The organism is Nesterenkonia cremea, assembly GCF_014642675.1.
GTDB classification, from domain to species: domain Bacteria; phylum Actinomycetota; class Actinomycetes; order Actinomycetales; family Micrococcaceae; genus Nesterenkonia; species Nesterenkonia cremea.
Genome location: NZ_BMIS01000004.1, coordinates 1 through 57115 on the forward strand (window position 1 = coordinate 1; position 57115 = coordinate 57115).

Here is a 57115-nt window from a genome sequence, read left to right on the forward strand (position 1 = left end):
TGGGCCCGTAGGCTGGAACATGGCTCGCGTCCTTTGCTACTTGGAAGATAGATCGGCAAAATCCATCATCCAACAAGGGCGCGAGCCCCTTGACTCGACACACCTCCACGCTCAACCGCGAATGGCCCGTTAAGTCTTAGTTGTGCGATCTCCGTGGTGATCTACAGCCGCAAGAGCTGAGGTTCGGTGGCGCTGCTCCAGTAGGGGTGAAGGAGGGAGCCACCGGTGCGTGTCGGTGACGGCTCCTAGGCTCAATCACCTCAACCGATATGAGAGGTGATCTTTATGAAGGACCTGTTCCGTTCGCCCTTTCCGTGGCTGCTGCTGACGGCGGTGGCATCAAGCCTGGCCTTTGCTGACCGGTGGCCGTACGTGGCGGTGCTGCTCACCGCCCTGACTGCAGCGGTTTGCGGGGCAGGCATTCACCGGTCACAGCAGAAGCCTGCCCGGGCCTGAGCGGCAAGCCGCCCCGGGCGCGAAAGAGGGCGGCTCCTCTGGCCGAGAAGGTCAGAGGAACCGCCCTCTTCTGTGTCCGCCGCGGCGATCACCTGTCCTGCGGGGCAGGGGAGGGGATCACTTGATGAACTTGATGGTGAAGGGGTAGCGGAACTGCCGGCGGTTATAGGCGGCGATGGCGCCCAGGATTCCGAAGATCAGGGCGGTGATGTACAGCAGCGGCAGGATGATGATTCCGATGATGATGATCAGCGTGGCGTAGCCGATCACGTAGCCGATGAACAGCGTGATCTGCCAGTTCAGCGCGTCCTTGCCGTGATCGTCGATCATCGGGCTGCGCTCGCGGAAGACCAGCCAGATGATCAGCGGGGCCAGCCAGCTGAAGAAGGCGCCGCCCAGGTGGATGCCCACACCCCAGCCCTGCTCCTCGCCGGGGGACAGCGGGCCTGCCTGCGGCTGCTGCTGGCCCTGGTAGGGGTTCGGCTGCTGGTGCGGCTGGTGCGGAGCCTGTCCGGGGTGATCGGGCTGTCCGTAGCCGCCGGGCTGACCCGGCTGGCCTGCCCCGTAGCCGCCGTCGTGACCTCCGGCCGGGCCCTGGGCCGGGCCGCCGAAGCCCTGCTGCGGCGGCTGATGCGGTTGCTCGTGCGGCTGCTGAGGAACCTCCTCTGGATCCGGGGGAGTGCCGGGTCCCTGCGGCGGCTGTGACATGTTTTCCTCCTGTGTGTGATCCTAATGCTTCAGGACGGTGCCTCTTCAGCGGTGGCCTGACTCCGGTGTACTGACTAATTTTGCGTACGCAAAGACCTGAGGTGTTTCGGGATGAAGCTGTTGGACCATGTCGACGATGAGCTCGCCGCGCTGGCCCGCGATGCTCGCCATGTGGCCGTGCTCTCCGGGGCTGGGATCAGCGCCGAATCCGGCGTGCCCACCTTCCGGGAGGTTCAGACCGGCCTCTGGGAGCAGTTCTCAGCCGAGGACCTGGCCACTCCGGACGCCTTCGATGACGATCCCGCCCTGGTGTGGACCTGGTATCGCTGGCGCCAGTCCCTGGTCCAGGCGGTGGAGCCCAACCCCGGCCACTTGGCTCTTGCCCGTTGGCAGAAGCAGCTCACCGAGACCGGGGGAGGTCTGAGCATCTCTACGCAGAACGTCGATGACCTGCACGAGCGCGCCGGGGCTGAGGTCCTGGCTCACCTGCACGGCAACATCGCCGCCCACCGCTGCACCGACTGCGGCGCTTCGGTGCAGCTTCCCGCTCCCGGCTATGACGGGTTCGAGGCTCCTCCCGAGGCGGAGGGTCCGCCTGCCTGCGAGCGCTGCGCCACCGGTCTGATCCGCCCAGACATCGTGTGGTTCGGCGAGGCGCTGCCCATGGATGCCTTTGAGGCCACGATGGCCGCCATCCGCGCTGCTGACCTGGTGGTCGTCGTCGGGACCTCCGGCATCGTCCAGCCTGCGGCCGGACTGCCGCTGCTGGCGCTGGAGCGGGGCACGCCGCTGGTGGAGGTCAATCCGCAGGAGACCGAGCTCAGTGAGACCATGGACTTTGTTCTGCGTGGCCCCTCCGGCCAGATGCTTCCCACCCTGCTGGAGACAATCTCTTGACCATCTTCGAAGCTGTGCTCCTGGGTGCCATCCAGGGGCTCTTCATGTTCATCCCGGTGAGCTCTTCGAGCCACCTCGTGCTGACCCAGAACTGGCTCGCCGAGTCCGGTTCTGCGCTGCCCTCTCCGGACACCCCGGAGATGATCCTGTTCAACCTGCTCGTCCACCTGGGCACCATGGTCTCGGTGGTCGTGGTCATGTGGCAGCCGCTGAAGCGGCTGATCAGCGGAACCGTCCGCGAGCTCAAGCTCTTCGCCCGGCGGAAGACCCTGCGCCACCTGATCCACCTGCGGCTGATGCTGCTGGGCGTGGTGACCACCGGTGTCACCGGTGTGCTGGGTCTGCTGGTCCGGGCCTACGGCACTGACGCCTTCGCCACCCCGTGGATCGTGGCGGTGCTGCTGCTGATCACCGGTGCCATCCTCTGGTGGTCCGATTCGGTGAAGACCACCTGGCGCGGTGCCGCACAGATGACCCTGTGGGTGGCCGTGCTGATCGGTCTGGCCCAGGCCGCCGCGCTCTTCCCGGGGCTCAGCCGCTCCGGTCTGACCATCGCCATGGCGCTTGCCCTGGGCATGCACCGCAAGATCGCCGCCCAGTTCAGCTTCTTCGTCGCCATCCCCACCATTGTGGCGGCCACCGGCGTGCAGTCCCTGGAGCTGCTGACCCATGAGGGAGGCTTCTTCATCAGCTGGCAGGCCTACACCGTGGCCTTCGTGGTCGCCGCCGTCATCGGCGCCGCCGCTCTGTGGGCGGTGCTGCGCCTGCTCTATAAGGGCTACTTCCGCGTCTTCGCCGTCTACGTGGTGGCCCTGGCGGCCTTCGTGCTGATCTACCAGCCCACCTTTGACGAGGACGCGGTGGTGGACCAGCTGCCCGTGGAGGAGGAGCAGGCCGCCCAGGAGGCTGGAGAGGAGATCTCTCAGGAGGAGCTCCGGGATGAGTCGCCGGAGGGGCCGCAGGAGGAACCCCAGGATGCTGGGGCCCGATAGGGTGGCAGGGTGATGTGGCTCTTCCTCGTGGCTCTGGCGATCCTCGGTGTGATCGTCCTGCTGCTCATGGGCAGATGGGACGGTGCCCCCGCACCGCAGGAGGAGAGCGGGGCCGCGCATCAGAGGCCCACACACGATCAGCTCTCCGCCGGTGAGATCACCCCGGAGCACCTGGAGGAGGTCCGGTTCGACTCTGCGCTGCGCGGCTATCGGATGGACCAGGTGGATGCCCTGCTGGACACACTGGCCCGGCAGCTGCGCGAGGCCCGCGGAGAGGACCCCTCCGAGTCTGATGTGCGACCTCGCAACGACCCTCGATAGTCACATCGCGCTCAGATGAGTGATAATAGAGATGAATGTCGCGAGGAACACCAAGAAGGGAATCACCCGATGGCTGCAATGAAACCGCGTACCGGCGATGGTCCTATGGAGGTCACTCAGGAGGGACGCAGCCTGATCATGCGGGTTCCCATCGATGGTGGTGGACGCCTGGTGCTCGAGATCGACAACGATGAGGCCGAAGCCCTGAAGGCCTGCCTCATCGACGCTGTGGGGGAGTAAGTCCCCGGCCCTCCGGCGCTTCAGCGCCGGACTGCGACCAGCAGCCCTGTTCCGGTGCCCAGCAGGGTGCTGGTGACACGGCCGTCCTCGCGCAGGACGCGCTCCGTCTCACGCATGGTCTGAGTGCTCTCCTCCCGCACTGCGGGGCGAGGCACCTGGTCCTGGTCCAGGGCATCGTTGATGATCAGCAGACCGCCGGGGGCGAGCATACGGAAGCTCTCGGCGGTGAAGTCTGGGAGATGTTCTGCCCCTGCATCGAGCAGCACCAGGTCATAGGCCCCGGTGGCCAGCCGCGGCAGGACCTCCTCGGCGCGCCCGGTGATCAGCCGCGTGCGCCGTGCCGGCAGCTGCTCCTGACGGAAGGCCGTCCGAGCGGTATGCAGATGCTCCGGATCCAGATCGATGCTGGTCAGGATCGCCTCCGGCTGCGCCCCGCGCAGCAGTGAGATCCCAGAGACCCCGACGCCGGTCCCCACCTCCACCAGAGTCTTCGCCTGCACGGCGGCGGCCAGCACGGTCAGGGTGGCGGCAGTTCCCTCGCTCACCGGCTCCACGCCCAGATCGAAGGCCAGTTCGCGGGTGGCCTGCAGCACAGGATCGTCGCTGAGGTGCTGTTCGGCATAGGCCCAGCTGCTGTGCTTGGCCGTCGGGGAGGTGTTCAGGGCCTTCATAACGGTCTCATCTTAGATGCTGTGGCATTCGGGAAGAACCTGAGGCCTGCTCAGCGTGCCTCCAGGAAATCTCCAGCTGCATCTCGCAGACTGTGATCGATGGTTCAGCAGGTTTCCCGCCCACCCACTCGCCCCCGGGCAGGGTGGGTCGTTCTTCTGTGCCTGGCCACCGCCACGCTGGCAGGGATCGTGCTCTTCGCCGCCGCCTGGATCGTGGGCGGCCGTGTCCAGGCAGGCTCGCTCACCGAGCGGATCCTGCCCGCTGACGAACAGCGCATCCAGGGCGACGGCGGCCGAGGATCCGAGGGCTCCGCCGCTCCTGTGCTGCATGAGCTCCCGGTGGATCAGCTCAGCCAGCTCAAGCCGCTGGGGTGGAATGTGGCTCATCTCTCCGGCTACGGCCTGGAGCCCCAGCAGGTGGAGACCGAGCTTGCCGACGGCCTGCGCACTGTGGAGGTCCGGCTCAGCAACGGCCAGAGCGTGGTGGAGGTGGCCGAGACCCGTCCCGAAGAGACGAGCGCCGAGCTGGCCCCGCTGCAGGAGCAGATCTCCCAAGCGGTGGACCTGGGGGCTGCCGAGCACGAGGAGATCGAGGTGAGCACCGGGGACACCGGAGACCTCTACCGCACCGAGGGCTCTGAGGAGTGGACTGTGGCGGTGGAGACCGACTACGCCCGCTACGTGATCACCTCCGATATGACTGAGGCCTCTGCCGAAGAGATCGCCGCCTGGGTGCTGGTCACCGACCGCTCCCGGCTGCAGATCATGCCCTCGGAGGAGACCGGCGGACTGGACCGGATCGAGCGCGGACTGCGTGAGATCCTCAGCTGGTGAGCCCGGCCCGCCTCGGGTGTGGGCGGCGTCGGCATCCCGGAATGAGCGGCGGCCCGGCGTGACGGTAGAGTAGTCCCGTGTTCGGAATCAGCGGCTATCAGTTTCTCCTGCTGATGGTGCTCGCGTTCTTCCTGATCGGCCCGGAGCGCCTCCCGCAGTATGCCCGCACCCTGGCTGATTGGGTGCGCAAGGCCCGCGGCATGGCCGAGGACGCCAAGGTGCGCTTCCGCGAGGAGACCGGAACCGACTTCGACGCGGTGGACTGGCAGAAATACGATCCCCGCCAATACGACCCCCGCCGAATCATCCGTGAGGCGCTCACTGAGGAGTACGACGCCGTCAACGAGGTCCGCTCCTCGGCGCGGCTGGAGTCCCCGCGCTCGCCGTCTTCCTCCCTGGGTGCCTCCTCACGCGGAACATCCTCACGCGGGACATCCTCGCGCGGTCGCTCCGCGGTGGGCAGCGCTGATGAGCGCAGCGGGGCCTCGCGGTCGGGCAGCTCCCGCCCCAGCTCCTCGCAGGCCGCCAGCCGCGCCGGTGTGGCCGGGGCCGCCGGGCGGTCCTCCCAGGGTGCTGATCCCCGCGATGTCTTCGGCGTGGGCGCTTCCAGCTCCGGAGCCTCAGCTGCCGGGGCCGCAGGTGCCGCCGTGCCCGCTGGAGGTGCGTTGGCCGCAGGTGTGGCCGGTGCGGCAGCTGTGGAGGCCGAAAAGGCCCAGCAGCCGGCGCCCTTCGACGTCGACGCCACCTGATTCAGCAGCTCAGGAGGCCAGCACCACCGGCTGCCAGAGCAGCACGAAGACGGAGATCAGGCTCAGGGCGATGATGTTCATCCAGAAGCCGGCCTTCACCATGTCGTCCATGGTCAGGTAGTCGGAGCTGAAGACCGCCGCATTGGGCGGCGTCGAGATGGGCAGCATGAAGGCGCAGGTGGAGGTGAGCGCCACGATGGCCATGATGGCCAGCGGGTCCACACCCATGGCCAGGCCCAGGCCCACGCTGACCGGGATGAGCATATTGGAGACCGCGGTGTTGGACATGATCTCGGTCATGAACAGCACGATGGCGCCCAGGACCACCACGATCACCACATAGGGAAGCACCTGGAGCCCGCCCAGCACCTCGCCGAACCACGGGGTCAGTTCGGAGTCGTCGAAGGCCGCGGCCAGGGAGAGACCGCCGCCGAAGAGCAGCAGGATGCCCCAGGGAAGATCGCGCATGTCCTGCCAGACCAGGATGCCCCCGCGCTTGGGCTCGCCGTCGCCGGTGTCCTGCAGCTGCTTGGCAGGCAGCAGGAACATGCTCACCGCACCGATGATGGAGATGGTGGTGTCCGAGAGCCGGATCTCCTCCGGGAGGAAGCCGGTGGTGACCCACATCAGGCCGATCACCGAGAAGATGCTCAGCACCATCTTCTCCTCGTAGCTCATCCGGCCCAGCTTCTGCAGCTGCTCCTTGGCGAAGTCGGAGGAGATGTCCACCTGGGAGGTCAGTCGGAACTGGACCTTGGAGAGGTAGAAGTAGAGCAGAGTCAGCAGCAGAGCCGTCAGCGGGGTGGCGAACAGCATCCAGTCGGCAAAGCTGATCTGCACGTCCAGGTGGATATCGGCCTGGGCGGCCAGCGTCGCATTGGGTACAGAACCGATGAGCGTGGCCAGGCCGCCGATGGAGGCGGCATAGGCGATGGCCAGCAGGATGCCCTTGGCGAAGCGGCGCAGTCCTTCCTCGTCGAAGAACTCCTTCTGCCGAACCTCCTCGATCAGCGCCAGGCCGATGGGAAGCATCATCAGGGCGGTGGCCGCATTCGAGATCCACATGGACAGTGCGGCGGTGGCCAGGATGACGCCGAGCATCAGCCGCTGCCCCTGGCTGCCGACCATCCGGATCACCGTCATGGCGATGCGCCGGTGCAGATTCCACTTCTGGATGGCCAGGGCGATGGTGAAGCCGCCCATGTACATGAACACCAGGGGATTGGTGTAGGCCATGGTCGCCGTCTCCTCATCGGTGCCGCCGGTCATCGGCAGCAGGAAGATCGGCATCAGGGAGGTGGCCGGGATGGGCAGCGCCTCGGTGATCCACCAGGTGGCCACCCAGAGCGTCACCGCCAGCACCGCGCGCGGGGCGTCGTCCAGGCCGGTGATGGCGGGGATGAAGTAGAACACCGCGAAGAGGGCGGGGCCCAGCAGCAGGCCCACCCGTCCACGTGTGATCAGTCGTGGGCTCTCATCTGTGATCTGCACAACGGGGAGTGTTGCACATTACGGAGGCCCCCGCCAAGAAGGCGCCGGTCAGGGGCTGGCCGGCCCCTGCGCTGAGACCGCCGCCTCAGCCGACGTTGACCGGCAGGCTGCGCCCGCTCAGTCCGCGGCCCTGGCCGGCCAGCCGGGCGGCGATGTCCCGCAGGACGGACCCTGCTGCGGAGCTGGGGGAGGAGAGCGCCACCGGGTGGCCGTCGTCGCCGGCCTGACGCAGCCCCGAGTCCAGCGGCACCGAGCCCAGCAGCGGGACCTCGGTCTCCAGGGACTCGGTGAGCCGGTCGGCCACGATCTGCCCGCCGCCGGAGCCGAAGAGGTCCAGCACTGTTCCGTCGGGCATGGTCATCGGTCCCATGTTCTCGATGACCCCGGCCACCTTCTGGTCGGTCTGGGTGCTCAGGGCACCGGCGCGCTCGGCGACGTCGGCAGCTGCGGCCTGCGGGGTGGTCACCACCAGCAGCTCGGAGCCGGGCAGCAGCTGGGCCACGGAGATCGCGATGTCCCCGGTGCCCGGAGGCAGGTCCAGCAGCAGCACGTCCAGGTCGCCGAAGTGCACGTCGGTGAGAAACTGTTCCACCGCGCGGTGCAGCATGGGTCCGCGCCAGGCCACCGCCTGGTTGCCGTCCACGAACATGCCGATGGAGATGGTCTTCACGCCGTAGGCCACCGGGGGCAGGATCATCTCGTCCAAGCGGGTGGGCTTATCGGTGATGCCCAGCAGGCCCGGCACGGAGAAGCCATGGATGTCGGCGTCGATCACACCGACCTTCAGCCCGTGGTCGGCCAGAGCCACGGCCAGGTTGACGGTGACCGAGGACTTGCCCACGCCGCCCTTGCCGGAGGCCACGGCGTAGACCTTGGTGAGGCTGTCGGGCTGGGCGAAGCGGTTGACCTTACCGGCCTCGCCGCCGCGCAGATGCTCCTTGAGCTCGGCGCGCTCCTCGGGAGTCATCACGCCCAGTTCGACCTCGGCGGTGGCCACACCCTCAGCGCGCACTGCGGCGGCGGTGACGTCCTCCACGATCCGACTGCGCATGGGGCAGGCCTCGATGGTGAGCTTGATGCCGATGGAGGCGGTGCCGGCGTCGTCGACGTCGATGTCGCCCACCATGCCCAACTGGGTGATGGGAAGCCGCAGCTCCGGGTCGATCACCTCAGCCAGGCGGCGTCGGATGCGTTCGGTCACGGCGTCTGCGGGGACAGCGTTATCGGACACCCCTCCAGTCTACGGGGTGTCACAATAGGGATATGGCGACGAATCCCAATGGCGGCACAGCACGTAACACTCAGACCGGGGGTCTGCCCCGAGGGGAGCTGCTGGGCCGGTACCGCACCTACGAGCAGGCCCAGCAGGTGGTGGATCATCTCGCCTCCCAGGACTTCGACATCAAGCATCTGACCATCGTGGGCAACGACCTGCGCTCGGTGGAGCACATCCGCAGCCGGCTGACCTATCCGCGGGTGGCCGGGGCCGGTGCGGCTCAGGGCGCGCTCTTCGGGCTGTTCATCGGTCTGCTGATCTACCTGTTCAGCCCCGAGGCCCCGATGGCCAATATGGTCCTCTCCGTGCTGATGGGTATGGGCATCTGGATGATCATGGGGGTGGTGAGCTTCGCGGTGCGCAAGGGCCGCGGCTTCGCCTCCTCCTCGCAGATGGTGGCCACCACCTTCGACATCGTCTGCGACTTCTCCGTCTCGCCCAAGGCCCGCCAACTGGTCCCCGGCGCGGGAGTGCCCAGCGTCAACGCCTCCAACGACCCCACCGGCGTGCGGCCCCCTGTGGGGGCTGCTCCGCCGTCCGGCAGCGGTGCTCCGGGCGCCGGCGCTGAGGGGCAGCCTGAGACGCCGGGGTCGACAGCACAGGGCCAGCCTGCAACCGGTGCGGAGCGGAAGTCCACCGGCTATGAGAGCCTTCCCGACGGCCGTCCGCGCTATGGCGTCCGACTCTCTGAGGTGGAGAAGAAGGAGAGTGCGGAGTCCGGTGCTGAGGCTCCCGACGCCGGCGTCGCCGACTCGCAGAGTTCCGCCTCTGAGGACTCCACTGCCGAGACTCCCGACGCTGACCGCGAGGCCCATCGCCCCTGAGGACCGCCCCTCACTCACGCGCTCGCCCGCTCGCCCTGCCGTTCTCTTGGCGCGCACGTGTCGGATAGCGGCCGTTTTCGAGCTCAGAGTGACACCTGCGCGCCAAGAGAACGGGGAGAGGGCAGCGGCGCCCAGACATGAAGACGCCCCCAGGTCCGGCCGAAGCCGGACCTGGGGGCGTTGCTCTGCGATGAGCGATTCAGGCGTTCACGCGGCGCCCGGTGAACAGTGACCAGAGGAAGGACACGATCACACCGCCGACGATGGCGAAGATCCAGGTGCCGAGGTCGAAGAAGGCGTCATTGACGTCGACTCCGAATACTGCAGAAGCGATCCACCCGCCGAGCACGGCGCCGAGGACGCCGGTGACCAGAGTTGCGATCATGCCGCCCGCGGGCTTCCGCGGGGCGATGGCACGTGCGATGGCGCCAGCGATCAGCCCCAGGATGAGCCAACCGATGATTCCCATGATGTGAACCTCCTTCTGCTCGCGCGAACCGCTTTGGTCCGTACCGCAATCGTAGGGCCGACTCCCAGGTCTTGGGGAGGGCTCATCGGTCACAGTATGGAGACGATCTCGCCGGACTCAGCCCTGCTGCAGATCCGCCATCCAACGCTCCACATCCTCGGCTGTGCGGGGCAGCGCGGCTGAGAGGTTCTCCGCCCCGTCCTCGGTGACCAGGATGTCGTCCTCGACGCGCACGCCGACGCCGCGGTACTCCTGGGGGACCGCCAGGTCCTCCTTCTTGAAGTACAGGCCCGGCTCGATGGTGAAGACCATGCCCGGCTCCAGCACGCCGTCCAGATAGAGATCCCGCTTGGCCTGGGCGCAGTCGTGGACGTCCAGTCCCAGATGGTGGCTGGTGCCGTGGGGCATCCAGCGGCGGTGGTGCTGGCCCGCCGGATCCAGGGCCTCCTCCACGCTGACCGGCAGCAGGCCCCAGCCGTCCAGGTGTTCGGCCAGCACGGCCACAGCGGCCTGGTGGATCTCGCGGAAGCGGATGCCCGGCTTCACGATCTCGAAGGCGGCGTCGGCCGCGGCCAGCACCGCCTCATAGACCGTCTTCTGCACCGGGCTGAAGCTGCCGGAGACCGGCAGGGTCCGGGTGATGTCTGCGGTGTAGAGGGAGTCAGCCTCCACACCGGCGTCCAGAAGCAGCAGGTCTCCGGAGCGCACTTCGCCGTTGTTGCGGATCCAGTGCAGCACCGTGGCGTTGTTGCCGCTGGCGGCGATGGTGTCATAGCCCAGGTCGTTGCCCTCCAGACGGGCGCGGGCGAAGAAGGCGCCCTCCACGATCCGCTCTCCGCGGCTGTTGCCCACTGCGCGCGGCAGGGCCCGGACCACGTCTTCGAAGCCGGCGATGGTGGAGTTCACCGAATGGCGCAGCTGTTCGACCTCCCAATCGTCCTTGACCAGGCGGGACTCGGAGAGGAACTCGGCCACTTCGCCGTCGAAGCTGTCGGAGGCCTCCAGGTCCACACCGGTGTTGATCCGGGAGGTGTCCACCAGGGCGTCCACGTCCAGGTCGATCTCGCGCATCAGCCGGATGCGGGTGCCGCCGATCTCCACCGCTCCGGCGTTCTTGGTCACCGCCACCTCCAGCTCAGAGAGGTCACCGGTGCGGATGCCCAGGCGTTGGTGGAACTCCTCGAGTCCGGGGCGCGGGCCGATCCAGAACTCGCCGTGGCGTGCGTCGGCGTAGAACTCCTCGGTGTCCCGGCCGGCCATGGGCTTGAAGTGCAGCGTGGCCTCATGGTGGCCGCCGTCGTCGCCGGTCCCCTCATCCACCGGCTCCAGCACCAGCACCGCGGAGGGCTCATGATCCAAGCCCAGACCGGTCAGATGGGCGAAGGCCGAATGCGGACGGAACCGGTAGTCGGTGTCATTGGAACGGACCTTCAGCGGTCCGGCCGGCAGCACCAGGCGCTCGCCGGGGAAGCGCTCGGAGAGGAGCTTACGCCGCTGGGCGGCATAGGGGGCCACCGCATCGCGGTTGAACTCCTGGGTGTCAGCGGGCGCCCACTGGGAAGCCATGAACTCCTTGAAGGCCTGGGAGGTGGGCCGCTGGGAGCGATTGCTGCCCCGATCCTCCAGCTTCTGCTCCTGTCCTGCCGCCTCATCTGCTGTGTTCTGGTTCTGGGTGCTCATAGTCCCCAGTTTTGCATGCCCCTGGGGAGTTGAGGCCCACACCGCTAGGCTGAGGGGCATGAACTTCGACCTCCATGTCCACTCCGACATCTCGGACGGGACCCAGCCGCCGGCCGAGGTGGTCGCCTCGGCCAAGCGGGTGGGGCTGCAGGGCATGGCGCTGACCGACCATGACACCACCGCCGGGTGGGGAGAGGCTGTCCGCGCCGCCCAGGAGCACCAGATCCTGGTCATCCCCGGCATGGAGATCACCACGCTGACCGAGGACCGGATCAGCGTCCACCTGCTCAGCTACCTCCACGATCCGGCCCACCCTGGGCTCTCCGCCGCCATCCGCGGGGCGCGGCAGGGGCGCCAGCAGCGCGCCAGGACCATGGTGGAGCGGCTGGCCGAGGACTTCCCGATCACGTGGAAGGACGTGCAGGCTCAGGTCAGCGACGGGGCGACCATCGGACGGCCGCATCTGGCCGACGCCCTGGTGGCCGCCGGCGTCGTGGTGGATCGCCAGGAGGCCTTCGATCGGCTGCTGCACCGCGGCTCCCCGTACTACGTCAGCCAGGAGAACATCCTTCCCACCGAGGCCATCCGTCTGGTGACGGCGGCCGGGGGAGTGCCCGTGATCGCCCACGCCATGGCCTCGTCCCGCGGGCGCACCGTCAGCCGTGAGCAGTTGGAGGAGATGATCGAGGCCGGGCTGGCCGGCGTCGAGGTCTGGCACCGCGACAACCCGGAGGACGGACGGCAGATGCTGCTGGAGCTGGCCCGGCGCCACAACCTGCTGACCACCGGATCCTCGGACTATCACGGGGCAGGCAAGCCCAACCTGCTGGGGGAGAACACCACCGACCTGCACACCGTGGAGCAGATCCTGGAGCGGGCCACCGGGTCCACCCCGGCCGGGGCGCTGCCGCTACACTGACCGCTATGCCAGGAGAGACGGACAGGTCATCGGACCCGACAGCCGTGACCCAGCGGGCCAAGCGCCTCCCCAGGGAGCAGCGGCGCCGGCAGCTGCTGGACTGCGCGCTGAAGGTCTTCGTCGCCCAGGGATACCACAGCGCCTCAATGGACGACATCGCCGACGTCGCCAAGGTCTCCAAACCGGTGCTCTATCAGCACTTCCCGGGCAAGCATGAGCTCTTCCTGGACCTGCTGGAGACCCACCTGGGTCAGCTGGAGGACATGCTCACCGCAGCCTTGGCCTCCACGGAGGACAACAAGGAGCGCGTCTCGGCCACGATGACCGCCTTCTTCGAGTTCATCGACCGCGAGGATGAGGCCTACCGGCTGATCTTCGCCTCAGGCATGGACAACGACGACGCCGTCACCCTGCGCATGGAGCGCTTCCATGACGCAGTGGCCGGGGCCATCGCCGAGGTCATCGCCGATGACACCGGTCAGCCCATGGCAGAGGCCACGCTGCTGGGCCACGGGCTGATCGGCATGGTCCTCTCCGGGGCGCGGCACTGGAGCCGGCTCTCCGAGCGGCCGGGGCTGGAGGTCTCCTCACAGCTGACCTCTCGTTTGGCTTGGCGAGGAATTTCGGGCTTCCCCAAGGAGTCGGAAGGGCCTGAGACAGCTTGAACCGTTAGTATCGGTCGGGATGGATCTGCCGCGGCGCCCTCTGGGGGGGGGACCTTCTGGTCCGCTCAGCAGAGGCTGCGCCCCACTATGCGGCAGCCTCCGCCAGACCGGCACAGTTCTCTTGAAGGAGTGGCATGGAAGTACGTATCGGAGTGCAGCACGTCTCCCGCGAGATCGTCGTCGAGACCGACGCGAAGCCCGAGGATGTCGAGAAGATCGTGGCCGAGGCGTTGGAGAGCGGTAAGACCCTGCTCACCCTTGAGGACCGCCGCGAGAAGAAGATCGTGGTGCCGGTGTCCTCCATCGGATACGTGGAGATCGGATCCGACACCAAGCAGACCGTGGGCTTCGCAGCCGCGGTCAACGGATGAAAGACCTTATGACTGAATCTGCAGAGAAGACCGAAGACACCGTCCAGCCCGAGGCTGAGGTGACCTTCGCGGACTTCAACGTCCGCCCCGAGATCGTCGAGGCGCTCGCCGAGAAGGGGATCAGGACTCCGTTCCCGATCCAGGCAGAGACCCTGCCGATCGCGCTGGGCGGCTATGACATCATCGGCCAGGCCAAGACCGGCACCGGCAAGACGCTGGGCTTCGGCATCCCCGCCATCCAGCGGGTGACCACCCCCGACGACGCCGGCTACGAGGATCTCCCCGTGCCCGGCGCTCCGCAGGCGCTCATGGTGGCGCCCACCCGTGAGCTCGCCGTGCAGGTGGCCGAGGACCTGAAGGTCGCCGGCTCCAAGCGCGGCATCCGGATCGCCACCATCTACGGCGGCCGGGCCTACGAGCCCCAGATCGAGGAGCTCGAGCGCGGCGTGGAGATCGTGGTGGGCACCCCCGGGCGCCTGATCGACCTGCACCGGCAGCGCTACCTGAAGCTGAAGAACGTCAACATCGTGGTCCTGGACGAGGCCGATGAGATGCTCGACCTCGGCTTCCTGCCCGATGTGGAGAAGATCCTCTCGGCCGTGCCGGAGATCGGCCGCCAGACCATGCTGTTCTCGGCCACCATGCCGGGTCCCGTGGTCTCCATGGCTCGCCGCTACATGACCAAGCCGACCCACATCCACGCCGCTGACCCGGATGATGAGGGGCGTACCAAGAAGGACATCCGGCAGGTCATCTACCGCGCCCACCATCTGGACAAGGATGAGGTCATCGCCCGCATCCTGCAGGCTGAGGGCCGCGGCCGCACCATCGTCTTCACCAAGACCAAGCGCCAGGCGGACAAGCTCTCCGCCGAGCTGCAGTCCCGCGGATTCGCCGCAGGCGCGATCCACGGCGATCTGGGCCAGGGCGCCCGCGAGCAGGCGCTGCGGGCCTTCCGCAGCGAGAAGATCGACGTGCTGGTGGCCACCGATGTGGCCGCCCGCGGCATCGACGTCACCGATGTGACCCACGTCATCAACCTCACCTGCCCCGACGACGAGAACACCTATCTGCACCGCGTGGGCCGCACCGGTCGCGCCGGCCAGAAGGGCACCGCAGTCACCTTTGTGGACTGGGAAGACATGGCCAAGTGGAAACTCATCGACAAGGCCCTGGGCCTGGGCGTGCCGGAGCCGGTGGAGACCTATTCCTCGTCTCCGCACCTCTTCGAGGACCTGGACATCCCCAAGGGGACCAAGGGCCGGCTGCCGCGTCACAAGCGCTCCAAGGCAGGCCTGGAGGCTGAGGAGCTCGAGGACCTGGGTGGGCCCGGAGACAAGAAGTCCGAGGGCGGCCGCGGCGGTGGCAACGGTGGTCGCAGCGGCGGCAACGGCGGCGGTCGGTCCAACGGCGGTCGCAGCCGGAACCGCAGCCGCACCCGCTCGGGTGAGGGTGCGTCCTCCGGCGGTGGTGAGAAGGCATCGACCGGGCAGCGCTCGGGCGGCCAGGGCTCCGGCAGCGGCAGTCAGCGCAGGCGCCGTCGTCGTCGTTCCGGCGGGGGCGGTTCGGAGAACTCCTCCGGCACCAGCTGAGCCGCGATCCCACGGTGGAGGATGCTGTCTTCGACCCTGAGGGTCGCAATCTGGTGCTCGAAGGGGACAACCTTGAGCTGCTGCCGGCGCTGCCGGATGAGACGTTCGCGATGATCTATCTGGACCCGCCTTTCAACACGGGGCGGGCCCAGCGTCGCGTGGAGACCACCGGGGCGCGCCGTCAGGACGGAACCGGGGACCGTGTGGGCTTCGGTGGGCGCAGTTACCAGACGGTGCGCACGCTGCTGGCCACCTATGACGACTCCTTCACCGACTATTGGGAGTTCCTGGAGCCCCGGCTCCTGGAGGCCTGGCGGCTGCTGAAGGACACCGGCACGCTGTATCTGCACCTGGACTACCGCGAGGTGCACTACGCCAAAGTGATGCTGGATGTGCTCTTCGGCCGCGAGTGCTTCCTCAACGAGATCATCTGGGCCTACGACTACGGCGGGCGCACCAAGAAGCGCTGGCCCACCAAGCACGACACCATCCTGGTCTACGTCAAGAGCCCTGAGGCCTACTACTTCGACTCCGAGGCAGTGGACCGAGAGCCCTATATGGCGCCGGGCCTGGTCACCCCGGAGAAGGCAGCCCGCGGCAAGCTGCCCACCGATGTGTGGTGGCATACGATCGTCTCGCCCACAGGCCGCGAGAAGACCGGTTACCCCACACAGAAGCCCCTGGGGCTGGTGCGGCGCATGGTACAGGCCTCCTCGCAGGAGGGGGACTGGGTGCTGGACTTCTTCGCCGGCTCCGGCACGCTGGGCGAGGTGGCGGCGGCCTCTGGGCGCAGATTCGTGTGCATCGACTCCTCAACCCACGCCCTGGAGGTCATGGAGCAGCGCCTGGGCGAGCAGGCGCAGGTGCGTCGGGTCAGTCGATAGGCGCGCAGGACATCGGAGGCGCGGCCACGAGCGCGACCATGAGCTAGGCTTCTTCGCTCATGGATACGCTCCTGCGCCTCCTCTCTCCCTGTGCTGAGCTCATGCCTCCCGCCTGTGGCCACCGGTTGAAGGCGAACGGCAGGTGGACCTCGTCCGACCACTGCAGGGGCGCAGCTCCACGGTGGGTCAAAGCCCCTGTGGAGGACCGCCGACGCCGCCCCTGTGGAGAACTGAGCGCAGCCTCCCTGATGCTCCTCTAAGGTGGGGGAGTGATCCCTCTCCTCGGCGACCTGCTCACCGGAGGCGGCGCCGCGGAGCTCACCGCCGCCGTGCTGCTTCTGCTCGGCGGTGCGGCCTTTCTGATCTGTGCACCTGTGCTGGCGCTCATCGACCTGCGCGAACACCGGCTGCCCAACCGAATCATCTACCCCTGGGCGCTGGTCACCCTGGGACTGCTGCCGCTGCTGGGCCTGCTCCTCGGAGACGCCTCAGCGGTGCTGCGCGCCGCGGCCGCCGGGCTGATCTGGGCGCTGGTCTTCTTAGGCATCCGCCTGCTGCACCCGCCCTCACTGGGGATGGGCGATGTGAAGCTGGTGCTGATCCTGGGGATCTACACCGGGTTCCTCGGCTGGCCCGTCTTGGGCGCGGCCGTGGTGCTCGCCTGTCTGAGCGGAGGGCTGGTCTCCGCGGCGCTGCTGATCACCCGACGGGCTGACCGGCGCACCGCCATACCCTTCGGGCCCTTCCTGCTGCTGGGCGCCGGCCTGGCCCTGCTGCTGAGCTGAGCTGGATCGTTCAACCGGGCCGATGATCGGCCCGGAGGCCTGCATCAGTTAGCGTGGGGCCATGCCGACCCCAGACTATATCCTCGAGCTGCGCAAGGACCTCGGGCAGAAGGAGCTCTTTCTGCCGGGGGTCACCGCGGTGACTCTGCGCCGTCGGGACCCCTCTGGCCAAGAGCTGCCGACCCCGGAGGTGCTGCTGGTCCGCCGCGCTGATGACGGCAACTGGTCCTCTGTCGCCGGGATCCTGGAACCCGGCGAGGAGCCGGGCATCGCAGCTGCTCGTGAGGTGTTGGAGGAGACAGGAGTGACTGCGGAGCCGGTGCGAGTCACCGGAGTCTCCGACCACGGCAGGGTTGAGTACCCCAACGGAGACAGGTGCGCCTTCCTAGACGTCAGCTTCGAGCTGGAGTTCGTCTCCGGGGAACCCTATGTCGGTGACGACGAATCCGTGGATGCCGGCTTCTTCCCGGTGGACGATCTGCCCCAGCCCTTCCTCGAGAAGCACCGAGAGCGGATCGAATGGGCTCTCGACTCCGGTGCTCCTGCCAGGTTCCGCACCTGACAGAGACGGATCAGAGGTGTGGCGCCCCTGCCTGGCTTCAGCGCCTCTTCAGAGGACGCACAGTGAGGCTCTGAGTCATCGCGCCCACCGGACCGTCGGCGTCGTGCAGGACGGTGTGGGTCAGGCCCAGGCCGGTGGTGCCGATGCTGGCCGTGGTGTCCATGCCCACCCAGGGGCCCTGCGGCATGCGGAAGAAGCTCACCGTCAGGTCCAGGTTGGGGAAGGCGACTTCAGCGGGGTCGGCCCGGACGGCCACCCCGTTCGCGGTGTCCAGCAAGGAGCAGAACGAGGCGAGCTCGCTGGCTTCCTCACCCTCGACCACCTCCTGCTCGGAGCGGATCCACACCTGACTGCGCCCCTCACCGAGCTGACGTCGCCGACCCTCCAGGGAGGCGATGAAGCCCCCAGGCCACAGCGCAGTGGCGTCCCAGGGCTCCATGGACTCTGGAGGATCCAGCCGCTCGAAGCTGCTGCCCGCGATGTCCTCAGTGCTGAACTCCGCCAGGAACCAGGCACGCAGGCGCACCGCGGTCCGACCACCCTGGGAGAGCCCGACTTCCACCAGCTCAACCGTACGGCCCTCACGCAGCGGATGGACCTCGCAGGTGACCTCTCCGACGGGAAGGGTGCCGAGGATGTCGAAGGACATCCGCACCGGCCGCAGAGGGGGTGCCTGTTTGCCTGCCTGCCCATTCTGCTCCGCCTGCCGGGCCTGTTCTGACTGTCGAGCCCTGCCCCACTGCTGAAGCACGTGGACCATGAGGCCGAACACCGGGGCCACATGCTGCTCCTGCGGGTTCCAGGCGCCGCCGGTGTGCTCCGTGGCGAGGTAGCGCGCCGGGAGAGTGCGTTGGTCGGCATCGGGAAGGGGCGTGAAGTAGCTCATTTATCAGGGGCCTCCGGAGTCTTCTTCTCGGATCTCTCGCTTCTCTTGGCCCCAGTCCACTCGAGCAGGAAGTGCAGTACGAGGCCGACAGCAACACCGTACACTGCGCCGTGGAGAGCGAGTACTACGGCTGTCACCCCGGCGACGCCGCGTTGAGTCGAAGTGGTGACCTGTTCCATGCCGAGTGAGATCGTGACGTAGCCGGTGAGGATCAGAGTCAACGCCAGAGCCAGAGGAAGCACAGGCTGGAAGACCGTGACGAGCGGAAGGATGAACAGTGCGATGAAACCTGCGATCCAGAAGGTGGCGAGTCCACCATGGATCGAATCCATCGCTTGGCGCCCCTGCTTATAGCGTTCCACGATGGATGCTTGGACCGCTGTGAACACAGGGCCGGCCAATCCCGGATAGGGCGCGAAGAAGGAATGAATGAGATTTCTCAGGGCCGTGACGATGTGCAGGCGGGTGATGCTCGTGTCGATCTTCTCGTCGGGGCGCTCCTCGTCGGCTTGCTGGGTCAGCGCATTGCCCACGACCATGTCGCCGAAAGCGATGACATAAGCGATCAGCGCGGTGGGAACAGCCAGGAGGAACACGTCCAAAGTAGGGAAGCCGACGGTGAATGGAAGGTACTCCCACATGCCGGTGAAGTTCGGAGCTGTGATGCCCCACTCCACGTCTGGACGCGGATATTCGGCGAAGATCCAGGCAACGATGATTGCGATGATGATCGCAGGGGCGAGGCCATAGCTGGCTAAGATCCTGATGGCGCGATTCCTGCGGGCCAGCCCCAGGAAAGAATGTGAGAACAGGAACACCAAGGCCAGAATCGCTCCGGCGGTGAGCGAGATCGGCGCGTCAAAGAGGGTCTCCCCTTCGGTGATCTCTCCCATGATGGCTGCGATGCCAGCGCCGATGAGGATGCCGGCCTTCAGCGAGGAGGGCACGATATGTACAAGCTTCTCACCGAGCTGGGTCACTCCGAGTATGAAGAGGATGAGGAAGACCAGGAGCTGAAGAGCGAACAGTGCCCGAATCGCTTCGTCGCCGGGTTCGAAGTCGCCGAGGAACAGCAGAACCACTGGGATTCCTGGGGTGATCCAGCCTGGCACCATCGGCACTCCCAGCAACGCCGGCAGAAGGAAGCAGATGCCGCACACGAAGACGTATGCCAAGGCTATGTCATAGGGGAGGCCGAGGTACTGCTCAAGCATGGGGATCATGCCGAGGCTGACCACGAACATCACGAGTGCCTGGACGAACTCCGGGGTTTCTAGCCGGTAGTGAACTCCGGGCAGGCGGATCTTGAATGGTCCCAGTTTCCAGAAAGGCTGTTCCTCGCCGGTCGCGCGCTTATATATAGACATGAGGTTCCTCGAAGACGTGGGGCAGCTGGAGCTGCAGGACTCAGCTCTGGTCTGCTCTCAGAGTGTGTTTCCGGACCTTTCCGGTAGCTGTGCGTGGGAGTTCTGCAACAAACTCGATTCGGTCAGGGACTTTGAACTTGGCAACATGTTCGGCACAGTGCTGGCGCAGCTGTTCCTCATCGACTGTCGAGTCAGACGTTCGAACGACGTATGCCAGAGGTCGTTCTCCCCACTTCTCGTGGGAGACGCCGACGACCGCCACGTCTTGTACCTGAGGGTGGGAGTAGAGCGCCTTCTCCAGCTCGATCGAGGAGATGTTCTCCCCGCCTGAGATGATGATGTCCTTGGCGCGGTCTTTGAGCTCGATATAGCCGTCTGGATGCATAACTCCAAGGTCACCTGTGTGGTACCAGCCGCCACGGAAGGCCTCGTCGGTCGCTTCTGGATTCTTGTAGTACTCCTGCATGACGCCGTTGCCGCGGAGGACGACCTCGCCGAGGGTTTCCCCATCGGCCGGAAGGTCGTTCATATGTTCGTCGACGATCTTCACCTCCCCGGCATGGACCATCGGGACTCCCTGGCGGGCCATGAGCTGAGCGCGCTCCCGAGAGGTGCGGCCTTCCCACTGCGCCTGGGGTTCGCAGATGGTGAAAGGGCCATAGACTTCGGTGAGCCCATAGACATGGACCGGGGTGATGTTGAGAGCCTCGAGCTTCTCGATGGTCGACGGGGGTGGGGCCGCGCCCGCAGTCGTCACCCGGACGGCTGTCTGCAGAGGTTCGGCCTGCTCTGCGTCCACGATGGTGGAGCACACCACCGGCGCGCCACAGAGATGCGAGATGCCCTCATCGGTGAACGCATCCCAGATGTCGTCAGCGCGGACAGCTCGGAGGCAGACATGGGTGCCTCCGGCCGCGGTGACGGCCCAGGGAGTGCACCATCCGTTGCAATGGAACATCGGGAGAGTCCAGAGATACCTCGAGTCTCCCGAATAGCCGTTGTGGATGAGGTTCCCGAGGGCTCCGAGATAGGCGCCGCGGTGCGAATAGACGGCCCCCTTGGGCGCTCCTGTTGTTCCTGAGGTGTAGTTCAGGGTGATGGGCATCCCCTCGTCATGGACCGTCCAACGGAGGTCCGGCGTCCCTTTCCCCTCCTGGAGGAAAGCCTCGTAGTTCATCAGCCCCGAGGTGCCGCTTGGTCCGACTCCTGCGATGGGATCGGAGATCTCCACCACGGTAGGCGGGTCAGACAGCTCGTGGCCGACTTTTGCAAGCTTTGCGCTCACTTCTGCATCGACCATGACCAGCTGGGATTCGGAATGCTCCAAGATGTAGCTCAGCTCCTGTGGCGCAAGGCGCGGGTTCAGCGGGTTGAGAACTCCGCGGGCCAAGGGCACCGAGAAATGTGCGAACAGCATCTCTGGAGTATTGGGCGCCACAACTGTGACGATTTCACCTGGCTGGATATACCGCTGAATGGCCTTAGCCTGTTGCTGGACTGCCATGCCGAATTCTTCGTAGGTGAGCCTCCTGTCCCCGTAGACCACTGCTTCGCGGTCTGGGAAGGCGGCAGCGTTGCGCCCCAGGAAGGAGAGCGGAGTGAGTGGTTCGAAATTGGCGTTGATCATAGGTCTCCTTCAGAGGCGCGGAGGAAGCGCGATATCAGCAGTCATCTTCATATCCCTTGCAGGCGGCGTCGACACCACCATCTGATGCGTGTCAGCGATCACAGTGTGGCATAAATCACTATGTGAGAGACTGGGTCTCATGTCAAGAGACTGAGTGCCAAGTGGCGAGAGGCTTTGAGGAGGTAGGGGTGTTATGAGCAGATCATCGGAAGCCATCAATCAGCTCATCCACATCTTGGATGAGCGGGGGTGGAGCGCTACCACCGTGGATGATCTGGCGAAGGAGGCGGGGATCAGCCGTGCCACGTTCTTCCGCGTCTATGGGTCCAAGGAAGATCTTGTCTTCGCGGATCACGAAGAGATGATCGAGCGTCTCGAAGCTTTCCTGGAACGGACTGATCACGACATCGCATCGGCTATGCGCGAGGGGCTTGCTCTGGTGTTCCGGTATCACTTGGAAGACGAAGGGCGAACCCTGGCCAGGCACCGCCTCCTGAAGCAATCGACTCAGCTGCGCAACCGTGAGCTGCTGACATCACATACCTACGAGCGCATCTTTCGGCACTGGCTGCGTCGGCGCTTGGGGCCAGGCCTGGCTGCTGAACCGGTGGCAGTCTCGCTCTCAGGTGCGGCGGTCGCGCTGCATAATGCATTTCTGCGCAAGTGGTTGGCTGAGCCTTCACCGGGTGTCTTGAGCGAGTTCACGGCAGAGGCGAAGAAGCTCATTCATGTGGTGCTCTCGGGGTATGAGCTTGAAGGGAAATTGCGCTCTTCGGCGGGAGTGAAGGGACCGCATGCCGTCGTTGCTTTGGTGGGTGAATCAGCGGACACGGAGGAGATCTGTGAGGCGGTGCGCAGTGCCCTGAACCATTCCCGAGGTGAATGAGTTGGGCCCGGAGCACGTTCCAGAACAGCAGAGAGCCCCTGCGGACCTCACCGGCGGTCATGCCGGACGGGCCTGCAGGGGCTCTGTGCTGTTCAGCGGGGTGAGGCTCAGCCCGGCTGGGTCATGGAGAGGACGTCGAGCGCCTCATCGAGCTGCTGCTCGGTGAGCTCGCCGCGCTCCAGGTAGCCCAGCTCCACCACGGCCTCGCGCACGGTCTTCTTGTTATTCACCGCGTGCTTGGCGATCTCGGCCGCAGCCTCGTAGCCGATGTGCTTGTTCAGCGGGGTGACCACGGAGGGGGAGGCGCCGGCCAGGAAGGCTGCGCGCTCCTCGTTGGCGGTCAGGCCCTTGATCATCTTGTCGGCCATCACGTAGCTGGTGTTCTTCAGCAGGCGGACGGACTCCAGCAGGTTCGCAGCCATCACCGGGATGCCGACGTTGAGCTCGAAGGCACCGTTGGTGGAGGACAGCGCCACCGTGGTGTCGTTGCCGATCACCTGTGCACAGACCTGGATGGCGGACTCGCAGATCACCGGGTTCACCTTGCCGGGCATGATGGAGGAGCCGGGCTGCAGGTCCGGGATGGCGATCTCGCCCAGGCCGGTGTTCGGCCCCGAGCCCATCCAGCGCAGATCGTTGTTGATCTTCATCAGCGAGTAGGCGATGGTGCGCAGCTGGCCGGAGGCCTCCACCAGGCCGTCGCGGTTGGCCTGCGCCTCGAAGTGGTCGCGGGCCTCGGTCAGCGGCAGGCCGGAGTCCTCGGCCAGGGATCTGATGGCCTTCTCGGCGAAGCCCAGGGGAGTGTTGATGCCGGTGCCCACTGCGGTGCCGCCCAGCGGAACCTCAGCCACGCGCGGCAGTGCGGACTCGACGCGCTCGATGCCGTAGCGCACCTGAGCGGCATAGCCGCCGAACTCCTGACCCAGGGTCACCGGGGTGGCGTCCATCAGGTGCGTGCGGCCGGACTTCACGATGCTGCCGAACTCGCCGGCCTTGGCCTCCAGGGCCTCAGCCAGGTAGGTCAGAGCAGGCTTGAGGTCATTGACCAGGGCGGAGGTGGCGGCCACATGCACCGAGGTCGGGAAGACGTCGTTGGAAGACTGGGAGGCGTTGACGTGGTCGTTGGGGTGGACTTCCTTGTCCGAGCCCTTCTCCTTGAGGTGCTGATTGGCCAGAGTGGCCAGGACCTCGTTGGTGTTCATGTTGGAGCTGGTGCCGGAGCCGGTCTGGAACACGTCTACGGGGAAGTGCTCGTCCAGCTCGCCGGACTCCACCTGCTCGGCGGCGACCACGATGGCATCGGCCAGCTCGGCGTCGAGGACGCCCAGCTCCTTATTCGCCAGGGCTGCGGCCTTCTTCACGCGGGCCAGCGCCTCGATGTGCGCGCGCTCCAGGGTGCGCCCGGAGATCGGGAAGTTCTCCACGGCACGCTGGGTCTGCGCGCGGTACAGCGCGTGGGCAGGCACCTTCACCTCGCCCATGGTGTCGCGCTCGATACGGTATTCAGTCTGGGATGCAGAGGATTCTGTCATGGGCCCCAGTCTAATGACGCGCAGGCGCTCCTATGCCACTGTGACGGGAACTACAGGCTGCCCAGTGTGGTGACCATATCGGCCCGTCCCTCGGCCAGCCGGTAGGTGACGCCGACGACCGCGGTCCGGCCCTCCTCCACGGCATCGTGCAGGGAGCGTGAGTGGTCCACCAGCCGGTCGGCGGTCTGCTTCACATGCTCCTCCACCGTGTCGTTCACCGTGGTCAGGCCCTGCTGCTGGGCGGAGAGAACCGAGGGGAAGATCCGCTCCACCAGGCCGCGCACATGGCCGGAAGGCATGGTGCCGCTCTCCGCGGAGCTCAGCGCCGCGGAGACCGCTCCGCAGGAGTCGTGGCCGAGCACGATGATCAGCGGGACGCCGAGCTCGTCCACGCTGAACTCCAGGGAGCCCAGCACGGCGTCGTCGATGACCTGGCCGGCGGTGCGGACCACGAAGACATCGCCCAGGCCCACGTCGAAGATGATCTCGGCGGCCAGCCGGGAGTCCGAGCAGCCGAAGACCACGGCCATCGGGTGCTGGGACTCGGTCAGCGAGGAGCGGCGCGCGGCGTTCTGATTGGGATGCCGGAGCTCGCCGCTGACGAATCGCTCATTGCCCTCCTGCAGCTTCTGCCAGACCTCTGCGGGGGTGGGCTGTGCGGCGGTCTCAGTCATCCTGGGTCTCCTCTTCCTGTGCTGCGTCGTCCTGCTGCTCAGCGTTCTCTCCGGCGCCGTCCTCAGTGTCCTGGGTGCCGTCCTCATCGGCCGGGTCCTGGACTTCGGCCTCCTCGTCGTCCGGCACCTCGGGCTCCTGGTCCAGGGCCTCGACCACGGCGGAGAGCGCGATCTCCAGGTCCTCCTCGGAGGCGTCTCCGCCGAGGACCACAGTGGTGCCGTCGATCTCGTTGTGCTCCTCGGCGAGCACGAACCAGGTGCGGTCGCCCTCGCCGTGGAGCACCTCGAAGACCAGGCCGTCCACGGTCTGGGTGCCCGACGGCGTCGCGCCCTCGGTCTCCTCAGAGATCCAGGTGGGGTTGCCCTGGTCGCTCTGGGCGAAGCCCACGAAGGTCATGGAGTCGGTGGTGTAGCCGACCTCCCACAGCGGGATGCCCTGCTCCGACTGGTCCTCCCAGTAGGCGTAGTTGGCCGACCATCCCTCCGGCACATCCGGGGCCGCAGGCAGGAACTCGGCGTCGCGGCCGGCGTGAACGGCCTCCACATGGACGTCTTCGTCGCGCTGGTACGGCTCGGCGTCGGGCTCCGGGTTCATCATGAGGAAGGCGGCGACGGCGGCCACGGTCACCATCATGGTGATGATCATGCCGATCATCGGCTGGGAGAGACGCTTGACCTGGGAGCGGGTCAGCTGCGGCTTGGGCTGCTCGCCCTCCTGCGGGGCACCCTGATCGGCCGTCTCCGAGGCGGGGGAGCCGGCGTCGTCCTCATCCGGGCGGGGAGTGTTCTGGTCAGGATCGGTCACCCGATCATTCTACGGTGTGCGGACCCTCCGGCGCGGTCTGTGCAGAGTCGTTCCATGTCATCCTGGCGCGGATCTGCAGCGCTGCGGATATGATCGAGGCAGACCGACCGGTGCGCCTGTTCCGCAGCGGTGACTCACGCGAGAGATGGCCGAGGATGTCCATGAATGAATCTCTGAACCACGAGAACTACTCCCACCTGTCCCCGCGCCTGGCAGTCGGCGATTCCGAGCCGGACCGCAACCTGGCCCTGGAGCTGGTCCGCGTCACCGAGGCCGCGGCCATCGCCGGCGGCGCATGGATCGGCTACGGGGATAAGAACGGGGCCGACGGCGCAGCGGTGGATGCCATGCGCTCCCTGCTGGACACGGTGAACCTCAACGGTGTGGTGGTCATCGGTGAGGGCGAGAAGGACGAGGCCCCCATGCTGTTCAACGGCGAACGCGTGGGCAACGGGGCCAGCGGCAATGAGGACGCCCCCGAGGCCGATGTGGCCGTGGACCCCATCGACGGCACCCGGCTGACCGCTCTGGGCTACAACAACGCGCTCTCGGTGCTGGCGGTCTCCGAGCGCGGCTCCATGTTCGACCCCTCCGCAGTCTTCTACATGGACAAGCTGGTGACCGGTCCAGAGGCCGCAGACATGGTGGACCTGCGCCTGCCGGTGAAGCAGAACCTGCACCTGATCGCCAAGGCCAAGCGCAAGCGCATCAACCAGCTCAACGTCTGCGTGCTGGACCGTCCGCGCCACTCCAAGCTGGTGGAGGAGATCCGCGAGGCTGGGGCGCGCACCCGCTTCATCATGGACGGCGATGTGGCCGGCGGGATCGCCGCCGCCCGCGAGGACTCCAGCGTGGATGTGCTCATGGGCGCCGGCGGAACTCCGGAGGGCATCGTCACCGCCTGTGCCATCAAGGCTGTGGGCGGTGTGATCCAGGGACGTCTGGCCCCCACTGATGACGCTGAACGGGAGGCCGCAGAGTCTGCCGGGCACGACCTGGAGAAGGTGCTGACCACCGACGACCTGGTCTCCTCGGACAACTGCTACTTCGCCGCCACCGGCATCACCGACGGCGACCTGCTGCGCGGCGTGACCTACAGCGGCGACCGGGTGACCACCCAGTCCATCGTGATGCGCGCGAAGTCCGGCACCGTGCGGATCGTGGAGGCGGAGCACCGCGCCCGCAAATGGGAGTCCTACACCAAGTGATCCCGACGCCGGCCGCTTCAGCGGCCGGGCAGTGCCAGGAAGGCCTGAGCGCGGCCTTCGGCGCGCACGGTGACTGCATCCTGGTCGGTCAGCAGAGCTGACTCTCCGGCGCTGAGGGTGAGCTCTGCGCCGTCGTCGTCGGTGAGCCGAAGCTCTCCGGCGGTGCACAGCAGAATGGCCGGGGGAGTGGGCATCAGGCGCACCGGACCTTGAGCCTGCGGGAACTCGATCCGCTTGAGCTGGAACTCCTCGAAGGGCGGACGGTAGCTGTAGCGCCCCGGTCCGGCAGGCTCCGCCGGGCAGTGCGGGATGGGGAGCACCTCGCATGCGGTGACCGCCAGCAGCTCCTCGACATCCACATGTTTGGAGGTCAGGCCGCCGCGCAGGACGTTGTCCGAGTTGGCCATGATCTCCACGCCCAGCCCGTAGAGGTAGGCGTGCAGATTGCCGGCCGGCAGGTAGAGCGCCTCGCCCGGGGAGAGGTCCACCCGGTTCATCAGCAGGGTCACCAGGATGCTCGGATCTCCGGGGGAGGAGCGGGTGACCCGGGTCAGGGTGTCGATGGTCTTCGAGGGCAGTCCGGTGCTCGGCCGCGGTGCCTGGCCGGCCCGGCGGCTGAACAGAGCGTTGACCGCCCGGGAGGCCTGGGCGCAGTCCTCACGACCGCTGCGCAGGATGTAGTCCAGCGCCCCGGCATAGTCCTCGTGGTCCAGGAAGGTGACCAGGCGGTCGAAGACGAACAGCGGAGTGAGCGGGGGCTCCTCCCTCTCCGGTGCGGCGTCGTCGGCGCTGTCTGTGGTCTCCTGAGATGCTGCCGGGGGAGTGAAGTTCTCCAGCACATCGCGCAGCGTGCACAGCTCAGCCTTCGCCTCGGGCTGCGGGCGGAAGCCGCAGAGCGCGGAGAAGCTGGCCAGGGCGACGATCAGCTCCGGCTTGTGGTTGGGATCCACATAGTTGCGCTGCGGGGAGTCAGCCGGGATTCCGGCCGCCTCTTCGGCGCAGTAGCCGGCCTGCGCCCGCTTCTTGGCGGGGTGAGTCTGGATGGACAGGGACCGATCGGCGGCCAGGACCTTGAACAGGTACGGGAAGGAGGAGGCGGTCATCTCCGGGAAGTGATCCAGCACGGGAGTCTCGCTGCCGTCGGCATCGATCACTGAAGAGGGCGCGGCAGGGTGGACCCCCATCCAGATCTCTGCCTGAGGGGCGGCTGAGGGTGCCCAGCCGAAGTGGGTGCTGAACGCGCTGGTGGAGCCCCACGCGTAGTCCCGCACGGGGTTGGTCATCCTGAACATCGCAGAAACCTTAGCAGTATGCGGGAGTCTCCTCCTGGTGAGCAGATGAGTGCGTGGACTCCTCAGAGACGGCCTTCCGGAGTCAGCTCCTCAGTGGGGTCCTACAGCGGGGTGCACTCGTAGTTGCTGGAGGCGGCCTCCTCCAGGACGCCGATCTGACCGGCGTCCTGGGCCTCCATCAGGTACTCCACGGTGAGCGGAGAGCCGTCGGGCTGGGTGGGAGGAGTGGTCTCCTCGATCGGCGGCTCGTCCTCCTCGACCGCCTCCTGAGCCTGCGGCTCTGTGGTCAAGGCCACGGGCGCGGGCATCAGAATCGTGCCGAAGGGGGCTGTCGAAGACGCCGAGGCACCGGCGCCGGAGGAGCCGAAGATGCCCTCCTCGGCGCTCTCCTCATCGGCCTTGAGCTCTTCCATCCGCTCGTGGATCTCATCGAAGTCCGGGTAGGTGGAGAACAGGTCCCCGGAGGAGCCGAAGTCGGGTGCGCCCAGAGTCAGCCGCTGCGGCTCATGGCTCTGCGCATCGGCCGCCAGGTCCAGGAAGGAGCCCAGCTGGGACTGCGGCAGATTGGTCTCCACCAGGTTCTCGCCGGCCTGCATGAGGTCGCTGAACTGGGTGAGCAGGGTCTGTGGGTTGAACTGGCCCATCATCGCCTGCTGGATGCACTGCTGGCGCTGGATGCGGTTGTAGTCCGAGGAGTAGGTGCGGGAGCGCGCATAGGCCAGCGCCTCCTCACCGCTGAAGGTGTACTCGCCGGGCTCCCACCAGGCGTCTCCCCATTCGCCGTCGGGCCTGACGCCGCGGTAGGGGACCCAGCCCCCGGACTCCACGGAGACTCCGCCCATGGCGTCGATGAGGTCCTCGAACCCATCCATATCCACCATGACGTAGCCCTCCACCGAGAGGTCCAGGCTTCCGGATACCGCGTCCATCATGGCCTCGGCGCCTGGGTCATCGGCGTCGGGGTAGAGGTGCTGGTACTCGTTCATCACCTCGGTGTAGAGGAAGTTGATGATGCACTCATCGCCGCAGTTGTAGCCCTCCGGGTAGACCTCCCGCATGGGGGAGCCCTCCTCGAACTGGGCGTTCTGGAAGTTGCGCGGGATGGAGACGATGATCGACTCGCCGGTGGCCTGGCTGATGCTGACCACGTGGATGGAGTCGGGGCGCAGCCCTTCACGTCCCTCGCCGGCGTCGGCGCCCAGCAGCAGGAAGTTGTAGCGGCCGTCCTCATCGGCGTCGATGGCTGGCCCGCCGCCGAAGATCCCGCCCAGGGCGGTGCGGCCCTCGTTGAGCATCTTGGCCGCATAGCCCAGGCCCCCGGAGGTCAGCACCATCAGGACCACCGCCAGCACAGCGATCACCGGGCGCATCCCCGGGGCCAGCGAGGCGAAGTGGACCAGCCTCAGCGCGTCCAGCCACAGGATCAGCCAGCCGATGGCCAGAGCCGCGAGCACCACGGTGCCCAGCCACATCGCGAAGGGCTGGGTCAGCGTGGACAGCAGCGGTCCGCGCAGGAACAGATACAGCACGACGCCGAGCAGCAGCGTGAACCAGCAGGCGATGGTCACCAGCAGAGCCACCCGGCCCAGACGCCGGGAGCCGAAGGCGATCTGCGCGCCACCGGGGATCAACAGGGTGATGAGCAGGACCAGGAAGGCCCGTCGGCTGCGATCGGTCTCCGAGCCTGAACGTGGGCGTCGGATGACATCCGGTTCAGTCTTGAACCGGTGATAGGTGATCGCCGGAATGCTCACCGGTCGCCGTTCCTGGGAGTTGAGTCTGAGTTGGTCGGACCTGCGCTGAACGTGCTGCTGCGGAAGGTGGGAAGCTCGGCGGCCTCCTCACGCAGCTTGGAGCCTTTGGCGTGGGCCTGGGCGGCGAGCTCCTCCTGGAAGGTCAGCAGCTTCTCGCGCAGCCCGGCGGCGAACTCGCTGTCGCCGGAGGCCAGAGTGCGCACCGCCAGCAGCCCGGCGTTGCGGGCCCCGCCCACGGAGACGGCGGCCACGGGGACCCCGGCCGGCATCTGCACGATGCTCAGCAGGGAGTCCATGCCGTCCAGATGCTTCAGCGGCACCGGGACGCCGATGACCGGAAGCGGGGTGACCGAGGCCAGCATCCCCGGAAGGTGGGCTGCACCGCCGGCTCCGGCGATGATGACCCGCAGGCCGCGCTCATGGGCGCTCTTGCCGTAGTCGATCATCTCGGAGGCCATCCGGTGCGCGGAGACCACATCGGCTTCGAAGGGGATGCCGAACTCGTCCAGAGCCTCGGCGGCGGCCTTCATAGTGGGCCAGTCGGAGTCGGACCCCATGACCAGCCCCACCAGGGGCGCCTGAGGTGTCTGCTCGCTCATGCTGCTCCCTCGCTGTCGGCGTCGGGTCCGTCGATGATGGTCCGGGCGGCGTCGGCGGCCGCATGCCGGGCCCGCTTCAGCCGTGCGGTCCGAGCTTCCCAGCTCTCCTGGGGATTGGTGGTCTGGCTGAGGATGTTCACGTGACCGACCTTGCGGCCCGGGCGCGGCTCTTTGCCGTAGAGGTGGACCTTGGAGGCGGGGGAGCGGCGCATGGCGGCCGGGACCGCGGCATGCAGGTCCGGGTTGGCTCCGCCCAGCAGGTTCTTCATGACCACATAGCCGCCGGCGCCGCCGGTCACGCCCACAGAGCCCAGCGGCAGTCCGAGGACGGCGCGCAGGTGCTGTTCGAACTGTCCGGTGACGGCACCGTCCATGGACCAGTGCCCGGAGTTGTGCGGACGCATGGCCAGCTCGTTGACGTAGACGCCGGCGGGGCGGTGGGCGTCGGCATCGTCCTCTGCGATCTCGAAGAGCTCCACAGCCAGCATGCCGGTGACGTCGAGCTTCTCGGCCACTGTGCGGGCGGTCTGCTCGGCGCGGCTCAGGTGCGCAGGCGAGCTGAAGGGTGCCGGGGCGATGACCTCGTCGCAGACGCCGTCGGTCTGGTTGGACTCCACCACCGGGTAGTTCACGATCTCTCCGGCGGCGGAGCGGGCCACCTGCGCGGAGAGCTCACGGGTGTAGGGGACCATCTCCTCGGCCAGCAGGCCGGTGCCCTGCTTGGCGGCGCGCTCAAACCAGTCCGCGGCCTCGTCGGCCACGGCGGCGGATTCGATGATGCGTACGCCCTTGCCGTCATAGCCGCCGCGCGGGGTCTTCAGGACCACGGGCCAGCCGGCCTCATCGCCGAAACTGATGAGATCTTCAACACTGTCCACCCGGGCCCAGCGGGGGTTGGGCAGGCCGAGCTCCTCCACTGCGGTACGCATGGCCAGCTTGTCCTGGGCGTAGAGCAGAGCCTGCGGGCCGGGGTGCAGGGCGTGCCCGGCATCCTGCAGCGCGCTGAGCACCTCGGCGGGGACGTGCTCGTGGTCGAAGGTGATGGCGTCGAGCCCGTCGGCGAAGGTCAGGACGTCATCGGCGGAGCGGTAGTCGCCGATCGTGGTCCGGGGGATCGCCTGGGCCGCGGAGGCCTCCGGGGAGCCGGCCAGCAGGTGCAGCTCGATGCCCAGCTCCACGGCGGCCGGGGCCATCATGCGTGCCAGCTGTCCGTCGCCGAGGATTCCGATTGAAGGAGAAGTCACAGTTCCACATTATGGGTCATCGCCTCAGAAGGCCGTAAAATAAAACCTTGTGTCTCGGTCCTTCTCTCGGAGTCTCCTCATCCCATGATCACCCGTCTGTACACCGCACTGCGTGATCTCGCGCTGAAGCTGTGGCGAGAAGTCGCGAAGTTCGGCGTCGTCGGGGGTGTGGCGTTTCTCATCGACTCAGCCATCTTCCTCTGGCTGATCTCCGGTCCCATGGACGACTCCCACGTGAAGTCCAAGGCGATCGCCGTGGCCGTGGCCACCCTCTTCTCCTGGGTGGGCAACCGTTACTGGACCTTCCGCCACCGCCGCACCAAGACCCGGGCGCGCGAGCTGATCATGTTCGTGCTGATGAACCTGATCGGCCTGGGCATCCAGTCCGGCTGCGTGGTGGTCTCCTACTACCTGCTGGGCCTGACCTCCACCACCGCCAGCTTCGTCTCCGGCTCCATCGTAGGCATGGGCCTGGCGATGGTCTTCCGCTTCATCGCCTATAAACACTGGGTCTTCACCGGCGACGCCGAGGGTGCTTCTGAGGAGCAGGGCCTGCACATGCTCTCCGACCGCGAGCTGGTCACCGGCGAGGTCGATCAGGTCCAGAAGGACTGACCTCCTCGATCCCTCTGCCGCCACACCCACCCACACCCTCGTTTTACCAACCATTTCTCAGATTACCCCTGCGGATCCGCAGGGGTAATCTGATTTCCGGTTGGTAAAACGAGGGTCGGTGGTAGGGCTCAGGCGAGGCCTTCGTTGCGCAGGACCTGCTCCCAGCGCTGCTGACCCCAGGTGGCGTCGTTCTGCTCACCATCGATGAGCACCACAGGCTTCCCATGTGCCCAGGCGCCCAGGAGGGTCCCGACGGCGTCGGCGGCCCATTCCGCGCGGGTCACCAGCGCTGTGCCCGCATCCGCCAGGCCCTGAGGCAGCTCCACCGGTTCCAGGGGCGCGAGCAGCTGATCCGGGTGCTGGCGGACCTCGGCGGAGACGTCCAGCACCCAGGCCGGGACGCTCTGTCCCGTGGCCTCCTCGAAGGACTCATCCATCAGTCCGGGGGAGAGGGCGGCCAGCTCGGCCTCGCCCAGTGCGGAGGATCCCTGCCAGGCCTCGGGGCGGTCGGTCACCACCAACGACGCCGGCTCCTCGCCATCCGCAGCCGCCTCGGCTCCGGGGGCGGTCACCACCTGCGCGCCCAGTGCCGAGGCGGCCAGCGCCACAGCGGCGGACTTCCAATGCGGGGCGGTGTCGATGAGCACCCGTGGGGAGGAACCGGGATCCTCGAAGATCTCCTCGAGCTCCTCGGTGAAGAGTCCGATGAGCTTCACGGCCCAGTTCTGCAGCACCCGCCCGGAGAGCTCCACGCGCTCCGGCTCAGCAGCGGAGTCAGCGGAGGCGTCGGCTGAATCCTCCGCGGCGCCCTCGGTCTTCTGGCCGTCCGAGGGCCGGTAACAGACCACCGCCGGCTGGGGTCGCCCGCCCAGCAGCTCCAACAGCTGGGGAAAGTCTTCGGGAACATTCTGGGAAGCGGATCCCAATGTGAGGGGTGTCATGCGTGTTCCTCCTGCCCGCCACACCGGTCCCAGAAGAACGTTCAGGCGGCGTGTCGGGCGAAATCTCGGGGAAAGGGGCCCAATAGGGGTGGTTCTTCCGCACTTGACGAAATCTGACTTACGCCAGTGTAATTAGGTAGCAGTCGAAGCAGAGACGATCACACAGGGAGGCCCTGGTTATGGGGAACGCAGAGCGGAGCGGCCACGAGCGGCAGGAGCAGTCTGTTGCCGCCCGGCGCCCGGGGCTCGACGTCCCTGCTGATTGGTTCGTCGATCCGGCGGACCCTCAGGCAGCCGAACGGCTGGAGCACGGCAAACCGCTGGAGGGTCAGGCCACTGCATTCCTGGCCGCCCACGAGGCGGCTGAGAGTGCAGAGTCCTCTGCCGACGACGGTGTCACTGCGCTCAGCGAGGCTCCTTCCCGCCGCGCTGAGCGCGAGAGCACCCAAGCCGTCCAGGATAACGTCTGGCTGGGCCTGCCCTCACTGATCCCCGCGGAGCAGATCGAGGGTGAGCTGGCCTGGCAGGTGGACGCACTCTGCGCCCAGACCGACCCTGAGGCGTTCTTCCCGGAGAAGGGCGGATCCACTCGGGACGCGAAGAAGGTCTGCGGCGCCTGCACGGTGAAGCAGGAGTGCCTGGACTACGCATTGGCCAATGACGAGCGGTTCGGCATCTGGGGAGGTCTCTCCGAGCGGGAACGCCGCAAGCTTCGGAAGCGAGCCGTCTGATCGCAACACTGATCGAGCCACATATCGCCGCTGTCGTTCTGTACGGCAGCGGCGATTCGGCGTCTGGAGCCGAGGCCACCCACGCCGCCCTGACGGCCCAGACCAGACAGCCCGATGCCGTCATCGAGCTCTCCTCCTCGGCCTATTCCGGGCCCCAGGATCTCTCCCGGTCGCTGCGCTCGAAGCTGCTGCGCGACCGGCGTCGTGCTGAGCAGACCACCTCTCCCGGGCCGGCCGGGACCAAGTCCACCCAGCTGTGGCGCACACTGGAGCGCCAGCTTCCCGAGGGTTTCTCCGGGGAGCAGCAGTGGCTCTGGATCCTGCCGGCCGGCACCGTCCCGGAGCCGGAGGCGCTGGCCCAGCTGGAGGACCGGCTCTTCACGGTCAAGGATGAGAACACCCATCCGAAGATCAAGGTCATCGGGGCCAAGATCACCGACGCCGACCAGAGCCACGGCCGCCGCCTGATCAACGTGGGCCTGGCCGCCGGACACTCTGGTGAGATCGTAGCCCTGAACGAGCCCCGCGAGCTGGACCAGGGCCAGTACGACGGCCGCGACGAGATGGCCGGCGTCTCCGCCCACGGCATGCTCGTGGACTCCACGCTCTTCGCCGACCTCGGCGGCTTCGACCCCACGCTTCCCGCCGACTACGCAGCCCTGCAGTTCTGCGAGGCGGCCCGCGAGATCGGTGCCCATGTGGTCATCGAACCCACCGCCGTGGTGGGCCGCGAGGTCGCAGCCCCAGGCCGGGAGCGCCAGGAGCACGGGCAGGAGACCGGGGAGATCGACCCGGCCCGGGTCCACCGCTACGGCGGCTCCCTGTACCTTCCCGCCCCGCAGCGACGGGGCCAGATCAGGCGCCGCCTGGCCTCGGTGAACCCGTTGGCCGTCCCCTTCCTCTGGCTGGGGATGTGGGTGGCGGCCATGCTGCGCCTGGTCCTGCTGAGCCTGACCAAGGCCCCCGACGCCGGCGTGAGCCAGTTCCTGGCCGCCGCCGGTGCGCTGATGAACTGGGCCGCGCTGTTCCATGTGCGCAGCTTCCGCGCCAAGGGCCGCAAGGCCGCCTTCGCCCGCCGCGAGCGGCAGAAGGAGTTCGACCCTGCCGAGACGCTGCGGACAGGCCGCCGCGCCAATGAGGAGCGGCGGCTGAGCTCGGCCCAGCTGCGCGCCCACCGCCGGAAGGTCATGACCGCGGAGACAGTCTCCGCGCGCCCGGGTGTCCCTGAAGACGAGCGCGCTCAGGAGCGTGCCCGCAAGGAGGCCGAGGACGAGGCCCTGCTGGCCGTGGGCGCCTCCGACGGCGAGTTCGACGAGATGCCCTCCCGGGGCTCGGGGGACAAGCTCGGCCTGTTCCTGATGCTGCTGGCGCTGACGGGAGTCTCCCTGGTGGCCTTCCGGAGCTTGCTCAGCGCCGAGTCGCTCACCGGGGGAGCGGCGCTGCCGGTCTCGGCCACAGTCCAGGAGGTCCTGCACCACGCCACCAGCTTCGTCTCACCGGAGGGGCTGGGTGACCGTGCCGCTGCCGACCCCTTCAACCTGATCCTGCTGCTGCTCTCGGCGCTCAGTTTCGGCCATGCCTCCACGGTGCTGGTCTGGCTGATCATCCTGGCCCTGCCGCTGGCCGCGCTGACCGCCTGGTCGGCCGCCGGGCTGTGGACCCGCAGCGCAGTGACCCGGATGATCGCCAGCCTGCTCTGGGCGGCGGTGCCCACTCTGCACCTGGCTCTGGGCGAGGGGCGGATCGGTGCCGTGCTCGCCCACATCCTCCTGCCCCTGGCCGTGCGCAGCATGGTGCGCGCCGTTCAGGCCCGCGGCAGTTGGGAGCATGCCACCGGTGCGGCCCTGCTGCTGGCGGTGCTGACTGCGGCGGCCCCGGTGCTGCTGATCCTGGCCCTGCCGGTGATCATCACTGTGGCCATCGTGCTGACCGTTCGGGACGGCAGTCGGCGCAGCGGCCGGACCCTGTGGCTGGTCCCGCTGCCCTCGCTGGCCCTGGTCTTCCCCATGCTCGCCTCAGCGGCCGTGGCGGAGAAGAATGTGCTGGCCACGCTCATCGCCGAGCCCACCCCGCCTACCGCCCCGGGCATCAGCGGGGAGACCGCCCCGCTGTGGCAGCAGCTGCTGGGACATCATGTGGCCTTCGACCCGGCCGCCGGCCTGGCCGGTGCCGGACAGTCGGGCTCCTGGATCTCGGACTACTTCACCGGTGACTTCTGGAGCCTCCGCCTGGCGCTGCTCATCGGCGCCCCGCTGCTGATCCTGGCCGGCCTGGGCATCTTCAGCGCCCTGTTTCACCGCCGCCCCAAGTCCGACGCCGACCCGGCCGGTCTGCGCAGCGGCACCGCCGTCGCCGTCGGGCTGATCCTGCTGGCCGCGCTGGGACTTTCCGCGCTTGTGGCCCAGCTGGCCGCCGGCGACGACGGGCTGAACCTGCTGCCGGGCAGCGTGGCTCCGCTGGTCTCGGTCATCTCCTTCTGCCTGCTGGCCGCTGCCATCGGCTCGCTGGCCCGGCTGCCGCAGGCCATGCGGCGCATCGGCGGCTACATCACCCCGGTGGCGGCCACTCTGCTGGTGCTCTCCGTGGTGGCCTCGCTGGCGCTGTGGGCTGTTCCGCGCAGCACTCCGGCCTCGGAGCTGACCGGTGAGCCGCTGACCCCTGTGCACCAGCAGCCCACAGCCATCGGTCCGGGTGAGATCCGTCAGATCCCGGCCTCTGCGGCTGATCAGGGTCTGGGCCCGGCGCAGCTGCGCACCCTGGTCCTGGAGGCCACCCCGGAGGGCGTGGTGGCGGAGCTGGTATCAGGTCAGGGCAGGACGCTGGACACCTATTGGCCCGGCATCAGCGTGGGGGACTCACCGCTGCTGGCCCGCTCGGCGGACGGCGTCCCTGCTGAGCGGGATCTGCTGGGCGGCGAGGAGGTCCTGGCCGAGCTGGTCGCCGCCGTGGTCTCGCCCGGCGCGGAGAACATCGACGAGCTCATGGAGGAGCTCGGCGTCGGGTTTGCGCTCATTCCCGGCAGCGAGGAGGGTGCGCTGGTGGACGCAGTGGACACCGCCGCCGGCCTGACCTCTGTGGGCCCCACCGACCGCGGGCTGCTGTGGCGTGCTGAGACCGATGAGGAGCAGGACATCCCGCATGTGGCCGGCCAGGCCGGGGTCAGCACCTCCTGGGCGCGGATCCTGGACGCAGAGGGAGAGGTCGTGGCCCTGCTGCCCAGCCAGAACCACCAGGTCAGCCTGGAGCTGGCGGACCTGCGCGACAGCCAGGGCGAGCCGCTGCAGGCCGAGGCCGGACAGAACTACTACATCCAGATCGCCAGCGAACGTGCCACCGGATGGGAGGCGCAGCTCGACGGCGAGACGCTGCGCCGGATGCCCGCCGATGAGACCGGCGACGGCACTGAGGAGTGGGCTCAGCGCTTCGAAGTCGCCGGTGAGAGGCTCACCGCTGACGCCGAGCTGAACATCGAGCACCAGCCGGTCTACCGGTGGCCGATGCTGTTCGGCGTGGGGATCTTCCTGGTCTTGGTGACGTTGATCGCAGTGCCGCTGCCGCGCAGCTGGCGGATGCTTCCGGTGGAGGTGAGGCAGGTATGAGCGCGAAGAAGGTCAAGAAGGCGATCCGGCAGCAGCAGCGGGACCGTCGCCGGGCTGAGCGCGAGCAGGCCCGCCAGGCCAAGGCTGCCGAGCAGGCCCGACGCAAGGCGGAGCAGCAGGCGGCACAGGAGGCTGAGGCCGAGAAGCGGAAGAAGGCGAAGGCTGAGTCGGTGAAGGCTGGTGCGGGGAAGGCTGCTGCGACGCCGCAGGCGGAGAAGGACCAGCCTGAGAAGACCGCGAAGCCGGGGAAGAAGGGCGCGGAGAAGCCCGACGCCGGCCGCCCCGCCGGTGTGCAGACACAGTACGGCGGCGCGGCGGCCTCGGTGCCGAAGAAGCTCGCTGATGCGGAGGGCGCTGGCTCTGAGAAGAGCGCGAAAGCTGAGAAGGCTGCGAAGCCTGCCGAGGAGAAGAGCAGCACTGGGAAGACCAGCGCCGCCAAGGGCTCCGCGGAGAAGAAGCCGCGCAGCAGCGGCTCCCGACCCTCGGCGGTGCGGCTGAGTGCCGTCGTGGTGACGGCCGCTCTGGTGGCGGTGGGCGCTGGGTCTGCGATCACTGACTTCTCCGGCGCGGACCGCAGTCCGCTGTCCCCGGTGGCCGGTTCCGGGGTGCCCTCTCCGCAGACCGGGCAGAGCTACCTGTGCCCGCCCATGCCTGGTCAGGCTGATTCGCTGACCACGGACGGGATCCTGGACTACGCCACGCGGGATGACTCGGCCTCCAGCGTCTTCCAGTCGCTGGTGCTCGCCGAGGCGGGCGCTGATCTGCCCGAGGCTCAGATCGCCCAGCTCACGAGCTCTTCGGATCTGAACCATGAATCGATCAGCGGCGGCGAGGGCGTGATCCACCATCAGGAGGCCGATCAGCAGCAGACGCCGCTGCTGGGAGTCTCGGCCGCTCAGAGCGGTGAGCCGCTGACCGCGGCCGCACTCTTCGAATACCACGCGGACCAGGGCCCGGTGACGGGGCTGTCCGTGGGGGAGTGCGGTCCGGCTCAGCAGAACCACTGGTTCTTCGGCCCGGAGACAGGACCGGGAGCCACCTCGCTGCTGACCCTCTCCAATCCCTATGATCGCGCCTCCACCGTGGAGATCAGCACCTACGACGCCGACGGCGAGCGGGGCGCCGGCGGTGCCCGCAGCATCCTGGTCCCGCCGCAGACGGTGCGGACGGTGAATATGGCCGCCCTGAGCGGCGGCAGCGTGAACATGGGCGTGGAGGTCAGCGCCACCGGTGCTCCGGTGGGTGCTCAGATGCAGTCCTCCCGCGCCGCCGGGCTGACCGGCACGGGTGCGGAGTTCCTGCCCAGCGCGCAGAGCGTGGAGGAGGAGCACCACATCCCCGGGGTGCCCATGCCGGACACCTCCGGTGCGGGTGCCGCCGATGATCCCACGCTGATGCCCGCTGAGCTGTGGCTGCACGTGCCCGGCGAGGAGACCACCACCGTGGAGCTGCAGGTCTTCGGGGAGGATGGCCAGGTGGCCCTCGAGAACCCCGCGGTGTTCACCGTGGAAGGCGGACAGGTCGACCTGCTGGAGCTGCTGGGCCCGGACGCCGGCGTCTATGACGTGGTGGTCCGCACCGATAACCCATCGGCTGTGGCCGTGGCCTCCCGGGGCATGGGTGAACTGGCTGAGCTCGGTGCTGAGGATGAGGCTGCCGCGGAAGACGCTGCCCAGGAAGAGGGAGAGGAGCTGGACGAAGGGACTCTGGCCCTGGACTTCAGCTGGGGGACCGGCGCTGAGGAGCTGACTGAGACCTCAGGGGCGGTGCTGCCGGAGATCGGCCGGACTGATGAGGCGGAGACGGACCTGAATCTCTTCGCAGCGCAGGGCGGAACGGTCTCCTACCGTCTGCTGGATGGTGAGGGCGAGCACTCCGAGCCGCAGGAGGTCGAGCTTCCGGCCGGACAGTCGGTGACGGTCTCCGCCGATGAGCTCTCCGATGTCATGGATGACGCCGTCGCCGTCGTCGTGGATCCACCGGTGGGTGAAGGGGTCTATGCCTCCCTGCTGACCACTGATGACCAGGGACGATTCTCCATGAGCCGCGTGGAATCGCTGCAGGACGATGAGGCCACAGTGCCGGTGCGGCTGCGCTAGTCCTCCCAACACTCCGCCCCTGAGGTCACCGATCCGCGGGATGCCCCTCGGGTAGGGTGAGGGACCGTGGATTCTTCGCGCAGATGTACTCGCAGCAGCTGTGAGCGGCCGGCGGTCGCCACTCTGACCTACAGTTATCAGGACTCGACCGTCGTGATCGGTCCGATGAGCATGTACGCCGAGCCGCATACCTATGACCTCTGTGCTCAGCACGCCGACTCGGTGAATCCGCCCCGCGGCTGGGAGGTCATGCGCCTGAACTACGCGCCCGCCGCCGAGACCTCCACCGGACAGGACGACCTGCTCGCCCTCGCCGACGCCGTCCAGCGTGAGGCTCCGGAGCCGGCCGCCCCCGCACCGAGCATGCGGGAGAACCGTGAGCGCATCGCACCCCCGGAGGGCAAGGCCCCGATCAGCCGCGGCCACCTCCGGATGCTCAAGGACTGACCTTCAGCACCTGCCTGCCGCACAGCCCAGGCACACCGACGCCGGACGCGCCGGCAATATGCGGTCATCTTCGCTCACTGCCACAGCTGGGGCCGCGATAGGCTGACTCCATGCCCACAACCCTCCCTGAATCTCTTCTGGCCGTTCTGCGCTGCCCGGCCACCGGCAGCCCGCTGCGCCAGGACGGCGATGAGTTGGTCGCCGTCGAGGATGAGACCACGCGCTACCCGATAGAACACGGCGTGCCCAAGCTGCTGCCCGCCGATTCCGCCGTCTGAAGGACCACGCTATGAGCTTTGACCACACAATCGCCGACATCTCCCTGCATGAGGCCGGCCGCCACCAGATCCGCCTGGCCGAGCATGAGATGCCCGGCCTGATGGCCCTGCGCGAGGAGTACGGCGAGGCCCAGCCGCTCAAGGGCGCGCGCATCGCCGGCTCCCTGCACATGACCGTACAGACCGCCGTGCTGATCGAGACCCTCACCGCACTGGGCGCCGAGGTCCGCTGGGCCTCCTGCAACATCTTCTCCACCCAGGATGAGGCCGCCGCGGCCGTCGTCGTCGGTCCCAACGGCACCCCGGAGGACCCGCAGGGTGTTCCCGTCTTCGCCTGGAAGAACGAGACCCTGGCTGAGTACTGGTGGACGGCGTCGCAGATCTTCGCCTGGCCCGGTGTGGACCAGGACCCGGCGCAGGGCGCCAACATGATCCTCGACGACGGCGGCGACGCCACCATGCTGGTGCACAAGGGCGCGGAGTTCGAGGCCGCAGGCGCGGTCCCGCAGCCTCAGCCGGAGGACCCGGAGGAGTACGGCTACGTCCTGGAGACCCTGCGGAAGTCCCTGGGGGAGAACCCGCAGCGCTGGACCGGGATCGCGGAGAACCTGCGCGGCGTCACCGAGGAGACCACCACCGGTGTGACCCGCCTGTACCAGCTGGCCCGTGACGGTCAGCTGCTGTTCCCAGCGATCAACGTCAACGACTCGGTCACCAAGTCCAAGTTCGACAACAAATACGGCATCCGCCACTCCCTGCCCGACGGCATCATGCGCGCCACCGACGTCCTGCTGGGCGGCAAGGTAGTTGTGGTCTGCGGCTACGGCGACGTCGGCAAGGGCGCAGCTGAGGCGCTGCGCGGCCAGGGCGCCCGGGTCATCGTCACCGAGATCGATCCGATCAACGCCCTGCAGGCCGCCATGGACGGCTACCAGGTGGCCACCCTGGACGAGGCGGTGGAGCAGGGTGACATCTTCATCACCACCACCGGCGGCAAGGACATCATCTCCGCTTCAGCCATGACGCAGATGAAGAACAAGGCCATCGTGGGCAACGTCGGCCACTTCGACAACGAGATCGACATGGCAGGTCTTGCTCAGCTGCCCGGCGTGAAGAAGGTGGAGATCAAGCCGCAGGTCCACGAGTGGGTCTTCGACGAGACCACCGGCCGATCGATCATCGTGCTCTCCGAGGGCCGTCTGCTGAACCTGGGCAACGCCACCGGCCACCCCAGCTTTGTGATGAGCTCCTCCTTCGCCAACCAGGTGATCGCCCAGATCGAGCTCTTCGAGAAGTCGGCGCTGGTTCACCAGGGCGAGGATCCCTACGAGAACGAGGTCTACGTCCTGCCCAAGGTCCTGGACGAGAAGGTCGCCCGCCTGCACCTGGATGCCGTGGGCGCCAAGCTCACCGAGCTGACCAAGGAGCAGGCCGACTACCTCGGTGTGGATGTGGCCGGCCCGTATAAGCCGGAGCACTACCGCTACTGAGGCTGCGCCTCACCCAGGCGCGAACGGCGTCCCCTCCTCAGCAGAGCTGAAAAGAGGACGCCGTTCGTGCCTAATACGGAACAGTGTGCAGCCGTCGCTCCAGGGAGTGCTGGCGGTCCTGCTGTCGGCGCAGTCTGCGGTACTCCCGGTTGCGCCGCTCAGCCATCACGGCGGTGAGGAAATCCATCGCCGACGACGGCGGCGGGGGAGGAGAGACGTAGGGGCGCAGCTCCTGCGCCAGGCCTGCGGCATGCTGCTCCAGGTACATGGCCCGGCCGGCGCGGTCGCTCTGCGCGCCGCGCAGCAGCCGGGAGATCCGCAGCGCCAGCTCGTCAGGGACCCGTCCCAGGTCAGCGACCTGCGTCCAGGACTGCAGATGCTGCGGGACCGGAAGCATCATCGGCTGGATCCGGGGCTGACGGACCTGGATGCCGTAGGTACCGGCCACCATATCGCCCAGCCGCTTGCCCCGGCTGTTGAACAGCGCGCAGAGCACCGCCACCAGGCCCGAGGTCATGTAGACCTCGAAGACGGCGAGGAGCATGCGGATCACCGAATGCCGCAGACGCAGCGAGCCGCCGTCGTCGCGGACCACGCGGACGCCGAAGATCAGGCGGCCCACAGTCCGCCCGCGGGAGAGGGTCTCGATGGCGATGGGAAGCACCACAAAGCACAGCACCGCGCCGCCGAGCATCGTTGCCTGGAACAGCGCCTCATCGAAGGTGACTGCGGCGGCGCCGCTGGTGGCCCCGAACAGGAGCAGCAGCCCCAGGTAGGTCACGGTGTAGATGATGATGTCGATGACCAGGGCGCCGCCACGGGTGAACAGAGAAGCGGAGGGGAGCTCGAGCTCGACGGCCTCGCCGGTGACCACAGTACGCACGTCCCCAGCCTAACGCTCCGGCCGGGTGACGGCGTGGCCACAGCCGATAGGGTGGCCCCATGGACATCGATGCCTTCGTCGCCGTGCACCAAGGGGAGTGGGACCGGCTGGCCGAGCTCTCTGATCGGCGTCGCCTCCGCCCGGAGGAGGCTGATGAGCTGCTGCGCCTGTATCAGCGCACCTCAGCGCATCTGTCCATGGTCCGCTCTGTGGAGCCCGACGGGGCCCTGGCGGCCGGGCTCTCAGCCCGGCTGGGGCGGGCGCGCACCCAGCTGACCGGCGCGGGGGAGAACGTCTTCGTCTCCACCGCCTATTTCTTCACCCAGACCCTGCCGGCGGCGTTCTACCGGATCCGCTGGCTCACCGTCATCCTGGGCGTGGTGTTCGTGGCCGTGGGCTTCTCGTCCGGACTGTGGGCGTATCACACGCCCTATATCGACCAGCTGATGCCCGCGGAGGAGCGCCAGCAGTACGCACAGCATGAGTTCGTGAACTACTACTCCGAACATCCGAACAGCTCCTTCGCCGCCCAGGTCTGGACGAACAACGCCTGGATCGCCGCGCAGATGGTCGCCTTCGGGGTGATCGGTCTCTGGGTCCCCTTCATCCTGTTGGTCAACGCGGTCAGCGTGGGCATCGCCGGCGGCGTCATGGCTGAGCAGGGTGAGCAGGCCGCCTTCTGGCTGAACATCCTGCCCCACGGGCTGATGGAGCTGACCGCAGTGTTCATCGCCGGGGCCGCGGGTCTGCGGATCTTCTGGGCCTGGGTGGCGCCGGGGCAGCAGCGCCGGCTGACCTCGCTGGCCCAGGAGGGCAGACGCCTGATCACCGTGGCGCTGGGCCTGGTGCTGGTCCTGCTGATCTCCGGTGTGGTGGAGGGCTTTGTGACGCCTGCCGACATCCACCCGGCGCTGAAGATCACCATCGGCGCGCTGGTGCTGGCCGGCTACTGGGCCTACACGCTGATCCTGGGTGGGCGCGCCTACCGCGCCGGGATCCGCGGTGACCTGGGAAGCTACGACGCCGGCGCCCACGAGCTGACTGCCTAGGTTTATCGACTTTAGGAGAGTTTAGTGAGAAGAGCTAAACCTTCCTGGACTTGATAGGACGCGCTCCCTGGGCCGCTGACCTGCCGACTCTCCGGCAGGTCTGCACCAAAACAGTCCTTCCCAGCCGTACCTTAGAAAGTGGCCAGTAATGCGTGGAGAGGCAGAGATGAGCGCGAATTCAGAGAATCCTCGCAAGGAGGAGAGCTCGAGCCAGAAGGGCTCGGATGAGGGCGGTGACTTCGAATCCGGCTTGGACTACGGCGCCTTCGCCGAGGACGAGCCGGATTTCCCGGAGGATCGCCTGGCGAAGGAGGAACAGGCTGCCACCTCGGATGCTGCTCCTACGTTCTCCTCCGCACTGAACGGCGGCGACGACGAAGTCGCCGCGGCGAAGACCGCACCGGTAGGTGAGAGCGCCGGCAGCGAAGACGCGACCAAGCCGGTCGCCTCTGCTCCGTCTCCGAAGCCTGCCGAGGAAGCGGTTCCGGCCGAGGATCAGCCCACGGCCGCCGTGGCTCCTGTTCCTGCCGATGACAAGACTCGTGCCCTGAACGACGTCGCCCCGGGCACTGCCGCGGGACGCTCGACCACTCCTGCCGAGACGGCGGCGCAGACCGGGGTTTCCCCTGCCGGAGCTCCGACCGCCGCCCAGGAGGTTCCTGCGGAGCAGGAGCTCTCCAAGAAGGAGCTCAAGCAGCGGGAGAAGGATGAGGCCCGGCGCGCCAAGGAGGAGGCCAAGGCTGAGAAGCAGGCCGCCAAGCACGCCAGGACTCCCGGGGACGACGAGGCCCCCTACATGCCATATGCCGGCGGCGCAGTGGGCCGCACGCCTTCCGGTGAGGAGATCACCGATCAGGACCTCGCTGAGGAGGTGGAGAGGGACAAGCGGGGAGTCTCGCGCTTCATGCAGGTCATGATCGCGATCTTCCTGCCGGTGCTGGTACTGGTGGCCGCCATCCGCCTGGTGGCCTCTCCGGTGTTCCTGTGGCTCTCCTACAACCGTCCGGGCTTCCCCAGCGACACCTTCGGCTTCGACGACGCCGACCGCCTGGTCTACGGCTCCTACGGGTTGGACTACCTGTTCAACGCCGCGAACTCCCGCTACCTGGCCGAACTGGCCCCGGGTGGGGAGGAGCTGTTCACCGCGGATGAGGTCTCGCATATGACCGATGTGAAGTTCGTGATGATGTGGGCGGTGCTGGGTGCGGCCGTCCTGCTGGTCATCACACTGATCTTCGGCCTGTTCCTGCGCTCCTGGCGTCCCGGCGGCTTCGTCCGCGGACTCTTCGCCGGTGTCTGGGTGACCCTCGGTGTGATCATCGCGGCAGTGGTGCTGGCTGTGCTGAACTGGCAGGTCTTCTTCGAGGAGTTCCACCGCCTGTTCTTCGCCGACGGCACCTGGACCTTCAGCGAGGACTCTACGCTGATCCGTCTCTACCCGGAGCAGTTCTGGCTGGATGCCGGCATCGGCGCGGCCGCCCTGGTGCTGCTGATCTCGCTGGTGCTGCTGATCGCCACCTGGCCCACACGCCGTCGCCGTGCCCGCCGCGCGGCCCGGATGGAAGAGGTCAAGGAGCGCCGCCGTGAGAAGCTCATCGCCGAGCTCACCAAGGGCGTGGAGGACTGATCCTCACGTGCTCTGAGCTGGACTGAGCTGACGCAGAAGGCCGGTCACCCGATGAGGGTGGCCGGCCTTCTGCGTTGCGGGCGCCGTGGTGGAGATCTCTCCCACTTGAGGACATCTCTGCCCGATTGTGACGGCTGAGATGTCGCGACCCCGGTAGAAGTCTGATGGCCGAGCACCATCCTCCCCACGCGGTCCCTGCGCAGCACGCGCTGGGCTATGTCTGCGGAACCTGGGCCGGCTCGGGCCCGTCCATCGAGGAGAGGTCCGTCGAAGACAGCTCGTCTGAGGGTTGTTTCCTCGGTTCAGGCTTGTCTCGGAACTTCGGGGCAGGCGGATTCCATGGCTTGAGCTGCTGAAGGATCTCCGCGTAGAAGTCGTCGACCGCTCCGGTGACCGATTGGATGAATGAGCTCTTGCTGCGGACCGAACGCGCCAGCCCCATGGGGTAGATCCGGGTGACTCTGAACCGGCTGAGCTCGCGGTTCGGATCCGGAATGACCACGGATTCGTCGGCCCGGGCATCCTCGATCGGTGCTGCTTCCCGCCGCCCACGATAGTTCGCTTCGATGACGATGTCCGTCTGCTCTTCAGGAATCTGGCGGAGGAGCCAACGGACGCGGGTGTTGTTCCTCGCGTGACCCGACGCCGGGACAACCACTGACGCGTGGAGCTGCTGGCCCCGGAGGTCGCAGGTGATCTCGAGGTCGGCCACAGTGCCTGGGATCCGGATCTTCGCAGACATGCAGCTGTCGCTGCACAGCTCTTCGACCAGCTCTGCCGAGCGTTCCGCCGGGTCCTTCTGTTGCCTGCGTGGCAGCTGCGGAAAGACGTCAGCACCCAACCGCTGACCCAGTTTCAGACAGGTGTAGCGGATCAGAGCATCGAACTTTGTGGCGACCTGTTCGATCTCCGGGTCGGACTTGCGCATGACGCCTTTGCGCGCGGCATCACGAACCCGCGTCCATTGGGCTCCCATGTCGGTGAAGTCCAGGGCGCCAGACTTCTCGTGCTCCAGGTAGCGGATGAGCTCACCCAGGATCCAGGCCTGATCGGGATCTTCGATCCCGCGGACTTCCTTCTCCATCACTGCGACAGAGATCAGACGCATCCATGAGAAGTGGAAGAGCTCCACGGTCCTGGTCTTTCGCTTGTCCACGTTCAGGGGGTGGCTCCCCAGCACCGGCGGGATCTCGTTGGAGACGGTGATGACCGCGTCGAACTTCTGTTCTCTGGCCACGTCCAGGTAGTTCTCCACCTGCTCCTGATCCAGTGCGTTGTCGGATGTCTTCACCTCGACCAGTGCCGTCCACTCGCGCTTCCCTCGCGTCACCCGGATCAGGCCGTCTGGCCGGACGTTCTTCTTTCCGAGCTCGAAGGGGACCTCCACGTAGGTCGCGATCTTCCCAGCAGGGGCGCCGCAGGGCTTGGTGATGGACCTGCCGAAGTCGTCCACCGCCCCGATCACCGCCAGAAGGGCCGACGTCGCACGACGTTCCTGCTCCAACGCACTTCCGATGCCGGACGTTGGGATCAGGCGCGCTTCATGCCAGGTCTTCAAAACCATCTCAGCCCCCTCTGAGTGTGAGTGATATGCCTCACACTATAGGACGTGAATGCGCGCGATCTCCGACCTGCTCATCTGCATGTCGGTGGGGACGAGGGTGGCCGGGCCCAGTTCCCGGCCCTACTGCGCGGGGGAGCGGCGGACGATCTGTTCCATGATCGCCAGCTGCGGCTGACGGTACTTCCCATAGTCGGGGTGGCGGAAGTCGGCCACGCTCGCGGCGGGATCGATATCGACCACCAAGGCTCCTTCGGCAGAGTCCAATGCGGAGACCACAAGGTCGACGCCGGCGGCCTCCAGTCCGGGCAGCGCCCACAGCCCGTCGATGGCGAGCTGCTTGATCTCTTCGGACAGACCGTCGGTCACATCGACGTAGAGCGTCCCCTCCCGCGGAGCACCCGGAACCGGAGGGAGTTCGTGGATGGACCCGTAGGCCGGGACATGGGATCGGGGCAGTCCGGCCTCGGTCAGGGCCTCGCCGTCGAGCTCCGGGACCTTCTCCTCAGGCCCGAGGCGCCGGGCCAGTGCAGCCTGCGCCAGCTCGTCGAAAGTTGAGGCCCCGTCTCCGAGGATGTAGAAGGGAACCCGGACCAGAGCGCTCACCACAGCCTCGCCCACCACGTAGGTGTGCAGGTCCAGGCCGTAGTGGGCGGCTTCGATCAGGATCGGGTGCTCAGGCTCCACACTTTCCACGGCCTTCTTCCAGGCGGCTCGGAGGTCGCCTTCGAAGCGCACGCCCACGGTGGCCCCCTGGGAGCTGGAGGCTCGGGAAGGCTTCACCGTGGCACGGCGGCCCAGCTTCTCCCAGTACCGCACTGCAGTCGCGTACTGGTTGTGTTCGAGGACTTTGCTCTGCGGCGTCGGGACGTCAGCGGCCTTCAGATAGCGCCTGGTCATCGCAGTGGAGCGGCAGACGCGATGAGCCTGATGGCTGACCAGAGAAGTCACTCCATCGTCCACGCTGCCCACTGCCACACCGGAGTAGAAGAGGATGCGGTGGGCGTCGGTGATCTTCTTCATGTGCACCTTGTTGCGCCGAGCCGCGCGGAAGAGCAGATACTTATGGGAATATACCTGCGGCCACTCACGCAGCTCGGCGTACCGCGGCTCGATCTGCTCGGCGATGAAACGTTCGACGGCGCCAGGGCGCTCACTCAGCTTCACCTGGGGACGGTGTTGCTCGGCCCCCTGGGCCTCTTCCGCGGTCATTCGGACGTCTCAGTACTTGTGGTGCTCTGAGGCGGTGATCTTCTTCTCCGTGGAGCCCACGTGGATCTGAGCCTGGCGGACGTTGTCCACGTACTCCTTGAAGGCATCTGTGGTCAGATCCACGGCCACGGCGTCGAAGTGGGCCCACTCGGTGTTGCCCAGTTTGACGTGCTTCTCCACCATGCCGGCGCCGGCGGCCACTGCCAGGGCAGAGGCCATCCATCCGAAGTCGTGGGAGGAATACCCGGGAACGATCCGCGGACCGGGCTTGGAGGCCTGCTCCTCAGCCAATTGGGCGTAGTGGCGGACCACACCGATGTTCGTGTGTTCATCCGGAGTGGGGTAGGCGGAGTTGCAGTGCAGCAGGTAGAGGGTGTCCTGCTTGGTGAAGGTCTCCAGCAGCCACTGCTCGTAGTCCTGATCCGTCATGCCCGTGGAGATCACCAGGGAGCCGGTGTAGTTGTTGGCCACGTACTCCAGGTAGTCCTTCTTCCGGGAGATCGTGGAGGGCAGCTTCACCAGCGGGATGTCCAGGTGCTCCATCATCCACTCGAAGGACGGCTGGTCCAGCACAGAGGCGAACCACTTGATGCCCAGGTCCTTGGTGAGCTCGTCGAGGAAGGTGAAGCCCTCCTTGCCCAGCTCCAACTGGTGGCGGTAGTCGCCGAAAGTGGTGCCGAAGGGGGACTTATACGGAGCGGCGAGCTGCTCTGCGGTGTAGAAGTGCTCGACATCGCGCTTCTGGACCTTCACCCAGTCGGCGCCGGCAGCGTGGGCAGAGCGGACCAGCTGCTCCAGGCGATCCAGGTCTCCGAAGTGGTTGGTGGTGATCTCCGCGGTGATCTCTACTGCGGGGACCTCGAGCTCTTCGGCCTGGTCCTCGGCAGGAGTGGGCTCGGAGACCTCCACCCGGTACTTCTCGTTCAGCGCCTCAGTGGTGAGGTTGGAGAACTCGTGGCTGCCCACGTGGTGGACGTCCAGGTTGGAGTCCTCCAGCACGTAGAGGGCGTTGCGCAGGATGTACTGCTGCAGCTCCACCCCGGCCTTGCGGTGGCTGGTCAGCTCGGGGGAGTACTGGGTGTTCGCTGCACGGGCGTTGCCGGATGCGGGGGAGAAGTCGAAGCCGACCATGTAGACGGTCTGGGTACGGCCCTTGGTGTCGGCGATGGTGCGCGCGACCTCCAAGGCGGTGAGGAACATGACTTCCTCGATCGCGGTCTCGTCCCGGTTCTGGAAACGGCTGAGCATGATGTCTTCCTCATCGTTGCTCAGCGGCTTATAGGGTGCTCGGACCACGGTGTGGCCCGGAGCGTGAAACTCGGTGGAGGTGATGTAGGCCTTGGACTGCAGCCCGTCGTCCTGGAGGGAGTCTGCCACCCAGTCTTCGTGGAAGATGGTGATGTCAGCGGGGTGGATGCGCTCGGCGTCGTTGATCCCGATGACCACTGAATCCTTGAAGACGCGGCTGCTGACAGAGTCTGCCGACGGCCCCTTACCGAGGATGACGATCGTGTCGGTGCCGTATATCGACCCGGTATCGCTTGCCAGGCTTGAGATAGCTGCCGTCGTATTGCTGGTCATTCAGGTAAACCTCACAGTTGTGTTCCAGGGCGAGTTGAAGGCCCGCCAGCAGGTCCCATGAATAGGCGCCGACGGGGTTGATGAACCGGGCGAAGCGTCCCGTGATGACGCCGTAGAGATTGTACACAGCGGCACCCATGAGCCGGGCCTGGGGGGTATCGGCCAGCTGTCGCGCCAGTTCATCGTCGATCCCGGAGGAGAATGCGGTGATCCGGGAGGAGGCAGGGGTGAAGGTGTCACCTGTGATCAGCCGCTGACCCAGCTGGGGAAGGGAGATCATGCTGGCCTGGTGGGCGCCGTCATGCCACAGGGTCACCGCCACGCCCCATTCGGGCAGGCTGGAAGCGAAGTTCTCCGTCCCGTCGATCGGGTCCACGACGGCGACCCACCCCTCCAAGGAATGGTCGGGGGAGTACTCGCCCTCCTCGCCCACGAAGGTCAGGCCTTCGAGGCGGGAGGTCAGGTACTCCTCGATGCTCGTCTGGACCAAGACATCAGCGGCGGTGACCGGGGTGTCATCGCCTTTGAGGGTGACCTCGCTGCGCAGCTGGTCCAGCCGCGGCATCAGGTCGCGGACCAGTTCGTCGACGCCTTGTAGGGCCTGTTGGGCTTCACTCATCGTGGCGTACTGTACCGCAATGGTGCGTCGCGGATCTGAACCTCTCCTGGAATGTTCTTCATCCCCGTGCAAGGGCCACTGTGTAAACTGACGCCCGTTCAGCAAGGACCAGACACATTTGGGGCAGCATGGCAGCAAAGAAGACGTCGTCCGCGAAGAAGCCCAAGGGCCTGGTGCCAGTTGCGAGAAAGGCTGTCCGGCTGGCTGAGCGCCGTACGGTCGCCGCCGCAGTCAACGCGGTCAGCCGTGTTCCCGCCCTCGGAGATCTTCCCAGCGGCGAGGCCTTCCTAGCCAAGCAGGCATCAGCCGGCAGCAGGCGCTTCATGCCGCAGGCCGAGGTCAGGATGAAACAGACCAAGCGCCCCTCGACAGGACGTCTTCCGCTGTTGATCATGCAGCACGCTGCATCCGGTGAGGTGGCCCTGGCCGATGCCGCGGACCACCAGGGTTCTGCTCACCCCAACTTCTTGGAGCGAGTCGCCACCCGCATCGCTGACGAGGGAGATCTCCAGACCGCGGTGCGCCTGCGGCGTCGGGCCCTGGAGCTGGACCCGGAGAACCCGGCCCGGCGCCTGGCGTTGGCCAACACGCTGGCTGCCGTAACCGAACGGGGCGTGGTCCATGACTGGATCGTCGGCCTGGCCAACGGGCCGGTGGCCGCCAATGGCGAAGAGATCTTGGACCTGCTCAAGCAGGCCTATGAGCTGGCCCCAGGCAACCCCTACGTGCTGCATGAATATGGCACAGCACTGATCGGGGCCGGGCAGGTGCACGAGGGCGTCCCGCTGCTGGAGATCGCTGTGCTCAAGCAGCCCGGTGAATCCTGGTTCATGGAACTGGCGGATATCTACCGCCGCCCGGATGTGGCGCAGTTTGAGAAGGCCATGACCTTCTACGAGCGTGTCTTTGAGAAGGACCCCAAGAACACCAAAGCGCTCTCTGGGATCATCAATGCCGGAACCCGCGGCCCTATGGACTGGGCGCGGATCTGGCGCAGCGTGCGCAAGCTGGAGACTCGGAAGAAGACGAAGGCGACCCCGTACGAGAACGAGGACGTGCGGGCTCAGCTGGATCAGCTCCTATGGACCCAGGAGAACCCAACTGAGGAGCAGGTGGAGACTCTGGTTGCTGGGCTCAAGCGCGAGGCCAATATGGACAGCATGCTCCACCCGATGGCGCTGAACCTGGTGATCACTCGTCTGCAGTTCGCTCGCTTCTTCTCCGCCGGCTTCGCTCTGCGCGAGGCTGCGGCCAAGGAACGAACCCGCACGCTGCGCAAATCGGCCATCACCACGGCTCACCAATTGCGGAGCCTCATGAAGGCCCACGCCTACCTCGACGACGGCGAGACCGCCGCGTCCCTGGCGGACCCGCGATTCTGGGACTCCCCGGATCAGATGGAACGCCTTCAGATCGAGAAGCTTCAGGCGGACGCTGAGCTGATGAGCGGCCGCCCTGAGGCTTATATCGAGTACTCCCGCAAGGCCCGCAGGCGCACGCCGCTGACTGCCGATGACACCATGGAGAAGCTGATCAAGGGCCGGCGCGTCGCCCTGGTCGGCCCCGCAGAGACCGGCGACCGGCTGGGCAACATCATCGACGAATATGACGTGGTGGTCCGTCCGCGTTACCAGCCCGACTTCATCGCAGAGAATCGGGACGCCCAGGGCAGTCGCACCGACATCACCTATTATTCGGGGCAGGATCTGACCAGCCTGTTCGAGACGATCTCCGGGGCCGCAGAGGCCGGGGACATCAAGGTGGTCAATGCCCGTCCCTTCAGTCATGCCGCTCATGCCCACCGGAACCTGGAGTGGCTGCGCTTCTACCGGCAGGACTTCTCCCTGTGCTTCCACGGGGGCTCTCTGGGCATCCAGCGGATGGCCTATGATCTGTTGCAGTTCCAGCCGGAGGAGATCTGTGTGTTCAACTCGGACCTCTACACCGGCAACTCCATGTTCACCACCGGGTGGCGCGAGGGCAACACCTTCGGGCCGTACTCGCACATCAACGACATCGTGGTCTCCCATGATGTGAAGTCCGAGTTCAGGTTCATGAAGGCGCTGATGGGCACCGGCATCGTCACCGCACAGGGCCGTGCCGCGGAGGTGCTCGAGCAGACCCCGGAGGAGTACGTCCGCGCAGTCGAGGACGCCGGCGTCCTCTGCTGACGGGCTGACCGCCTCACCACCCATCTATCGACGAGAGAAGAGACCGTTCTCAATGGCATTCAGAGGTCATCGGGTCATCGCAATGGTGCCCAGCCGGCTCGGATCGACGCGCTTGGAGCGCAAGGCACTGGCAGATATCTGTGGTCTGCCCATGGTGATCCACGTACTGCAGAGAGTGCAGATGTCTCCGATCGTCGACGAGGTCTTTGTGGCCACCGACTCAGAAGAGATCAAGGAGGCGGTTGAGCGCCACGGCGGCCGCGCCATCATGACTGGCACACACCACACCACGGGGATCGAGCGGATCGCCGAGGCCTCGGCAGACATGGACTATGACGTCATCTGCCTGATTAACGGAGACGAGCCGGCGCTGAACCCGGACCATATCCAAGCCAGCGTCGACGCGTTGTTGGATTCGGAGGCGCCGACGTCATTGCTGGCATCGAAGTCTTCTACCGCGAAGTCACCGTCCGACTTCAAAGTGGTCATCAACCGCGCGGGGGAGGCCATGTACTTCTCCCGGGAGGACATCCCGTCACCGTCGCGTTCTGGCGTGACGAACTTCCTGAAGGCCTACCACCTGATCTCCTTCCGAAAAGGTGCCCTGGATACCTACACCTCCCTGGGGAAGACCCCGCTGGAAACGATCGAGGGCCATGACCACCTGCGCTTCCTGGAGAACGGTCACAAGGTGCAGGTCGGTGTGGTCGAGCATGATTCCTTCTCCGTGGATACACCGGAGAACTTGGCTGAAATGGTCGAACAGATGAAGGAGGACCCGCGGTTCAGCGCGTATAGACATTTGGCTTCTGCAGACACGTCAGAGTCAGTGTCATCGGCGAGGGCCGCTTGGAACAGCTCCCCTGTGGTTGCAGTGGTGCCGTGCCGGGCCGGAAGCGAACGCGTCAAGGATAAGAACACTCGGCCTTTCGCAGGCTTTGAGGGCGGCTTGTTGGAGCTCAAACTCAAGCAGCTGGCAAACGTCGCAGAGATCGACAAGATCGTGGTCTCCACCAATGATCCGTCGGTCGTGGAGATTACACAGGAGTTCAGACGGACCTCTGACAAGCCCATCGTGATCAACGAACGTCCTGATGAGCTGGCCTCCTCCAGTACCCCGATGAGCAGGTTCATCCAGTATGCGGCAGAGCTCGAGGATGACGGGACCATGCTGATGACTCATGTGACCCACCCCTTGGTGACATCTGAGACCTTTTCTGAGCTGATCGCGGCTTGGCGCGAGGCTGAGTCAGCTGGTCATGACAGCTTGATCACCGCTACGCGACTGCACGCCTTCCTGTGGGATGAGAAGGCTCAAGCCTTCAACTATGACGATTCCGAGGAGAGATGGCCTCGCAGCCAGGACATCGATCCGCTGTTCGAGATCAACCACGCGGCCTACCTGATGCCTTTCGTGAGGATGCGTGAGGTCGGAGATCGTGTGGGGGCCAACCCACGGATCTACGAGATGGAGCAAGACGTGGCTATGGACATCGACTGGGAGCACCAGTTCGATCTTCTCGAAGACATCGTCACCGCGAAGCTGAGCCGAGGGATAACACTGACCTGACCGGCTGTTAGATTACATTGAGTGATGGCGCCCACGATTGCGTAGCGGCGTTCTGTGAATTGTGTCTGCTCTGCCGCAGAAGCATCGAAAGGGTGTATGGCGCGTGATTGAAAGTTCCATCGACAGGCTGACGAGGCTGGCTGGGCCCTCGGCCATCAAGGCCCTGTCTAGGTCCGACGCTGGACGCAGTGAGTTGATGCGCAGGGCGGCGTTGGGAAGCCAGGACTTCGTGTCCCGGACCGAGACCCTGGTCACGGGGCGAAAGCGCCGTGGGCAGACTAGGGCGGAGAAGTACGCCAAGACGATTCTGGAGAACGTGCCGGGCAGGGAGATCCGGTTTGCTCTCGCCGCAGCTGAGGAAGGGCTGGCCACCGCGGGGCTGTTGGAGCGGGTCGCCTCTCGTACGATGAAGGTCGCCCAGCCAAGCGACATCATCGACCTGCGTCGAAAAGCTGTGGACCTGGATCCTCGGCGGGCGCACCGATATGTGGCGCTGGCCGCAGCACTCGGAAATGAGACGCAGACTCGGATCGTTCATGGGCCAGCAGTGGGCCTGCATCGGGGTCAGGAGACTCCGCATACGGACGAGATCATCGAGCTTCTGAAGAGTGCCCAGCGGCTTGCGCCGGCCAATGCTGTGATCGCTTTCGAACTGGGCCAGCGGCTTTTGGAACGAGGAGACGCGGAATCGGGGCTCGCCCAGCTGGAGAAGGCGGCGCTCAAACGCCCTGATGAACAGCGGCTCATGGCACTTGCCCAGGCCTATCGCAGACCTGACATCGCACAGTTTTCACAGGCGCTGGAAAGCTACGAGCAGGCCTATACCCTGAACCCTAAGAACCAGAGAGCTTTGGGGGGAGTGGTGCACGCCGGCGCACGGGGGCCGATGGACTGGCCGCGAATTTGGCGCACCGTCCAACGGATCGAATCTAAGCGGCAACACTCACCCCTTCGGAGGAAGAGCGTCGCTGAGGGCATGGACTCTCTCTTCTCTTCCAGGCAGGAAGTTGACGCTGAGGCGGTCACCGACCTTCTGGCCGAGCTGGACGAGTGCCAGGCTCAGGGGAAGGAGCTGCATCCTCATACAGCGGGACTGCTGACTCTGCGGGTCCAGTTCCTCGGTCATTTTGCTGAAGGCTTCCGTTTGAGAGCCCGTAGCGCCGAACGGAAAGCTCAGCGCCTGCGACGAAGCGGAGTCCGGGATCTCGGCGGATTGCGGCAGATGATGCAGGCGTTGGTCTATCTGGACAATGCGGAGACGGCGTCTCGTCTGTCGCAGGACATCGATTATTGGGCGCAGAACACCGGAGAGCAGCGTATGGCTGTGGCCAAGCTGCACGCGGACGCCGAGCTGATGTTGGGCAACCCAGAGCCATACTTCAATTACTCGGTGGACGCTCGTAAGGGCTTCTATCTTCCCGCTGAGCGCAAAATGGTCAACCTGATCAAGAAGAAGCGGGTGGCCATCGTCGGCCCTGCTGCCACCGGTGAGTCGCTCGGTTCTGAGATCGACCGGTACGACGTGGTGGTTCGGCCGAACTTCAACCCAGAATTTGTGGCGTCGCACCCTGAGTCGATGGGCAGCCGGACTGACATCGCGTACTACTCCGGTCAGGACATGACCACACTCATCGACGACGCCGGAAGTCTCATCGAGAACTCTGATGTACAGCTGATCAATACTCGATCGTTCAGCTATCACACGCACCACCACCGCAACTTGCCGTGGTTGCGGTTCGCACGGCATGACTGGTCCTTGTCGTATCACGGATCTCCCTTGGGGATTCAGCGCATGATCTATGATCTGCTGCAGTTCCGTCCCGAGGAGATCGCCATCTTCAACTCGGACTTCTATACGGGGTCGGGAGAGTTCGCCGAAGGGTACCGGAAGAAGCGCAGCTTCGCGCCTGGGTCATTCATGAACGATCTGGTGGTTGTTCACGACCTTCTCACTGACTTCCGGTTTACTCAGGCGATGTTGAAGACAGGACGGGTGACTGCCAAAGGGCGGGCGGCTCAAGTGCTCGAGATGACTCCTCACGAGTATCTTCGCCAGGTAGAAGCAGCGGGCGTGTTGGCGTAGAGGCGAGGCCTTCGACGCTGGAGACTCTCAGATAGGAATGTAATGAAGATCGATGAGTGGCTCGCTCGCAGCGCTGAGCGGCAGACCGGTTGGGTCTATGAAGGCGACACCGATGTTGAGTTCACCGGCTTTCAGCTCCCGGGGGTGAAGAAGGGCGACGGAAGCACATTCTTCGATCGCTCACGCTTCTATCTCCTGTTGGACAAGAGCTGGGGGAACTACCACCTGCGCCAGTCTGCTCAGTTCAAGAAGACAATCGATGAGGTCTTTGACCTGGCTGCGCAGCTGGGAATCAACAACTTCCTGGCCCCTATGGAACTGCGTGGCAGTGCTGCCTTGCAGGACAAGAACGTGATCTTCGCAGAGAACAGTCGCGCGTTCGTCGCAGAATCAGGGCTGACTGCACGTCGTGAGGCGCATGCTGCAGGCAGGCCTCTCATCGGCGTTACTGGAGCAGCCGGCAAGTCGACGCTGACTGCAATGATTTCGCAGGCGATTCGGTCAGCGCAGCCGGGAAGCTCGGTGCTTCATCCACCACCGAATTTCAATATCTTCGACCGTCTGGTTGCTGAAATGGCTCAGATGTGGGAGGCCGATTTTGGTGTCCTTGAGATGTCCAATGTCGTCTGTGAACAGGCATCGAAGCGCAAGAGACCCTTGTCGCCAGACGTAGCGGTTGTCACGAACATCTCTCATGCTCACGTTGAGAAATACGGCACGGTCGAAGAGGTGGCGAAGGTTAAGTCGCTGATCTTCGAGAGCCCATATGAGGGAGCCCGTGCGGTGATAAATCCCGATACCCAGCATGCGGACATCCTCATCGGCAAAGCTGAGCGCGAGGGATGGGACATCTGCCTCTACGGCGCCGCAGAAGAGGCGCATTTCAGACTGCTTGACTACGCCGAGAACACGAACAAGATTACAGCCGCCACTCCCTGGGGGGAGATGGAATACTCCTTGGGAGCAGCAGGAAGGCACATGGCTCTCAACAGTTTGGCGACTCTGGCCGTGCTTGACTCCATCGGGTTGGCGCGCTCGTCAGATTCGCTGACGGGTATCGAGGCGTTCGAGGCCCTGCCAGGGCGCGGGAAAGAAACGGAATTTCGCGTCGATGAGGGCCCGATTTGGGCAATCGACGAAGCATACAACGCGAACCCAGAGTCGATGGGGCACTTTATTCGCACCGTCGGGGCGAAGCAGCTCGGAGGACAACGCCGCCGCAGGATCCTGGTGCTGGGGGACATGCTGGAGCTGGGAGACGATTCAAAACGGCTCCATCGCGAGTTGCAGGTCCCGTTG

The 57115-nt window shown here is 66.2% G+C and carries 52 protein-coding genes (1 of these 52 cut by a window edge); 30 read left to right on the forward strand and 22 right to left on the reverse strand.

Translation table 11 applies throughout. The features are described from left to right. Positions 1-285: 285 nt before the first annotated feature. Positions 286-456: a hypothetical protein gene (locus IEW85_RS05465; RefSeq protein ID WP_188683510.1), complete on the forward strand. Its 171-nt coding sequence runs from the start codon at positions 286-288 to the stop codon at positions 454-456. Positions 457-573: 117 nt separating this feature from the next. Here the strand turns inward: IEW85_RS05465 and IEW85_RS05470 are convergent, their stop codons facing one another. After that, positions 574-1164 (reverse strand): DUF4870 domain-containing protein, encoded by a 591-nt coding sequence (locus tag IEW85_RS05470; protein WP_188683532.1) that lies wholly within the window; start codon positions 1162-1164, stop codon positions 574-576. 111 nt (positions 1165-1275) lie between these two features. On the opposite strand from IEW85_RS05470, the gene IEW85_RS05475 reads away from it, so the two are divergent. The 4 genes from IEW85_RS05475 to IEW85_RS05490 all read left to right on the forward strand — a co-directional run bounded on the left by IEW85_RS05475 (position 1276) and on the right by IEW85_RS05490 (position 3614). Continuing rightward, positions 1276-2061 carry an SIR2 family NAD-dependent protein deacylase gene (locus IEW85_RS05475; protein WP_188683534.1) on the forward strand — a complete coding sequence of 262 codons (786 nt, stop codon included), beginning with the start codon at positions 1276-1278 and terminating at the stop codon, positions 2059-2061. Beyond that, positions 2058-3053 (forward strand): undecaprenyl-diphosphate phosphatase, encoded by a 996-nt coding sequence (locus tag IEW85_RS05480; RefSeq protein WP_268234656.1) that lies wholly within the window; start codon positions 2058-2060, stop codon positions 3051-3053. Before IEW85_RS05475 ends, IEW85_RS05480 begins: the two co-directional genes overlap by 4 nt. 12 nt (positions 3054-3065) lie before the next feature. Beyond that, positions 3066-3374 carry a DivIVA domain-containing protein gene (locus IEW85_RS05485; RefSeq protein ID WP_188683536.1) on the forward strand — a complete coding sequence of 103 codons (309 nt, stop codon included), beginning with the start codon at positions 3066-3068 and terminating at the stop codon, positions 3372-3374. Positions 3375-3443: 69 nt separating this feature from the next. Then, entirely contained in the window at positions 3444-3614 is a 171-nt protein-coding gene (locus IEW85_RS05490) for a DUF3117 domain-containing protein (RefSeq protein WP_188683538.1), read from the forward strand. Positions 3615-3634: 20 nt separating this feature from the next. Here IEW85_RS05490 and IEW85_RS05495 read toward each other — a convergent pair whose 3' ends face one another. After that, positions 3635-4285 carry an O-methyltransferase gene (locus IEW85_RS05495; RefSeq protein ID WP_188683540.1) on the reverse strand — a complete coding sequence of 217 codons (651 nt, stop codon included), beginning with the start codon at positions 4283-4285 and terminating at the stop codon, positions 3635-3637. A gap of 99 nt (positions 4286-4384) precedes the next feature. On the opposite strand from IEW85_RS05495, the gene IEW85_RS05500 reads away from it, so the two are divergent. Together IEW85_RS05500 and IEW85_RS05505 are read left to right on the forward strand one after the other, a co-directional pair. Next, the gene (locus tag IEW85_RS05500) at positions 4385-5119 is read left to right on the forward strand and encodes a hypothetical protein (RefSeq protein ID WP_188683542.1); all 735 of its coding nucleotides are present in this window, start codon (positions 4385-4387) and stop codon (positions 5117-5119) included. A 77-nt stretch (positions 5120-5196) separates the two neighbouring features. Continuing rightward, positions 5197-5868 carry a twin-arginine translocase TatA/TatE family subunit gene (locus tag IEW85_RS05505; protein ID WP_188683544.1) on the forward strand — a complete coding sequence of 224 codons (672 nt, stop codon included), beginning with the start codon at positions 5197-5199 and terminating at the stop codon, positions 5866-5868. Between the two features lie 9 nt (positions 5869-5877). Here the strand turns inward: IEW85_RS05505 and IEW85_RS05510 are convergent, their stop codons facing one another. Together IEW85_RS05510 and IEW85_RS05515 are read right to left on the reverse strand one after the other, a co-directional pair. Then, positions 5878-7359, reverse strand: coding sequence for an SLC13 family permease (locus IEW85_RS05510; RefSeq protein WP_229658830.1), 1482 nt, complete (start codon positions 7357-7359; stop codon positions 5878-5880). An 85-nt stretch (positions 7360-7444) separates the two neighbouring features. Further along, complete coding sequence (locus IEW85_RS05515) at positions 7445-8590, reverse strand: Mrp/NBP35 family ATP-binding protein (RefSeq protein ID WP_229658831.1); 1146 nt, start codon at positions 8588-8590, stop codon at positions 7445-7447. 32 nt (positions 8591-8622) lie between these two features. Between IEW85_RS05515 and IEW85_RS05520 the strand changes: the two genes are divergently transcribed. Continuing rightward, positions 8623-9459, forward strand: coding sequence for a YflT domain-containing protein (locus IEW85_RS05520; RefSeq protein WP_188683546.1), 837 nt, complete (start codon positions 8623-8625; stop codon positions 9457-9459). A gap of 199 nt (positions 9460-9658) precedes the next feature. On the opposite strand, the gene IEW85_RS05525 is transcribed toward IEW85_RS05520, so the two are convergent. Together IEW85_RS05525 and IEW85_RS05530 are read right to left on the reverse strand one after the other, a co-directional pair. Next, on the reverse strand, positions 9659-9928 hold the full coding sequence (locus IEW85_RS05525; RefSeq protein ID WP_188683548.1) for a GlsB/YeaQ/YmgE family stress response membrane protein: 270 nt from the start codon (positions 9926-9928) through the stop codon (positions 9659-9661). A 117-nt stretch (positions 9929-10045) separates the two neighbouring features. Beyond that, a complete protein-coding gene (locus IEW85_RS05530) occupies positions 10046-11608 on the reverse strand; it encodes an aminopeptidase P family protein (RefSeq protein ID WP_188683550.1) in 1563 nt (520 codons plus the stop codon). Between the two features lie 58 nt (positions 11609-11666). On the opposite strand from IEW85_RS05530, the gene IEW85_RS05535 reads away from it, so the two are divergent. The 7 genes from IEW85_RS05535 (at position 11667) to IEW85_RS05565 (ending at position 17386) form a co-directional block, all read left to right on the forward strand. Beyond that, positions 11667-12527, forward strand: coding sequence for a PHP domain-containing protein (locus IEW85_RS05535; RefSeq protein ID WP_188683552.1), 861 nt, complete (start codon positions 11667-11669; stop codon positions 12525-12527). A 5-nt stretch (positions 12528-12532) separates the two neighbouring features. Further along, positions 12533-13192 (forward strand): TetR/AcrR family transcriptional regulator, encoded by a 660-nt coding sequence (locus IEW85_RS05540; protein WP_188683554.1) that lies wholly within the window; start codon positions 12533-12535, stop codon positions 13190-13192. Between the two features lie 134 nt (positions 13193-13326). Beyond that, positions 13327-13563 (forward strand): DUF3107 domain-containing protein, encoded by a 237-nt coding sequence (locus IEW85_RS05545; protein WP_188683556.1) that lies wholly within the window; start codon positions 13327-13329, stop codon positions 13561-13563. Between the two features lie 8 nt (positions 13564-13571). Further along, positions 13572-15155 carry a DEAD/DEAH box helicase gene (locus IEW85_RS05550; protein WP_229658832.1) on the forward strand — a complete coding sequence of 528 codons (1584 nt, stop codon included), beginning with the start codon at positions 13572-13574 and terminating at the stop codon, positions 15153-15155. A gap of 14 nt (positions 15156-15169) precedes the next feature. Continuing rightward, the gene (locus IEW85_RS05555) at positions 15170-16039 is read left to right on the forward strand and encodes a DNA-methyltransferase (protein ID WP_188683560.1); all 870 of its coding nucleotides are present in this window, start codon (positions 15170-15172) and stop codon (positions 16037-16039) included. 269 nt (positions 16040-16308) lie between these two features. Then, positions 16309-16824 (forward strand): prepilin peptidase, encoded by a 516-nt coding sequence (locus IEW85_RS05560; protein WP_188683562.1) that lies wholly within the window; start codon positions 16309-16311, stop codon positions 16822-16824. Positions 16825-16885: 61 nt separating this feature from the next. After that, complete coding sequence (locus IEW85_RS05565) at positions 16886-17386, forward strand: NUDIX hydrolase (RefSeq protein WP_188683564.1); 501 nt, start codon at positions 16886-16888, stop codon at positions 17384-17386. A gap of 37 nt (positions 17387-17423) precedes the next feature. On the opposite strand, the gene IEW85_RS05570 is transcribed toward IEW85_RS05565, so the two are convergent. From IEW85_RS05570 to IEW85_RS05580, 3 genes are read right to left on the reverse strand one after another with little or no spacing between them, the layout of a single operon-like run. Next, positions 17424-18272: a thioesterase family protein gene (locus tag IEW85_RS05570; RefSeq protein ID WP_188683566.1), complete on the reverse strand. Its 849-nt coding sequence runs from the start codon at positions 18270-18272 to the stop codon at positions 17424-17426. Further along, on the reverse strand, positions 18269-19639 hold the full coding sequence (locus tag IEW85_RS05575; protein WP_188683568.1) for a solute carrier family 23 protein: 1371 nt from the start codon (positions 19637-19639) through the stop codon (positions 18269-18271). Before IEW85_RS05575 ends, IEW85_RS05570 begins: the two co-directional genes overlap by 4 nt. Positions 19640-19679: 40 nt before the next feature. Beyond that, positions 19680-21266, reverse strand: a complete 1587-nt coding sequence (locus IEW85_RS05580) for an AMP-binding protein (RefSeq protein WP_188683570.1) — start codon at positions 21264-21266, stop codon at positions 19680-19682. A 193-nt stretch (positions 21267-21459) separates the two neighbouring features. Between IEW85_RS05580 and IEW85_RS05585 the strand changes: the two genes are divergently transcribed. Next, the gene (locus tag IEW85_RS05585; protein WP_188683572.1) at positions 21460-22152 is read left to right on the forward strand and encodes a TetR/AcrR family transcriptional regulator; all 693 of its coding nucleotides are present in this window, start codon (positions 21460-21462) and stop codon (positions 22150-22152) included. A gap of 107 nt (positions 22153-22259) precedes the next feature. Here the strand turns inward: IEW85_RS05585 and IEW85_RS05590 are convergent, their stop codons facing one another. Genes IEW85_RS05590 through IEW85_RS05600 form a run of 3 tightly spaced genes read right to left on the reverse strand, consistent with a single transcriptional unit; the run spans position 22260 to position 25163 of the window. Then, positions 22260-23684, reverse strand: a complete 1425-nt coding sequence (locus IEW85_RS05590; protein WP_188683574.1) for a class II fumarate hydratase — start codon at positions 23682-23684, stop codon at positions 22260-22262. Positions 23685-23734: 50 nt separating this feature from the next. Then, entirely contained in the window at positions 23735-24358 is a 624-nt protein-coding gene (locus tag IEW85_RS05595; RefSeq protein WP_188683576.1) for a carbonic anhydrase, read from the reverse strand. Further along, on the reverse strand, positions 24351-25163 hold the full coding sequence (locus tag IEW85_RS05600) for a DUF4245 domain-containing protein (RefSeq protein WP_188683578.1): 813 nt from the start codon (positions 25161-25163) through the stop codon (positions 24351-24353). The genes IEW85_RS05595 and IEW85_RS05600 overlap by 8 nt, the downstream gene beginning before the upstream one ends. A 161-nt stretch (positions 25164-25324) precedes the next feature. Here IEW85_RS05600 and glpX point away from each other — a divergent pair, with 161 nt between their 5' ends. Beyond that, positions 25325-26371 (forward strand): class II fructose-bisphosphatase, encoded by a 1047-nt coding sequence (gene glpX / locus IEW85_RS05605; protein ID WP_188683580.1) that lies wholly within the window; start codon positions 25325-25327, stop codon positions 26369-26371. Positions 26372-26388: 17 nt separating this feature from the next. Here glpX and manA read toward each other — a convergent pair whose 3' ends face one another. The 4 genes from manA to IEW85_RS05625 all read right to left on the reverse strand — a co-directional run bounded on the left by manA (position 26389) and on the right by IEW85_RS05625 (position 31260). Beyond that, entirely contained in the window at positions 26389-27654 is a 1266-nt protein-coding gene (gene manA, locus IEW85_RS05610; RefSeq protein WP_188683582.1) for a mannose-6-phosphate isomerase, class I, read from the reverse strand. A 110-nt stretch (positions 27655-27764) separates the two neighbouring features. Then, positions 27765-29417 (reverse strand): LCP family protein, encoded by a 1653-nt coding sequence (locus tag IEW85_RS05615; RefSeq protein WP_188683584.1) that lies wholly within the window; start codon positions 29415-29417, stop codon positions 27765-27767. Then, entirely contained in the window at positions 29414-30016 is a 603-nt protein-coding gene (purE, locus tag IEW85_RS05620) for a 5-(carboxyamino)imidazole ribonucleotide mutase (RefSeq protein WP_188683586.1), read from the reverse strand. The genes IEW85_RS05615 and purE overlap by 4 nt, the downstream gene beginning before the upstream one ends. Beyond that, on the reverse strand, positions 30013-31260 hold the full coding sequence (locus tag IEW85_RS05625) for a 5-(carboxyamino)imidazole ribonucleotide synthase (protein WP_229658833.1): 1248 nt from the start codon (positions 31258-31260) through the stop codon (positions 30013-30015). The genes purE and IEW85_RS05625 overlap by 4 nt, the downstream gene beginning before the upstream one ends. A gap of 84 nt (positions 31261-31344) precedes the next feature. Between IEW85_RS05625 and IEW85_RS05630 the strand changes: the two genes are divergently transcribed. Further along, positions 31345-31875 (forward strand): GtrA family protein, encoded by a 531-nt coding sequence (locus IEW85_RS05630; protein ID WP_188683588.1) that lies wholly within the window; start codon positions 31345-31347, stop codon positions 31873-31875. 128 nt (positions 31876-32003) lie between these two features. Here IEW85_RS05630 and IEW85_RS05635 read toward each other — a convergent pair whose 3' ends face one another. After that, positions 32004-32816, reverse strand: coding sequence for a hypothetical protein (locus tag IEW85_RS05635; protein WP_188683590.1), 813 nt, complete (start codon positions 32814-32816; stop codon positions 32004-32006). Between the two features lie 179 nt (positions 32817-32995). On the opposite strand from IEW85_RS05635, the gene IEW85_RS05640 reads away from it, so the two are divergent. The 6 genes from IEW85_RS05640 to ahcY all read left to right on the forward strand — a co-directional run bounded on the left by IEW85_RS05640 (position 32996) and on the right by ahcY (position 41460). After that, positions 32996-33547, forward strand: a complete 552-nt coding sequence (locus IEW85_RS05640; protein WP_188683592.1) for a WhiB family transcriptional regulator — start codon at positions 32996-32998, stop codon at positions 33545-33547. Between the two features lie 473 nt (positions 33548-34020). Continuing rightward, complete coding sequence (locus IEW85_RS05645; protein WP_188683594.1) at positions 34021-37146, forward strand: hypothetical protein; 3126 nt, start codon at positions 34021-34023, stop codon at positions 37144-37146. Continuing rightward, positions 37143-39245 carry a DUF5719 family protein gene (locus tag IEW85_RS05650; RefSeq protein ID WP_188683596.1) on the forward strand — a complete coding sequence of 701 codons (2103 nt, stop codon included), beginning with the start codon at positions 37143-37145 and terminating at the stop codon, positions 39243-39245. Before IEW85_RS05645 ends, IEW85_RS05650 begins: the two co-directional genes overlap by 4 nt. A 66-nt stretch (positions 39246-39311) precedes the next feature. Further along, positions 39312-39692 (forward strand): DUF3499 domain-containing protein, encoded by a 381-nt coding sequence (locus IEW85_RS05655; protein ID WP_188683598.1) that lies wholly within the window; start codon positions 39312-39314, stop codon positions 39690-39692. A 110-nt stretch (positions 39693-39802) separates the two neighbouring features. Next, positions 39803-39970, forward strand: coding sequence for a Trm112 family protein (locus IEW85_RS05660; protein ID WP_188683601.1), 168 nt, complete (start codon positions 39803-39805; stop codon positions 39968-39970). 11 nt (positions 39971-39981) lie between these two features. Continuing rightward, complete coding sequence (ahcY, locus tag IEW85_RS05665; RefSeq protein ID WP_188683603.1) at positions 39982-41460, forward strand: adenosylhomocysteinase; 1479 nt, start codon at positions 39982-39984, stop codon at positions 41458-41460. A gap of 70 nt (positions 41461-41530) precedes the next feature. Here the strand turns inward: ahcY and IEW85_RS05670 are convergent, their stop codons facing one another. After that, positions 41531-42343: an RDD family protein gene (locus IEW85_RS05670; RefSeq protein ID WP_188683605.1), complete on the reverse strand. Its 813-nt coding sequence runs from the start codon at positions 42341-42343 to the stop codon at positions 41531-41533. A 59-nt stretch (positions 42344-42402) separates the two neighbouring features. On the opposite strand from IEW85_RS05670, the gene IEW85_RS05675 reads away from it, so the two are divergent. After that, positions 42403-43392, forward strand: a complete 990-nt coding sequence (locus IEW85_RS05675; RefSeq protein WP_188683607.1) for a stage II sporulation protein M — start codon at positions 42403-42405, stop codon at positions 43390-43392. A 166-nt stretch (positions 43393-43558) separates the two neighbouring features. Beyond that, positions 43559-45019: a TIGR01906 family membrane protein gene (locus tag IEW85_RS05680; RefSeq protein WP_188683609.1), complete on the forward strand. Its 1461-nt coding sequence runs from the start codon at positions 43559-43561 to the stop codon at positions 45017-45019. 214 nt (positions 45020-45233) lie between these two features. Here the strand turns inward: IEW85_RS05680 and IEW85_RS05685 are convergent, their stop codons facing one another. The 4 genes from IEW85_RS05685 to IEW85_RS05700 form a co-directional block, all read right to left on the reverse strand. After that, positions 45234-46583: a hypothetical protein gene (locus IEW85_RS05685; RefSeq protein WP_229658834.1), complete on the reverse strand. Its 1350-nt coding sequence runs from the start codon at positions 46581-46583 to the stop codon at positions 45234-45236. Positions 46584-46703: 120 nt separating this feature from the next. Continuing rightward, entirely contained in the window at positions 46704-47792 is a 1089-nt protein-coding gene (locus IEW85_RS05690; RefSeq protein ID WP_188683611.1) for a hypothetical protein, read from the reverse strand. A 9-nt stretch (positions 47793-47801) separates the two neighbouring features. After that, the gene (locus IEW85_RS05695; RefSeq protein WP_188683613.1) at positions 47802-49238 is read right to left on the reverse strand and encodes an N-acetylneuraminate synthase family protein; all 1437 of its coding nucleotides are present in this window, start codon (positions 49236-49238) and stop codon (positions 47802-47804) included. Positions 49239-49284: 46 nt separating this feature from the next. Then, complete coding sequence (locus IEW85_RS05700; RefSeq protein ID WP_188683615.1) at positions 49285-49992, reverse strand: inositol monophosphatase family protein; 708 nt, start codon at positions 49990-49992, stop codon at positions 49285-49287. A gap of 128 nt (positions 49993-50120) precedes the next feature. Between IEW85_RS05700 and IEW85_RS05705 the strand changes: the two genes are divergently transcribed. From IEW85_RS05705 to IEW85_RS05720, 4 genes are all read left to right on the forward strand, one after another. After that, positions 50121-52163 carry a tetratricopeptide repeat protein gene (locus IEW85_RS05705; RefSeq protein ID WP_188683617.1) on the forward strand — a complete coding sequence of 681 codons (2043 nt, stop codon included), beginning with the start codon at positions 50121-50123 and terminating at the stop codon, positions 52161-52163. An 82-nt stretch (positions 52164-52245) separates the two neighbouring features. Then, positions 52246-53733 carry a 3-deoxy-manno-octulosonate cytidylyltransferase gene (gene kdsB / locus IEW85_RS05710; RefSeq protein WP_229658861.1) on the forward strand — a complete coding sequence of 496 codons (1488 nt, stop codon included), beginning with the start codon at positions 52246-52248 and terminating at the stop codon, positions 53731-53733. 229 nt (positions 53734-53962) lie between these two features. Further along, on the forward strand, positions 53963-55816 hold the full coding sequence (locus IEW85_RS05715) for a tetratricopeptide repeat protein (RefSeq protein ID WP_188683621.1): 1854 nt from the start codon (positions 53963-53965) through the stop codon (positions 55814-55816). A 42-nt stretch (positions 55817-55858) separates the two neighbouring features. Beyond that, positions 55859-57115: the 5' portion of a Mur ligase family protein gene (locus IEW85_RS05720; RefSeq protein ID WP_188683623.1), read on the forward strand. Its footprint extends 228 nt past the window's final position; only the first 1257 of its 1485 coding nucleotides appear in the window; it begins with the start codon at positions 55859-55861; its stop codon lies beyond the right edge, outside the window.

Coding starts and splice junctions, on each gene's coding strand:
- IEW85_RS05500 (WP_188683542.1), top strand. CDS start 4,385: ATGGTTCAGCAGGTTTCCCGCCCACCCACTCGCCCCCGGGCAGGGTGG.
- IEW85_RS05550 (WP_229658832.1), top strand. CDS start 13,572: ATGACTGAATCTGCAGAGAAGACCGAAGACACCGTCCAGCCCGAGGCT.
- IEW85_RS05535 (WP_188683552.1), top strand. CDS start 11,667: ATGAACTTCGACCTCCATGTCCACTCCGACATCTCGGACGGGACCCAG.
- IEW85_RS05595 (WP_188683576.1), bottom strand. CDS start 24,358: ATGACTGAGACCGCCGCACAGCCCACCCCCGCAGAGGTCTGGCAGAAG.
- manA (WP_188683582.1), bottom strand. CDS start 27,654: ATGACCAACCCCGTGCGGGACTACGCGTGGGGCTCCACCAGCGCGTTC.
- glpX (WP_188683580.1), top strand. CDS start 25,325: ATGAATGAATCTCTGAACCACGAGAACTACTCCCACCTGTCCCCGCGC.
- IEW85_RS05465 (WP_188683510.1), top strand. CDS start 286: ATGAAGGACCTGTTCCGTTCGCCCTTTCCGTGGCTGCTGCTGACGGCG.
- kdsB (WP_229658861.1), top strand. CDS start 52,246: ATGGTGCCCAGCCGGCTCGGATCGACGCGCTTGGAGCGCAAGGCACTG.
- IEW85_RS05520 (WP_188683546.1), top strand. CDS start 8,623: ATGGCGACGAATCCCAATGGCGGCACAGCACGTAACACTCAGACCGGG.
- IEW85_RS05685 (WP_229658834.1), bottom strand. CDS start 46,583: ATGGTTTTGAAGACCTGGCATGAAGCGCGCCTGATCCCAACGTCCGGC.
- IEW85_RS05575 (WP_188683568.1), bottom strand. CDS start 19,639: ATGTCTATATATAAGCGCGCGACCGGCGAGGAACAGCCTTTCTGGAAA.
- IEW85_RS05590 (WP_188683574.1), bottom strand. CDS start 23,684: ATGACAGAATCCTCTGCATCCCAGACTGAATACCGTATCGAGCGCGAC.
- IEW85_RS05635 (WP_188683590.1), bottom strand. CDS start 32,816: ATGACACCCCTCACATTGGGATCCGCTTCCCAGAATGTTCCCGAAGAC.
- IEW85_RS05640 (WP_188683592.1), top strand. CDS start 32,996: ATGGGGAACGCAGAGCGGAGCGGCCACGAGCGGCAGGAGCAGTCTGTT.
- IEW85_RS05585 (WP_188683572.1), top strand. CDS start 21,460: ATGAGCAGATCATCGGAAGCCATCAATCAGCTCATCCACATCTTGGAT.
- purE (WP_188683586.1), bottom strand. CDS start 30,016: ATGAGCGAGCAGACACCTCAGGCGCCCCTGGTGGGGCTGGTCATGGGG.
- IEW85_RS05705 (WP_188683617.1), top strand. CDS start 50,121: ATGGCAGCAAAGAAGACGTCGTCCGCGAAGAAGCCCAAGGGCCTGGTG.
- IEW85_RS05675 (WP_188683607.1), top strand. CDS start 42,403: ATGGACATCGATGCCTTCGTCGCCGTGCACCAAGGGGAGTGGGACCGG.
- IEW85_RS05680 (WP_188683609.1), top strand. CDS start 43,559: ATGAGCGCGAATTCAGAGAATCCTCGCAAGGAGGAGAGCTCGAGCCAG.
- IEW85_RS05630 (WP_188683588.1), top strand. CDS start 31,345: ATGATCACCCGTCTGTACACCGCACTGCGTGATCTCGCGCTGAAGCTG.
- ahcY (WP_188683603.1), top strand. CDS start 39,982: ATGAGCTTTGACCACACAATCGCCGACATCTCCCTGCATGAGGCCGGC.
- IEW85_RS05470 (WP_188683532.1), bottom strand. CDS start 1,164: ATGTCACAGCCGCCGCAGGGACCCGGCACTCCCCCGGATCCAGAGGAG.
- IEW85_RS05580 (WP_188683570.1), bottom strand. CDS start 21,266: ATGATCAACGCCAATTTCGAACCACTCACTCCGCTCTCCTTCCTGGGG.
- IEW85_RS05495 (WP_188683540.1), bottom strand. CDS start 4,285: ATGAAGGCCCTGAACACCTCCCCGACGGCCAAGCACAGCAGCTGGGCC.
- IEW85_RS05690 (WP_188683611.1), bottom strand. CDS start 47,792: ATGACCGCGGAAGAGGCCCAGGGGGCCGAGCAACACCGTCCCCAGGTG.
- IEW85_RS05490 (WP_188683538.1), top strand. CDS start 3,444: ATGGCTGCAATGAAACCGCGTACCGGCGATGGTCCTATGGAGGTCACT.
- IEW85_RS05485 (WP_188683536.1), top strand. CDS start 3,066: ATGTGGCTCTTCCTCGTGGCTCTGGCGATCCTCGGTGTGATCGTCCTG.
- IEW85_RS05650 (WP_188683596.1), top strand. CDS start 37,143: ATGAGCGCGAAGAAGGTCAAGAAGGCGATCCGGCAGCAGCAGCGGGAC.
- IEW85_RS05540 (WP_188683554.1), top strand. CDS start 12,533: ATGCCAGGAGAGACGGACAGGTCATCGGACCCGACAGCCGTGACCCAG.
- IEW85_RS05700 (WP_188683615.1), bottom strand. CDS start 49,992: ATGAGTGAAGCCCAACAGGCCCTACAAGGCGTCGACGAACTGGTCCGC.
- IEW85_RS05530 (WP_188683550.1), bottom strand. CDS start 11,608: ATGAGCACCCAGAACCAGAACACAGCAGATGAGGCGGCAGGACAGGAG.
- IEW85_RS05475 (WP_188683534.1), top strand. CDS start 1,276: ATGAAGCTGTTGGACCATGTCGACGATGAGCTCGCCGCGCTGGCCCGC.
- IEW85_RS05545 (WP_188683556.1), top strand. CDS start 13,327: ATGGAAGTACGTATCGGAGTGCAGCACGTCTCCCGCGAGATCGTCGTC.
- IEW85_RS05525 (WP_188683548.1), bottom strand. CDS start 9,928: ATGGGAATCATCGGTTGGCTCATCCTGGGGCTGATCGCTGGCGCCATC.
- IEW85_RS05565 (WP_188683564.1), top strand. CDS start 16,886: ATGCCGACCCCAGACTATATCCTCGAGCTGCGCAAGGACCTCGGGCAG.
- IEW85_RS05570 (WP_188683566.1), bottom strand. CDS start 18,272: ATGAGCTACTTCACGCCCCTTCCCGATGCCGACCAACGCACTCTCCCG.
- IEW85_RS05660 (WP_188683601.1), top strand. CDS start 39,803: ATGCCCACAACCCTCCCTGAATCTCTTCTGGCCGTTCTGCGCTGCCCG.